Genomic DNA, 43,899 nt, shown 5'->3' on the forward strand with positions numbered 1-43,899 from the left:
GTATGGAGCCTTGTCCGAAACAAGATTCAAGCGGATGCCATGTTCCAGATAGGCTTTCAATCCACATAAAACGATCGTAAATCCTTCAGTTGAATTCAGTGCCTGTTTCACTTTTTCATCCGAACTGCCCTTGAAACCTGAATCTGTTATGGTCACGAAAGTTTCGTTTTCCGCTAGAGCCGTAAAGGTCCACTCCACCAAGGTGCCCCAATCCAGCAAAATCCGCTTGTTTACTTCAATTTCTTTGACTTCGACATCCGCGGTAGCTCCGTACATAGCCCAATGCCATTGCACGTGTGATCCAGCCTCTAATTTGCCAGTGCCGTGAGTAAACCAGAATTTCGACGTCATCTCAGGATCGATAAAAGCTTCAAACACCTCTTGAACAGGCTTTCGAATCAGCATTTCAACTTTAACTATCGGATCTTGAAGAAGCTCACCCATCTTCCATGCCTCCATTACTTGCCTGTTTTTCACTATCATAGCATAGGATGATGACCAACCAAAAATAAAAGCAGTTCCCACAGATACGTTCTCCGTGAAGACTGCTCTATCTCCTTACTATCCAGCAACTTAGACAAAATGATGGCCACATGACGAACAGAACTTGGTGTCAGCCGCAACAACTTTACCACATGTGCATTCTTTTTCATTCCGAACCTCGGCAATTTTCTGCTCAAGCTCACTAATCTCTTGATTGATTTGTGCGATACCTTGGCAATACTCCGAAACATTGGCTTCCACCTGTGTGTAATCTCCAGATAGATAGGATGTGTACACCGATTCGCCGATAATTTTGTAAATTTTATCAATTTCTCTCTCTTTCAATGAAACTTGCGTTTTGAATTTCGTTATTTCCACGGTTTGTTGTGCTTTTTTCGCCGCTTCCGATGCCCCTTGCTTAACTTTATCAAAAAATGACATTTGCCTTCCACTCCCCAGCCCAATAAGTTATTCGGTTCATAACGAATCATATGCGAAAATGTCGGAAAGTAATACCGTGTGACAGGCTAATCTTGCAATCCCTTGCCTTCGAGAATGTGCTGCTCATATTTTTCAATTCTGGAAACCCGGGTTTTCGATTGCTTTGGTTCCGAAAAATGAAGTAAGTAGGCTCTTTGCCGTCCAGGTGTCAACGCTTCGAAAGCTGTTTGCAACGCAGGTTTTAGTTGACACGCCTGAATAATTTTTCTTAACCTTTTGGCTTTCCCATAAAATTCATCAACTGAAATACTCATTCTACTACTTACCATGAAAGAACACCTTTCTTGTTCATCGTGTAATGCTAAGTTCAATTGTACTACTTTTCTAATATCCCTACTATTTTATTCAGTCTTATACATTTGGTACGGATACCAGTAAAGTAAACAGAAAAAAACGTACAAGTTTACTTACCCTTGAACGGTTCTATTCCCGCAATACTTTTCCCCTCACGGAATTCGGAAGGGGTTCGGTTTGTGATTGTTTTGAACACACGATTGAAATGTCTAATATTCGTAAATCCAGTTGAATCCGAGATGACTTGAATCTTTTCATCGGAATAAAGCAGAAGTGACTTCGCCTTCTCAATCCGTTTCTCCGTTAGGAAGTCTATGAAGGACTGGCCTTGTTTGCTTTTGAACAAAGAACTGAGATAGGACGGACTGAGATAAACGATCTCGGCCATCGTATTTAACGTAATCGATTCCGCATAATGCTCCTCAACGTAACGAACTACAATTTCTACGGGGCTTGTCACGATCTTCTTCTGACGGTTCCCGATACAAACGGTTAGGTCACCAAGAAGCTTCTGACACCGCTCAATCAACTCTTTACTGGATGAATACGAGTAAATATCCACCAACACCTGCTTCACATCTGTGTTCTGCAGCCATTGCTTCACAATGGCCAAATTCACGGCCAACTCGTAGAAGTGCAGCAGCATTTTGCAAATTTGTTGATGAATGATCTCAGGATCCTTCCACTGCTGACAAAGCTTGGTTACATAAAGGCTGGCTTGCTGCTGCACATTTGCCAAGTCGCCCTCTTGGACGAACTGATTCAAGGAATGCCAATCGGCAGCGTGCCAATCGAGCTTTTCCATTTTCATCTCGGCAACAATCTCGTTGGAAAGCAAGCGATCCCCGCCAATAACTAGACGATAAAGCAGCGCTAATCCAGCCTCTTTATAGGATTTGGAAATGGATTCCAAGTCCTTAGCCGGACTACCTAACCCGAAAGTAAGGGTAAAATTGGATTGCACCCGGATTTCCTTCCGAATCCGATTCGTCAGCTTTTCCATATCTACATGAATAGATGTAACATTCTCATGGTTAATTAACGCAACAACTTCCGTTTCATGATGAATGAACACATAACCTTTGAAGCTCTCATCGAGACTCTCTTGTATAAATTGCTGAATATAGATCGAAAACAAAGATGGATTCAACTGATAATAACGCTCATCCGTCACCGAATCACGGTCCAGCTTGGCAATTAGGCAACTGATAGTAGCATGCGGAAACTGAATACCCACATTATCAAGCAGCTCTGCCTCGCCATGGTGGACATTTCCCGTGATAAGACTCGCCAACACGTGCTGGCGCATCCCATTCTGAACTTGTTGATCCATACCACTCGATTTATTCGGTCTTTTTTCAGTTAACCATTCTTCCTGCAGTTTCGTAAGTAACGCATAGAGCTCTTCCCGCTGAAAAGGTTTCATCAGGTAATCCTTAGCACCCAATCGCAAAGATTCACGCGCATATTGAAAATCGTTATACCCGCTCATCACCACACAAGAAATATGCGGATACCGCTCTTTCACAATATATTGGAGCTGAATCCCGTCAATTCTAGGCATTTTGATATCCGTAATGATCAAGTCAGGCTGCAACTCTTCAATCTTATCTAACGCTTCTGCCCCATCCCTTGCTTCATCGATGACAATCCACTCACTTTGCATATCCGTGATCATCAAACGTATCCCTTTGCGGAATATCGTCTCGTCGTCCACGATCAAAATACTAGGCATCGATAATCCTCCCTTCGTAATGACCTTCGATCAGCGGTAACGTTAATGTAATCGTCGTTCCTTRCTTCAAATTACTCTCGATAGTGACACCATACTGATTCCCATAACGCAAGGCAATTCTGCGATGTACATTCATTAAACCTGTACCGCCCGTGCCCTCTTCGGTTGTCGTCATTTGGAACTTTCGATTAAGTAAACTCTGTAATTGCCCAGCACTCATGCCAGCGCCGTCATCTTGAATTTGAATCAACATATGGTTATCCTGTTTCTTCCCGATCAGGCTGATCGTGCCATAGCCATTTCCTTTGTCAATGCCATGTACAATTGCGTTCTCCACGATTGGCTGTAAAATAAAACGAATGACCGAATTGCTCTGCAACTCCGGTTCTATGCGAACATGGAACTTAATTTTATCCTCAAAACGAATTTGTTGAATCGCCATGTAGCCCGTCACATGCTCTATTTCCATATGGAGAGGAACTTGGCTCTGATGACTATTAATACTGTAACGTAAAAGTTTACTAAGATGATTCGTCATTTTCACAACTTCTTTATTGCCTTGAATTTCAGCATACATACTAATAGACCCTAATGTGTTATATAAAAAATGCGGGTTAATTTGACTCTGAAGAGCCGAGATTTGGGCATTTTTCTCTCTGATCTCCGACTCATACAAGCGATAACCTAGATCACTGAGCTTGGAAACCATGATATTAAAGGATTGACTTAGCTGACCAATCTCATCACGACTATGAATCGGAATCGACACGGCTAAATCACCTACGACAACTTTTTTCATGAGATTCCGTAATTCACTGATCGGATTCGTGATCCGAAGGGCAAATAAAGTGAAAATAATGATCGCTAGCAGCAAACATACCGCACCAATGCCAATAATATAATTCCTCACATAAACCGTGTCTTGTAACAAAACCGCAAGCGGAACCATCTCGATCATCGTCCAACMCGTTAAGGGTGACGTATAGTAGGAAACGAGCTCCGAATCGTTATTTTGTTTGTAGACGACAGTCCCTATGCCTTTAAATTGTTTAAATTGATCCGCATCGGGACCGCTAACCATGCTTTTATAAATCATCGAACCTTCATTATCCACGATCATGATATTTTTCTTATCATTGGAGATCGCCTCAATCTTATTGCGGATGATATTTTTGTCTACATCAAGAACGAGGTACGCTAGATCAGCACCGGTATCCACACTTCGAATTTTTCTAGCAAAAGAATACACTTGATTCAATGTACCCATTCCTTGTTTATTAAAAGTACCTAGATATACCATCTTCCCCGTCTGTGAAACCTTGCTGTACCAAACTTCATTCTTCACATCGCGTGGCATATAGTTGGCTTGTTCTTCCGACATCGCAGTATACGTATTCCCGCCTCTAGTACGAAATAGGGTCAGCCCAGAAATATCCACAYGCCCATTRGCAAATACTCGCTTCGCAAAATCCTCAATCGTTACACGATCATTAAAGGAGAGATTAGCACTCGTCTGCTCACCAAACTCCAAATACTTCATGATTTGCGGAGATTGATATGGTAATAACGTTAACAGATTAAGCTCATTTAAATACGTATCGATATTAGCAGTCAGTTCCTTCACCACGTCCATCTGATATTTCCCTGTATTTTTCTGAATGGATTCCGAATAGCTCGTAAATGTTAAATAACTGGCAATTCCCAGTGGTACCGCGATAAAAACAGCACTCAACACAATCAACTTCATCGCAATTGGCAAATCTTTGATCAACTGCAGCTTATTTTGCAATCGTATTTTGCTGGATTTGAAGATTCGTGTTAATGATCTTTTGCGCATTTTGCAGCACCTCTTGTGGCGTGATTTGGCCCGCCATCATCTTCTCAAACTCACGCACAATTTCATCGTTAATCGTTCCCTGCMGCGGTTGATTTGGGAAATATTTCACATCATCGGCTGCACTGGCATAGTCCGGACGGTATTTCAACTTTTGAAACTCCTCGGAAGCGACAGCTTTCTTCACTGCCGGAATATGCCCGGCCTTCGCCCAGCTAGCTCCTTGAGCAGCTACCCAATTCGMGAATTTAAGCGCAGCTAGCTGCTTTTGCTTATCTGGTTTTTCATGATAGGGGAGCGAAAAAGTATGAGAGTCTCCCCATGCCGCAGGATGATCGTAGATTTGTGGAATTTTGGTCACGCCGAAATGTAAATCTGACACTTGCTCTAACGTTCCTGTTCCCCATACACCTGAAATTAACGTCGCTGCCGTGCCTTTGGCAAAGCTTTGAACCTGATCATTGATATTCGGCAAAATGAGCTTCTTCGTGTATAGCGAATTAACGAATTCCAAAGATTTTAGTGCAGACGGATTGTCAATCGCGGCCGCTTTGCCATCGTCGGTATAGAAACGTCCGCCATCTTCGTTCATTTGATTATAGAAAGAGTACCAGATCCAGAAGGAGTCGATCCTTACATTGGGTTCAGCTAACGGCGTCACATTCGACGGCACACTAGCACGGATTTTCTCCAGAAAGTCTAAGTACCCTGCTTCTCCGCTAGCCATAATCGGCTTTTCTTTCTCGTCCAAAAGGCCCGCCAGTCTCAGCCAATCCTTGTTGTAGTACATGACTTCTAAGTGCGTATCCAGCGGGATACCAAGATGCTTATTGTCAGCTATCGTGCTTTGTAGAATCGTCGGGTTAAAATCATCCCAATGCACGCCAGCTTCCATGGCTAGCGCATTCAAATCTGTCAGGAATCCAGCAGGTGCGTACTGCGAGTACTTGGCCGAGTGAACGATGGCGATATCCGGGGCCTCTTCCGTCACAATGGCCGTGGACAACTTCGTATAATAATCACCTGAATTATTGTTAATTTGCTCTATTTTCACATGATCTTTATTCTCATTATTGTATTGCTGAATGAGCTCAGCCATAAACTGCCCATCTCCACCACTAAATGGCGTCCAAAAAGTAATCCTAAGCTTACTCGCTGTAGGCTCATCCAGCGTGGGATCTATCTGCGAATCGCATCCTACCGTGCACGTGCTCAACAAGAGAAGAAAACATGTCGCTTTTGCTGCTTGCTTACCTAGTCGTTGTCTTCTGCTCAGATGAATCGCCTCCATGCCTTCAAACTATGYCTTCATTATACAAACTTAAGCGGAGGCAAGCCAATGACCTATTTCCGTTAGTCATGGACATATTTTTGGATTTCTAGACAAAAAGAAGCAGAAACGCCCGGAAAGGGTGTTTCTGCTTCTTTGAAGTGGTGGCCTGTGGCCGCGTGCTACACGTGTGGCGGTAGCGGCATTTCGTGTAAGTCGATAAAATCGACTTACGCGTGGCGATTTCGGCCTTTCGGGTCATGTAAGTCGATAAAATCGACTTACACGTGGCAACTTCGGCCTTTCGGGTCGTGTAAGTCGATAAATTCGACTTACGCGTGGCGATCACGGCCTTTCGGATTGTGTAAGTCGATAAAATCGACTTACACGTGGCGATTTCGGCCTTTGGGGTCGTGTAAGTCGATAAAATCGACTTACGCGTGGCGCCCCCCTCGCGCACTCGCGAATTCTTGGCCGCGCGACGACTTTAGCGCCCCTTTGGGGCGCTATCCTTCGCTTTCGCGAGAACTCCCACCCGCGCGACGCTCCTCGCTCCCAAATCTACTCCCCGCCAGGCACCGCAATCGGCACGCCCTCCGCAATCGGCGTACCGAAATTCGGAGTACCATCCTTATTCCATTGGAAAGGCTGCATACGCACGTTGCGGTTCCAGCCTGAACCTTGGGTTTTCGCAGCGTGGTACACGAGCCAGTCCTCTTTGCCATCCACGGACTTCACAAATGAGTTATGCCCTGGACCGAATACTTGATCCGTTTTCGAAAACACTGCCTTCTCCCCCTTCTTCCAAGAAGCTGGATTCAGCACATCACTGCTCATCTCCGTACTCAGGATGCCCAGACAATAGTCATCGGTCCAGCTGCCGCTAGCCGAATAGATCACATGAATGCGATCACCATGCAGTAAGACCTGCGGTCCCTCATTAATCGTTGGATTACCGACCAGCTCCCAATCATACGTTGGACGTGAGATTTCAACAGGCTTTCCACTAATCGTGTACGGATTACTCATTGGCGCAATGTACAGATGCTGACTTACATTGACGGCACCTTCCCATCCCGACCAGATGAAATACAGCGATCCATCCTTCTTCTGCAGCGTAGTTCCATCAATCGCCCAACGGCCATCGGTGTCCATCATCCCTTTATCAACGTAAGCACCTAGCGGATCGTCAGTCACAGATTCGAGGACAAACATACGATGATTCTCATTCTGGCCGTCATCAGCGGCATAATAGATGTACCATTTTCCAGCTATAAAATGTAATTCAGGCGCCCAAATATTGGAAGTATTCGCACCTGCTACTGGCGGGAACCAGACGTCTTTGTACTCAGCCTCTCCCAACCCCGTCAGCGTCTTCGATTTCCAAATGCGGATGGAATTCCCCGTTGTATGCGTATAGTAGTAAGTGCCATCTTTCGTGGTGACCCATGGATCTGCCCCATTATCCATAATCGGATTGGTAAATGTATTCGATTCCTTCGCCTTAGAAACAACGATTTCAGTTTCTTTCACTGTGCTCTCTGCAACTCCTTTCGTACAACCTGCTACAAGCATGGTACTCAATATTAAGATGCCTAATTTCCGCATGAAAAGCCTCACCTCTACCTTTTCGCTTCTCATATCTGCACTATTGCTTAACCCCTGTTGCGGTAATCGATTGAATGAACTGTCTTTGACCAATGAGGAAAATGATCAACGTCGGTACCGTAGATAAAGTCGCAAGTGCCATTAATTTGCCATAGGATTGCACGAAACTTCCTGTCGCCATAACCGCTACACCAGCCGTTAACGTACGCATTTCGAGATCCGTTACTGTAAAGAATGGCCAGACATAATCATTGAATACACCCATAAATGTGAAAATCGCTAACGTTGTTACAATAGAAATGGACGATGGCATCAATACAGACGTAAATACTTGCCATTTATTGGCCCCGTCAATCCGTGCTGCTTCAATAATCTCATTTGGAAACGATTGGAAAAATTGAATTAACATAAACACGCCGAGCGCCCCACCTGAGTATGGCAAAATGAGCACATAATACGTATTAATCAGATTGAAATTACTGAAATTCAGATATTGAGGAAGAAAGGAAATAATGCCCGGCACCATCATCGATCCAACGAATAAGGCGAAAAGCATTCTTTTAAAAGGAATATCTAACTTCGCTAACGCGTAGGCAGCCATCGCATCCAATATAATGACTAGGAATGTCGCAGCATATCCTACGAAAAAGGAGTTAAACATCCAACGGAAGATCGGAACCTCCACATCACCGCCAACAAAAATGGTATGGAAATTGTCCCACGTAAACTCTTCTGGAAATAAATGAAATACAGGTGACATGACCTCTACGTCCGTCTTGAACGAATTGGAAAACATCCATAATATCGGCAAAATGAAAATGATCCCTAGTATGGAAGCAAGCAGTACATAAAAGATTTTCAGTGATTTCAACGTCCTCTACTCCTTCCTGCTCGTGACTTTGAATTGAATAACAGACACAATCATGATCGTTAAGCCCATAAGAATCGCCATTGCAGATGCTGAACCGATTTCTCTAGCCGTGTAAGCTGTTTGCAAAATCCCCATCAATAGCACCTTCGTCTCATCCCCTGCATTACTCATCAAATTCGGCTGCGCAAAGATGTTGTACGAAGCAATCGTCGAAGTAATCAATACAAAAATCAAGACGGGTCTGATAAATGGTAGTGTTATACTCTTCAGTCTGTCCCAACCGTTGGCACCGTCAATTTTGGCAGCTTCATAGAGATCCTCAGGGACACCATTTAGTGCATTAACGAAGATAATCATGTTGAAGCCGATCGTCCACCAAAGTGTAGCGATTACTAACGCAAACCACACGAAAGGCGTATCCAACAGCCAAGGAACCGGATCGAACTCACGAATCCCAACTTTTGCAAGGAGTAGATTGATGAATCCGCCTGTGACGTCGAACATCCGCTTCCAAATAACCGCCATGACCGTAGCAGATACCGCATAGGGGATGAAATAGATCGAACGGAAGAAGGATCGTAATCTCGCTGGAAGTGCATTCAACAATAAGGCAAATCCTAGTCCCACTATGACTAAAAAAGGAACTGAAAACACGACGAATTTCAAGGTTGCTTTCATTCCGATGAAAAATAAGTCATTTTCTTGGGTTCCGCTCGTAAATATGTTCCGGTAATTGTCAAAGCCCACGAACGGATGCACAGGATCTAGCAGGTTGTACTGCTTCAAGCTAATGATGAACCCGTAAATGATGGGGATCAGCGTAAAGGCTAAGAAGGCAATAAGATAAGGTAATATGAATAAGCTTGATGTCAGCTTGGATTTCCAATGTGATGGGGTAGGCACTTGATTCCCTCCTCTTCTTTAAAAGGGAAGACGGGTACTGGGTACCCGCCTTTCCATGATGTTTCGCTATAGTTACTTCTTCATGGCTGCAGTCGATTTGGCTGCTGCATCATCTAGCGCAGCTTTTGGATCTTTTTTACCTTGAAGGGCGTTCGCAAGCTCGCTCCAGATACTGTCTGAAATCGGACCCCAATTTAATACTTTTGGCGCAAATTTCACATACTCAAATTCCTTCGCTACTTCGGTTTGTTGCTGAGTCATCGCTTGGAAAGCTGCGCTATCGCGAACTACTTTGGATGCAACCGCTTGACCAGACTCCGCCCAATCAATGGAATTTGCATTCACATATTTCAAGAAATCACCAACACCAGCTAGGATATTGGCATCGGTTGTAGCTTTAGGAATTACGAAGTTATGGGAACCGCCGAATACGGCTTGTTTTACTGTTCCTAACTGTGGAACCGGAGCTACACCATAATTAATTTTCGCTTTATCAAAGGCATCTTTCGACCATGGACCATTAAAGTGCATCGCGCTTTTTCCTTGTTGGAACAAGTTGAAATCGCCATCAGCCGCAACGGTTGGAGGTGATACCTTCATCGTTGTTAAACTTCTCATAAAGGTAACCGCTTCTACACCTGCTGGTGAGTTGTAGGCGATGTTGCCTTTATCATCTAAGAAATCCCCGCCATTTTGGAACAAAATTGTTGGGAACAAGAAGTTTTGGATCCAGAAGGTTGGCATCGCTGCCCCCCATATTCCTTTGGAAGCATCCGTCAGTTTTTGCGCAGCATCAACGAACTCTTGACGATTCGTTGGTACCTTCGTAATACCAGCAGCTTTGAACAAATCCTTGTTGTAATACATCACTAACGGATGAATATCTAGCGGAATGCTGTACCAGTTATTATCCTTTGTGGAGTATTCCACTGTGGCTGGTGGGAAGTTACTCTTCTCTACACCAACAGCTTTCGCAATCGCATCAACAGGTTGGAGCTGATCCTTAGCAATGTACGTAGGTGTTTGGTCAAGATGCATGATCGCTACATCAGGTACACCTTTTTTCGTAGCAATCGCTGTATCAAGCAGCTTATAGTAGTCACCACTCGGTTGGATCGTCATTTTCACCGTATATTTATCTTGCGATTTATTATAGTTATCCACGATTTTCTTCATAAATGGACCGTCATTACCAGAGAACGGATTCCAGAAGTTAACGGTAACTTTCTCACCGCTTTTCGCTGGCTCTGGGGCTTTCGTTGCGGCTGCGGCTTGTGTTGCTGCTGGGGAAACCGCTGCCGGTGAAGTTTCTGCCGTTTTGGTAGACGAACATCCTGTCAACACCAATGCCATCGATAAACTTGCTGCACCCATCATCTGTAAGCTTTTCATTTTTCCCATCGTCGTTTTAACTCCCTTCAATTTTAAACACACAATTTGTACTTGCTTATCCAGCTGAATTTGTGTCAAAATTGTAGTGAGCTGTGAATTTCAATCGAAATTCATTCTCACTACCGAGAGCGATTCTAAGGAGTTCCCACGCCAATGGACCTTAGATCGCTCTTTCCTTTGCTTGCCATCCCCGTACCTTCATCTTTAGGTTCCTCCACTAGCCAATTCCGATCTGCGCCCTCCTTCACTCGCTTATGTTAACTACAATTTAACTATACGGTTTCCAAGAAAACGTTGCCATGACGATATTCATGAACCATTGGACATATTTTCAGGTATCTGTCTCAATGATCCTTGGATTGTTTACATCCTTATATTGCACGTGAAATAGCTTCCGTTATAAAATTGCTAGTAACTAAGGATGACTATGGACTGCGGAAAGAGGAGCGTGTGCACCAATGAATTTTATGAAGAAATATATCAGGAAGCACTGGAAATTGTTTCTAGTGGCTGTGTTTTTCGTCATGCTGGAAGCGCTTGCGGATTTAATGCAACCAACAATTATGTCCCACATTCTGGACGTTGGCGTTGCGGAGAAACGGCTTGATTATGTGCTGCGCATGGGTGGTTTGATGCTGCTCATCACGGCGTTCGGAGCCGTCGCTGCTTCTACTCGGAATATTGTCGCCAGCCATGTTTCCCAGAAATTCGGCACAGAACTTAGAGCGGATTTATTTGAAAAGATACAATCGCTTTCTTTCACCAATATCGAGCGATTCGAGCGCGCCTCCTTAATTACACGATTAACGAATGATGTGACGCTGGTGCAAAATTTTGTGAATGGTCTCATGCGCATTTTTGTGAAAGCACCTATCTTATGTATTGGTAGTTTAATTATGGCAATAAGGCTGAATATGCATCTGGCTGTTGTCTTACTTATTGTGGTACCGCTCGTTGGTGTGCTCGTGGCATTGAATTTGAAGGTGGGTTTTGCTAGGTACGTTAATGTGCAAAAAGCACTGGACAACGTCAACCGCGTGATAAGAGAATATTTGTCCGGCATACGTGTTGTGAAAGCATTTAATCGGTTTGATCATGAAGCCGGGAAGTTTCAGAAAGCCAATATCGATTATCAGGACAAGTCGATTCAGGTGACAAGACTGCTTGCGATTTTTAACCCCTCCATCCTACTGACAGTCAATTTTGGCATTGTTGCCGTGCTTTGGCTAGGTGCCTGGCGGGTTAATCAACATCAGATGCAAGTTGGTCATATCGTAGCGTTCGTCAATTATATGACGCAAATTTTGTTTGCCTTGCTGACGATTTCGATGGTATTTAATATGTTCGTTCGGGCCAAAGCCTCCGCTACACGGATCGGTGAAGTTTTCAGTCAAATCAATGAAATGACATGGAACGATACCGCTGCCCTGCCTGCTCAGCGTCCTCGAGGCCGAATCGAATTCACGGATGTATCATTTTCCTATGATGGAGCTGTTGGTGAACCTATTTTGAAACAGATCAACTTGACATGCCTCCCAGGAGAAACAATTGGTATCATCGGCTCCACGGGGTCTGGTAAAAGCAGCCTTGTGAGTCTCGTCCCCCGCTTCTATGATGCGAGTTCAGGCTCGATCCGTGTTGACGGTGTGGATATACGCGAATTGGAGCCTTCCAAGCTGCGAGATCGCATTGCAATCGTACCTCAGAACACCATTCTTTTTAGCGGCACGATTGAAGAGAATTTGCGTTGGGGCCATGAGCATGCTACACATGAAGAAGTTGAACAAGCTGCAATTATGGCAGAAGCACATGGCTTCGTTGCAGCATTTCCTGAAGGCTATGAAACGAGGCTGGGTCAAAAGGGTGTGAACTTGTCCGGTGGACAGAAACAGCGGTTATCCATCGCTCGCGCACTAATTCGTAAACCTGACATTCTGATACTCGATGATTGCACAAGTGCATTAGATACTGCAACTGAGACGAAAATCAAACAATCGCTCAAGGAATTTGCCTCAGGCGTGACTTGTTTGATTATTGCACAGCGAATTTCTTCCGTCATGGATGCAGATAAGATCGTCGTTATGGACGATGGTGAAATCGTGGGCATCGGCACACATGAGATGCTAATGACCAGTTGCCGTATCTATATGGAAATATGTCACTCCCAATTCGGAAAGGAGCTGCCACATCATGTCAAAGCCGAATGATAGTTCGCGACAACAAGCACCTGACGTACCGATGATCACCGGACCACTGGGTCGCGGAGGGCGTGCTCCTGCTGTGAAGCCCAAAAATTTTAAAAATACCATGCGCCGCCTCTGGTCCTATATGGGTACAGAACGAAAGTGGTTGACCATCGTCTTCCTGTTTATTCTAGCAGATGCTGCTCTAACCTTAGCTGGGCCCTATCTCATTGGTGTCGCCGTTGATACCATGGCCGGAGGCGTAGTAGATTATAGCGTTCTCGACGTGGTGATGATTGTTCTGATTGCCACTTACATTGCTGATGGCGGACTTACCTTTATGCAAAGCTGGGTTATGGCTGGGCTGGCACAACGTGTCGTGCGGAGACTTCGCCAAACGATGTTTGCAAAGCTGCAGAAGCTGCCCCTTGCTTATTTTGACGGACGCAGCCATGGCGATGTCATGAGCCGACTATCGAACGATATCGACAATGTAAGCAACTCCATCTCGCAAGCAACTACACAATTGATGACAGGATCTATTGCTATAGTTGGTTCTTTTATCATGATGCTTATTTTAAGTCCAACCCTGACGCTAGCTACGCTCATTACGGTTCCACTTGTGTTCTTGCTGGCCAAAACAATTACCAAACGTACTAGCGTGTTATTCAAAGAGCAACAGGCACAGCTTGGCAAGTTGAACGGTCATATTGAAGAAACGATCTCCGGCCTCCTTGTCGTTAAAGCATTCAATCGTGAGCAGAAAGCAATCCAGGAGTTCAACAACGTAAATGGTCGATTGTATGAGGTTGGACTAAAAGCGCAAATCTGGTCTGGTTTTCTGATGCCTATCCTTGGTGTCATCAACAATGTCGGCTTCTCTTCCGTTGCCATCGTCGGCGGTATTTTGGCCGTCAAAGGTCATATTACTGTCGGTGTCATTGCGAGCTTCCTAAGCTATTCGCGCCAATTCGTAAGACCACTCAATGAGATTGCGAACACTTATAATGTGCTGCAATCCGGTGTAGCAGGAGCAGAACGTGCATTTGAAGTGTTGGATGAAGCGGAAGAGGCTGAGGATGAACCAGGAGCCGTAGATCTGGAGAAACCGATTGGTCACGTTACCTTTGAAAATGTAACCTTTGGTTATCGGCCGGATAGACCGATTATTAAAGAGGTCAGCTTCGAGACAGCGGCAGGCAGCAGCCTAGCTCTGGTAGGACCCACAGGTGCGGGCAAAACGACAATCGTGAATCTTGTAACTCGCTTCTATGATTCGACAAGCGGTACGATCTTGATCGATGGTAGGGATATCAAATCCTATACCCGCAGCAGTCTTCGCCGTAGTTTTGGCATTGTGCTGCAGGATACGTATTTATTCTCCGGCACGATTAAAGAAAACATCAAATACGGCAACCCTGAAGCAACGGATGCGGACGTGATCGCAGCTGCTAAACTGGCAAATGCCGACACCTTCATTAGTCGACTGCCTAAGCGCTATGATACGCCGCTCTCTGAAAATGGCGGAAACTTAAGTCAAGGCCAGCGGCAGTTGCTTGCGATAGCTCGTGTTATTCTCGCCGACCCTTCTATTCTTATCCTGGATGAGGCAACGAGCAGCATTGATACGCGAACAGAGCTTCATATTCAGGAAGCACTCCTCTCCATCATGAATGGGCGTACGAGCTTCATTATTGCTCACCGACTGAATACGATTCGGAATGCGGATACGATTATGGTTATCGATCAAGGTATAATCGCCGAGCAAGGCAATCACAACACATTAATGAGTCAAAAGKGAACGTATTCCCGGATGTTTTCTAATCAATTCGTTCAATCTACCCCTACGTCAGAATAATCAGCATGAAAAGGCTGTCTCGAAAGTCAATGTAGACTTTTGAAACAGCCTCTTTTTTTCGTTAATGACCGATGAGAAATCAGCCTGCTTCCCGACGCAATTTAACTGGATTTTCTCCATCTATTTGAAGCAGATCTCTCGAAATTTAAGGTTTAACTGTATTTCCTGTAGTTAAATTCCTTCCATTTGCTCGATTCTTCAAAATTCATATATATTACATGTACTTTTTCCATCTAATCCTCAAAACACGTCAGATTCGAGCAAATTAGCTGTAGTTTATACATTTACTTATTCTTCCAAAACTCTACATTCCCTGTTTCATACAAGGTTTCTCCATTTTTATTCGATGCTCGAATCGTAATCGGATCTTTCAAACTGCTCTCGGTTACGAAGTACCAGATGGTATTCTCACMATTTTTAATTAGATGCGCTGGCAAGCTTCCCTCACTGATGATAAGTATCTGAGTTATCCCAGGGTTTTCAACAACCCCATACAACAGGTGAATGTTGGATGCTTGACTCTCTGATCCTTGCCAGCTTAATTCTCGATCTACAAACATTGCACTTCTATTGATATACTCACTCATTGCATAGCCACGAATTTTCTTCTTTAGCAATACTACACACAGCTCTGACTTATTCGTCGTATAAAAGGCTAAAGTTCGCTTACTATCCGTATGGATATGCAGGAGTTCGTTAAAATCAGTATCCGTAGCCGAAATGACATATTCAATTTGATCATATAACGACTTATTTTGTTCGACTAACCATTTCATAGGAAAAAAGATAACGAATATACATATCACAATGATTGGAATCATCGTTTTATGCCTCTTCATTCAATCTCCGAACCATCAAATCCTCATCATAATACGTACCCTTATATTTCAGTGCATGATGTTCCACACCATAAACCTTAAACCCAAGAGAGACATACAACTTCTTCGCTGCTTCATTATGTGACATGACCGCTAGGTTGATTTGCTCAACGCCATCGCATTCACTAGCTATCCGAATAAGTTCAACCATTAACCTTTTCCCCAAACCTTGACCTTGCTGATTCAAAGCCACATACATCCCATAAACATTACCTTTATGCGCTGTCTTCAAACTGCTCTCTCTTACAAAAGATACGGAACCAATAAGCGTACCACGATCATCAAATGCACCAAGTACAAACGTATCCTTCTTGGGCTTAATACGATCAGCTACCATTTCCATCGTAAATTGAACTTCTCGTTCATACGTTGATCCAAATGCTTCAGGACTGTTTTGCAGCGCAGTCAATCTTAATTCTTGATACATCCTTGCATCATGTTCATCCAGAACTCGAATGTGCAATGATTTCTCCTCCATATCCAATTCTTATTCAGTGAAATGCCAGAGAACACCCGCGGGGTCAATCAGATGAATGGCTCGCTTTCCATAAGGTTGCATCTTAGGCGGAGTCGCTCGAACTTGATATTTACTGACGACCTCGGTGTTTTGGATATGCGTCCACCACGCGTCTATGTCCTGTACACACATTTCTAACATATAGTTTTGTTGTAATTCTACGTTATGATAGTTCTGTAAATGAAATTCCGTCTCGTCAACTTTGAAAATGGCACCCTGATGATTTGAAAATATTTTTTCAAATCCGAGGTCCGAATAAAACTGTACAGCAAGGGCGAAATCCTCGCCTGACGGAACAAATGGGCGTATTTTCTGAGCCTTCATCGTTTTATCTCCTTTTATCCAGAGCGTAGTATGAATTCCAACTACACTTCAGATTCGATGCCTACTCCATTACTTCCTGCATGACAAATCCATCCCCCAAAAAGTCCAGTTACAAAGAACTTCGTTATATTCGTAAAGCCGGATTCTTGCAGTAACCCTTCGATTTGCTTTTCAGGCAAGAATGAAATTTTCATAATACCTGTATTGACCATCTCGTTGACTTTGGAAGGTGCTCTCCCTACATCCAACCAAAAGCTTCCCCAAACATGTAATCTGTCCTTTAGTTCGGTACTATCGCGATCCCCATAGGCACTAACGAGTACAAATGGAGCTCCTGGTTTCAAATGCGAATGAATGGTTCTGATCAGATCCAGCTTCTCTTGCACATTATCGATGAAGTGAAGAACCAATATGCAAGTAGCCGCATCGTATACCGCGGTATCCTCGGGCAAATCGTTAATCGTTCCATGAATCAGTTTCACACGATTAGACAGGCCAAGTTGGTTTGTTTTATGTTGTGCAATCTTAAGCATTTCTTCTGAAATGTCCACTCCCGTGAAAGTCCATTCCGGGTTAGTCGGTCCCCATGCGGATAGTTCGTTTCCTCCTCCTGCGCCGATGACCAGCACCGAAGCGCCTTCTCCGCTTAATTCAGCTCGGAAATAGGATTGAACCATCCCGAATAACGCGTCATACGTAGGTATTGAGACTCGTGCGTTCGTTTCATACACTTGAGCCATTTCCGAATTCATTGTAAAATTATCCTTCAAATAAGACCATCTCCATTCTTTCTTGCCTATTTACTGTAAACTTATGTGATGCCAATTCTCCATTAGCAGTTCGCCGTTTATGCTCATGCCAGCCAACGCACCTAAGGAAGCAGCAGCAATGACTTGATACATCTCTGATGCAGCATCTCCAGCACTATATACACCTGCAACATTCGTTTTACCGAATTGATCTACGACGACCGTTCCCGCTTCCGTCATCGCACAGCCTATGGTTTGCGGCAGATCTGATCCGATCACCAGTTTCGGGGCAAAGAATATTCCCTTACAAGGAACTTGGGTTCCGTCCACTAGCTCAACGTGTTGAACCTGGCCCTCCTTCGAAATAATGGAACGAATCGGTGAATCATAGATTGGTACGTTATGTTGCTTGAGTTCCTCTTTTTCAGTATCTGACATCCCATCAGGTCCGTTCGTGCATAACGTGTACCGACTTGTCCAGCCGGAGATCATTTTCGCAAGGTGAAGCGCCTTGGCTCCATTCACGATGAGCACTAGTGGCTGATCCCGTAGTTCCCAACCATCACAATACGGACAAACAAAAGCGCTCTTGCCGTATACCTTTGTCAAACCGTCAATATCCAAGGGAACGTCTTTTTTTCCTATTGCAAAAAGCACCTTCTTACCTTGGTACCTCTCCCCCTGAGCTGTCGTGACTTGAAAATCGCCATCCTTTCCTGTTATCGACACTCCTGTATCGGACACAAAATCGACGGATGGATATGCGCGAATCTGTTCAATGGCTATTTGCCGTAACTCGCTTGGCTCAATACCATCACGTGTAAGGAAACCATGTGATTCGCGAGTAACCCTGTTACGAGGTCGCTGCTCATCAATCACTAGCACATTCTTTCTTGCCCTTCCTAGGACTAAAGCTGCATTCAGACCTGCAGGACCCCCACCGATAATCACACAATCATAGTTCATAGTCTTTTTCATATTCAACTTCCTCTCGCGCGTTTTTTATTAGAGACTTAATAGACTCTTAATATCTATAATAGATTCTAAAAAAAGGACGGATCCTATTCCGTCATATGCATGCTTACCAAATCTGCGATTTTCTTACTTGCTAGATACTGTTCCAATTGTCGTTCAGCGTCCATCACAACCTGCTGGATCTGACATCCGTTTCCATGATTAAAGCTGCATTCGAACAAAGACGCGGTACCTTCAATGGCACGAATGATATCGAGAAAGGAGATGTCCTGCTGATTCTGCTTGATGCGATAGCCACCGTTAGCTCCAGGTGAAGACTGGATCAAACCAGCTTTGACAAGCTTCGTCATCAACTTGGATAGATAAGTCTGAGAAACATTAAGCTTCTCGGCAAGCATTTGCACACCAACAGGTTTGTCAGGCCCGAAGTTTACTAAATATAACATCGCATGAAGGGCATAGTCGGTCGCCTGTGAATATTTCATAAACATGCCTCCATTAAAGACTTTATGAGTCTATAATAGCGTTAATCCAAGTGAGTTTCAAGTTTTTCTTTTTGGCAATGTGACATTTTGATGTTGATTTTTACAGGACAAATCCACATAGCTGTAAAAACGGACAATAACCCACCATAAGCGTATCTAAATGCATTGGCAAATACGGTCCACACTGTTCGGTTGCCCCTACTGATAGAACAGCTGTATCAATTCCACTGATTGAAATTTCCATTGTTGTGTTCTTATAACTAAGCATACTAACACTCCCTAAAAAGACTAGACTTCATAATATTGATAAAGGCTGCCGGATTACTCGGCAGCCGCTGACTTGATGGATAATTACGCTATAGTTCCCAGTTAGTAAATTTCGTAACAATGATCGAAATCATCTATGGTTATCTGCTTAGGCATAAATTAGTTTTTTAAAAGTGTCCTTAACAGAGGGGCCATATCATTGAATCCGCGGGTTTTATTTGTTAGTACTCCATTTACTTTTCTGCAAACTTATTTGTTTTTAACCCAATTGCCGATGTCATTGATGACTTCGGACGGGATGTTACCCTGCTTGAGGTACTCCTGAGGCGTGCTCATGGCTCCCTCGCCTTCGGTATAGAAGTGATTGAGTTTTGGGTACAGGTGATAAGTAACGTCTTTCCGATCTTTCAAGTTGTTCTTCCAGATATCAATCTGATCTGGCATGACTTGATAATCGCGCCCTCCCTGTAGGACGAGCATTTTTCCTGTCTGAGTCTTCGCCTTTTCAGCGGGCTCATAGCCGCGTAGGTCCATAAACCAATATCCGAGTGAATATTCTTTCGGAGGGTTGGCCGTGGACAAGTTAGGGTCCTTCAAGATAGCAAACTGCTTTTTATAAAAGTCCAACGATTGGGGAGGCATCTGTTTCAGATCTACGAGATAAGAAAATTGCTTTTCCAATAAGTCGAAAAAGGAGCCACCTGGCGCTGACATTAGCACAGTTCCTGCAATTTGCTTATCTTTATCTGCTTCCACAAGACGCGGCATCATGAAACCTCCTTGGCTGTGTCCGAGTACGTAAATCTGTTTAGGATCGATGCCTTCGGTGTTGCTCATTTGTTTGACGGCGGTAAGCGCATCGTCGAGCGCTTCTTCTTTCATCGTCATATACGGCAAAAGACTGAGCTGCGCCGGATATTCAAGGCTGCGTTTTTCGTAACGCAGAACGGCAATACCTTGTGAAGCCAATCCTACTGCTAGATCGCTGAACGGCTTCAGCGCGCCAAGCCACTCGTCGCGGTCATTCGGCCCCGATCCGTGTACGAGCACAACTACGGGATGCGGACCTTTTCCTGTTGGCAGCGTCAGTGTGCCAGGTAAAGCCCAGCGACCTTCACCGATCATAACTTCCTTTTCGTTATATGTTTCCGAATTCGCATAGCTCGGCAGTTTGTAACCTTCTAGCTTCATTGCTGCGGAAGAATCGAGCAAAAAGTCATCGATCTCTCCTCCATGATTAAATCTGAGGACGAACGGTATTTCGCTTTTTTCAAAAGTGAGTGTGAGCCTCACATTTTCGTGTACAATGGTTTTGTCGGACGTGAGTTTGGTTACACCTTTAAATCTTCCAAGTTGACCTGTTGCGTATCCGAAAAATTGTTTGATACTCTCCATCGTAGCAACTGACCCAAGATTGGCGCTAAAAAACTGCGTCGAACTGTTTGGCGATGAGCCCAAAGCGGAGGCAATAAAAGCTGTCGCTTTGCCGGTGAGATCCGTTTTGTCAAAGATGATGGCTTGGGCTTGGTCATCCCAACCGATTGTGGTACCGAGTGCTTCATTGAGAGCACGAAGCGGAAAATTGGTGCGTTCTTCTACGAGCTGCGCCGCCGACTGCAATGTAATCGCCTTGCCGTCGATTACGGCTTCATTGCTCCCGATTTTCAAGGATAATGCATGTCCGAGATACTTGACGCTTACAGACGAGCTGGTTTCGTCCCACAACACTTCTCCACCGAGATTTTCGACAACTGCACGTAAGGGTACGATTTGCGCTGAACGGTCAGCAGCAATTTGGACATGTGAAGCCGGAGTAACCACCAGCGTCTGATTTGACGCAGCACTTGAGATGGTCGGGAGACTGACGGTTAAGGCCAGCATAGCCGAGATCACTTTTAAGGGGATTGTAGAATTCGTTTTCAAAAGTATGTACCTCCAAAATGGGAAATTTTAACAATATTATTTAGGAATGAACATTCATAATCACCATACACCCTGTTKAAAAAAATCCAATCAATGGTAAATAAAACTCTTATTTAATGAACCCATTTCCTTTCCCATTACATATATTAAAATGAATAGCCACTTGTTCTGGGAAGTTAGAGTACTAAATTACGCCAACAATATAATTTTACGTCGGGTAGGGTCGGATAAGGCTTTACATGCATCGTTCGTGTTGTTCACCTCATTATTTTTATTTATTTAGATAATTCCCTAATAATCTAAATATATCATTGTTATTAACATTATTCAAGTTGCAAAATGACTAAAAATATGCAACTTTCTTGCTTCCTATTTTGGCAAGTACTTAGATGATCCTATATTTCTAGGGTCACAAGTTGCATAAATTCGATGGAGTTGAAACTCCTTAAAGCCAAAATTCACTAGCATTCGCATGAAACATCTAGCCAGTCAGAAGACATAAATTCCTGTAAATATATTCGATCCGCTATAAGATTGTCCATTTGCAACACTCCCCTCTCTACTGAATCTCAAACTATTCGTTTACACAATCTAACCATTCTCCCMATTATGAAGACTTGGAGTAAACCAATGTTTATTCAGAGTTAAAGTAATTTTTACAGGGTTGTCGCGGTCTAAACCGACAATATCCACTGAGCAATATCTTCTATAACGGCAGAGTCCACTGTTTGCGGGATATTATATTCTTGCCAAATATCTTTCAGTGTCCCGTATATCGCTTTCATGAATAGATGGTTCAAGCCGGGATACAGCTTAAAAGAAGCGGATGGATTGTCTTTTAACATCTCGCGGAATCGGTCAAAATCTTTTTCGACCGACACCTGCACATCTTGTTCGCCCTGCATCACGAAAGTCGGTTTTTTACTTTGATAGAAATAATCACGAACAGGATGCTGCTTCATCTCTTTAAGATACCAGCCATAAACAGAAGCAAATAACGGGGTTTGCTGCGCCATCTCTTCTGTCATGTTATCGATGGCGTCGAACTTATCCTGTAGTTCTTTGACCTGCTTTAAGGCGATTTCTTGCTGAGCTTCTTCAAGCTGCTTGATGGAGTCTTCGTTTTGATTGAGGATCACTTCTTCAAGCGTTCGAGCAGTTCCGGCTAAGAGTACAAGCCCTGCTAGATCKCCGCCTTCGGCGTCGATTCGGGGAGCAAGCATCCCGCCTTGGCTGTGTCCAATCAAAAATACGCGGTTTGCATAAACGCGGGGGTCTTTTTTTAGCATATGGATTGCCATAATAGCGTCCTCGATTATTTCTTCCTTTACGGTAAGTTTGCCGCCAAGTTCTGTTATGACTTCTTTGCCATGGGTATTCGTGCGTTTATCATAACGCAACGAGCCAATTCCTTTACTCGCAAGCCCCTCTGCCAAATCTCGAAATAATTTATTGGCACCGATGGTTTCGTCTTTGTCCAAGGGTCCTGAGCCATGAACGAATACCACTGCCGGAACTTTTTCGTTGGAGTCATCTGGCAATGTTAAAATTCCTTCGAGTGGATAGGCAGGGTTTGCCACGACCGTAACTTGTTCTATCATTTTTTAACCTCCTTTACGAATTCAGATTCCATTTGCCCTGTTATTCTCACTATATCCTTACTTTTTTACACACTTGTAAATTGTCACATTTCGGAAGTTGACTGCCCTTTACTTCAAAGGACAACGGCAGCCCAGTGTGTGCCGGCTGCCGTGATGTCGTGATTGAACCAATTAGAATTCCTTCACTACCACGAATGTAGCAGAGCCGATACGAGTTCTCGTACTGAACCACTTCGCCAACGAGCTGAGCCCCAAACTTAGTGAGTCTGGATACCATTTCGTCAATGTCCTCTACGGTGAACATGACGCGTAGATATCCGAGGGCATTTACAGGAGCAGTTCGGTGATCTGAAATAGTAGGTGGTGTGAGAAATCGCGAAAGTTCAATTCGGCTGTGACCATCTGGGGTAATCATCATAGCCATCTCTACACACTGTGAACCCAGCCCGGTTACGCGACCAGCCCATTCACCTTCGACAGTTGCTCGCCCTTCGAGCTTCAAGCCAATCTCCTCGAAGAAAGAGATTGCGTTATCAAGGGATTCTACAACGATGCCAACATTGTCCATTCTTAGTACTTTGTTATTTGCCATTGTTATATCTCCTTATGTGACAAATTTATTAAATCAATTTTAGACTGATCTATTGAACCTCTATAACAAAGAAATACATGGAACTTCCTTTCCTCCAATTTGCGGAAACCCCATATATGTACAAGCCTTTCTCTTTGGGTACCGTCAACATTTGATTCTTTAGTAGCACATTTTCAGAGGTCCTTTCATTATTTGTCCATAACTGCACACCCAACGAATTTTTCTTAGGTTTGTTTCTAAATTTGATCGTTATTTGGGATTCTGGTGAGACCACAACGGGATTAAGACCCGCATATTTAGTCAGCTCATGGGGAGCAGGCATATCTGAGCACACTCCGCTAAATAAACCAGACCAACAGTATGAACCTTGCGCGAAAGCAATTTTCTTATCGCCTGCCGTAATCGTCGGTTTAGGTGGTTCGCTTCTAAAGAGCTCAGAAATAAAATAAAACCCAATTAATACTACAGCTGCTACGAAAAAAATGGTTAATCGTTTCTTCATAAAAAGCCCTCCAAACGATCTTCCTTACTTCTCTCTCAATTGCGCTTCCGCATAGGAATAGAAGGCCATAGCATCCTCTCCACTGGAGAACCCCGCTTGCGCCAACTTATCGCTGCCGCCACCTTTGCCGTTGAAGCTTCCAAAATGAGCTTTGAAGAATGCTCCGCATGCTTGTGCATAATGGCCATTGTGTGCAAAAACGACTTTGTTCTCAGAAGAACTTATGAACAAGATTGGAAGATCAGACTTCGAAGCAATCTTACTTGCTAAACTCTGCATATCCTTCAAGGATTTATCAGTGAATTGACGTGCAATGATATCCTGACTTTCCACCAGTAACTCCTGCACCAAGTACTCATCTAGTTTCTCTTTAAGCCCAGCTAACTCAGTTTGAACAAGTTTGTGCTCATGCTCCCACTTCTCAATACGATCTATGATTTCATCTTTACCCGTATTAAATTTGCCTGACAATGCCCCAAGAATTCTCACATTCTCGTTAAATTCAGCTATCGCACGAAGTCCACAAAGGAAATACATCCGGGTGTTTCCCTTTTGCTTCTCTGTTTTCAAAAGCTTAATGATCCCGATTTCGCCAGTTGACGAAACATGCGTACCTCCGCACGCGTTATACTCTACGCCATTGATTTCAACAATCCGAATGTCCTTCGTCACCTTAGGTTGTTTGACAAGCGGAAGCTGCGCTAACCCCTCAGGTGTAACAAAATAGCTGCTAATCGAGAGATTCTCGTAAATCTTACGATTCACTTCAGTCTCAATCGCCGCTAACTTGCTTGGTTCAAGTTCCTGCGACTCCACATCAATTGTGCAGTAATCCGTCCCCAGATGAAAGCTCACGGTGTTGCCTCAAACAGATCTCGGCATACGGCCGAAAGTAAATGTTGACCACTATGTTGTTGCATATGATCGAATCTAAGCTGCCAGTCCAGCTTACAATTCACTTGAGTTCCTTCTGGCATGCTCTCTAGCTTATGTAGGATAACGTCCTCCTCCACTATCACATTCAAGACAGGAATTCCGTTGATTTCACCGGCATCACAGGGTTGTCCACCGCCATGCGGATAGAACGCTGTCTCCTCCAAGAGGACATAATGGCCATCTTCTCTTTCGATCTTCTGGCTAATCGTAGTTTGCCATTCTTTCATATACGCATCTTCATAATAGAGTTTTTTCGTCATGATGTTGGTTTTCCTTTCTGTATATCTATATCAAAGTCTAAGGATATATCTTTTCCCCATTTTCTAGCATCAAAATAAACTCCTGAATCCGCTTCACACGGGTTTCTTGCTTCTTGGCGGTATGAATCCGGAACGTAATCGCATATTTATTTTGCCGATCCAKGGTATCATAGAAGGCCTTCGCCTCGCTATTCTTCTCCAATTGCAAAGCGAAATCCTCGGGGATTGTTGCATGGCTTTGCGGTTCATAGGCTTTCTCCCACTGCCCATTCTTCTTCGCAGCCTCGATCGCCTTCATGCCGGAAGGTTTCATTCGTCCATTTGCAATTAGAATCTCTGCCTTATCTTTATTCACTTTGGACCAAATACTTCTCACACCGCGAGGCGTAAAACGTTGAAGCCAGGACTGCTCGTCCGCTTTTTCTTTCTGGCTATCAATCCACCCATAACATAACGCGCTCTCGAGTGCTTGATCGTAAGAAACCGTTTTGATTCGAGCACCTTTCTTTGCGATTTGCAATCGGATGCCAGGAGAAGTGTTATGATTTATCGCAAGCCACTGTTCAAAAGCAAGTTGATCTTCAAAATGCAGCTGTGGCAATTCGTTTTTCGTATTCAAAATTTTCGCCTCCTAAAATCTATACGCTTTCATTATACAGTCATCTCATCCTCTTCACCTAGGAATCCCAAGATTTCAAGCGCCATTCTCAAAATCCCGCGATTATTCTGGTAACCATTCAAATTGTGTTCGGCCCAGGCATCCGCCGCGCCATGCCACTTGACTCCCCGAATTTCCTCCGTTTGAGCTTTGAGATCATCGCTGAGTGCTTCGACTAAATAATAGTGTGTTTCCTTCTCCACATGTCCATGTTCCGTGTGCTCGAACTGATAATAATTAATAATCAGTGGCTGAATAATTTTGCCATCAATATTCGTTTCCTCTTTGATTTCCCGAAGCGCCGCTTGCTCAATCGTCTCCCCAGCCTCCATGCGACCTTTCGCGAAAGCCAGTTTCCGATAGCGATCCTCGATGAGTAAAATGTGAAAATCATTGCCAATTTGTCGGTAAACGACACCGCCTGCAGAGATTTCTTTTTTCATAAGCTCAATACCTCCAATCAAACGAAGCTCACCCTTTCTATTTTACAAATAGTACCAACAAAAAAGCAACCAAAGCGAATGCTTCAGTTGCTCGAATGTGATTATTTCTTTTCTTGCAGCCATAAAATGCTCGTAACACCGCGCGGGTAGTACTTGCTGCCTGTAATCTCACCGGAAATGATTTGATCACTCCAGCTCCAAATGGACAAGGTTGGGTGGGTCAACCATGCAACATGGGCTGCATCCGCTGCAGCTCCCGATTCATCCCATGTTAGATCTAAGATTTCACGTGCGACGAATTGACACAAATAAATTTTGCTTAACCAGGAGTTATTACTTGTCGAAGAAAGCTTCCATCCACCATCCGTGAACAGGCAAGTACCTTCAACAAGGACAACATCCAGATGCTTTTTCAACGCTTCGATATAAAAGCCGTAACGCCCCTTCACGTCAAGCACAGACTTATTGCCTGTGAAGTAAGGAAATACCAGACCTTCGATCGCTGGAATGATTTTGGAATCATTGCCTTCACCGACTACGGCTGGTATGTATCCTTCTGCAGTGACGAATGACGTTACTGTTTGTGCACATTTCAGAGCCTGTTCACTTGCGATAAGAGCTAGATCTTCTCTACCATTTTGAGCAAAAATAGTTTCCATCGCCACGTAAGCCGCCCAACATTTGCCCGCCATATAAATATTGTTACGGGATTGTCCCAGCGAGACATCTAAACTGTCATACGTCGTGATTTCTGCTCCGCCCATCGTGCGCGTGCTGTCTAACGACATGATCCCATTGCGAAGTTCTGGATTTGGATGATCGCGATGGAGCATACTCGTTAAACATTTTTCAAAAATGGTAAGATTCGTTTGCAGCCATGCTTGATCATCGGTATGCGCCACGTAGGTTGCTCCGCATAAGGTCCAATTCACCAACTGCTCATGTGTCATATGAGAAAAACAGTCATCCAAACCATAAAGCTCATAAGCCGAGTAACCTGGGCGTGAAAGTGTATTCGCAACTCCCATATCATGTGTAAATGAAATTCCACCCGGGTATTCCGAAGGATCGCCTGGGAAACTAACCATGTCTTCATAACTATACCGTTTCACGAACATATCCAGCTCATTACGTACCRTCCAAGGATTCACGGCTAACTCATAAAACAACTGATCAACGGTCAAATCGAACGTGTTCATCATCCGGTATTCGCCTTCGTTGACGATCCAGAATGGCTCATCATCCATATCGAGAAGCTGTGTATTTCCGTTATAACTACGAATCGCATGCGCAAGCATGAACTTCTGATCATCCGATAAGCGTGAATTAGCGATGTTAGCGTCTGAGCTTTGAGCTAATGCCATTAGCTTATCGAAATTGCCCAAAGCGTAATCAGCAACAGCTTCAATATTGCGGAATAAACGAGCGTACGTATAGGATGCATCACGCCCCGCTGTAACAATGCCTCCGCGATGGAAGCAAATTGCGAATTCATACGTGCGTTTCTCACCCGCAGGGGTGTCAGCGAATAAAGCACCAACGGTACCGAGTCCGAAGGTCAAGTTCTCTACAATTTTCATACTCAAAATATCTTCGATACTAAAATAGAGACCTGAACGCACTTCAGGATCTTTGGATACAATTGCTGTAATCCGGCCTTGACCTATTCCCGCGGCACCCTCCATCGTATCATCCAACCTGCGCATCGCACTGTATGGATCCGTTCCCTGATACCCGAAGAAAACTCTTCTAGATGAGGTTCCGTGGGTATTGTCCACGGTAATCTTCGCAAGAACAGCTGGGACGAGCGCTAAACGCAACTCCTCATCACTTGCTGTTACCGGATCTGGTACAGACTGAACGGGAGAAATCAGACTGAATGCCAAATCGCCAGCTCTCCACGTATCTGTGCTGACTTTGAATTCGCGTTGAATCTCATCCTGTACAAAAGGGAAAACGGTTTTCTTCTTATTCTGCTTTGGATCCGGATTTTCAATATCATAGCGAAGGCTTTCGTCTTCACTCACGTACTCGAAGAACGGTAAAGCATCATAAGTGCCGCCTTGCGTAGTTTCTAGCCCAATATATATATTTTGCTTTGGCGGACGCGCTTGTTCGAGATCGAAGCCTCCGCTTTTGCCTGGAAATCCAAGAGTAAAGCTTGCAAATGCGCCAATTGGTGAATGGTGTGCATTGAAAAATTGATTCTTCATATCAGGATGATGCTCCTCTCAGTCATTTGCCCTTATTATACAATGACCCCAACCCTGAACCCATGGGCAATACGCTCTTTCATTTKGACAAAAGAAACATTTGATTCCATCCTATTTAAGTGAGATAGTTATCGTATCCAATACTTAATAACCTTTTCCAAAGKAGTCTTTTTATGAAAGTCTTTCAACAAGAATCGTTACCAACTGGTCTCGAAAATGTCGTTCATGGGAGTATGCTGCCTGATGTGCAGGCATCTTTCCAAATTTTTGCCGCCCATCTTCGCAAGGTTAACGCGCAGTGGTCATTCCCAGAGCATCAACATCCGATGTTTGAGCTGAATCTTGTCATTGATGGCTCCCAGCGTATGCGCGTTGGCGACAAGCATTTTGTACAAAGGCAAGGCGATTTGGTTTGGATCCTTCCGAATGAAGTGCATGCAAGCTTGGGTGCGGTCGATGGCAATATGATGGAGTACGTGTGTGTACATTTAGAGGTAACGGATCCTTGGTTTCGTCACCAATTAAATCAAATTGGGCAAATTGTTCACCCCTCTGGCAGCAAAATGGAGAGCTTACTCCGTCCCATTCTTATGGATCTCGCACAAATAGCCAGAGAAAATACCTCTAGTGGACTGAGTCTGAAGCTGCAAACGATGCATGCTTCCTTTCGTATTTTCACCGTGTTAAGCGAGGTCTTACTCGATGAGGCTGTGGTTTCTAGTCAGCAAACCGGCGATTCTGGCTTAGCTGCACAGCTAGCTGCATTCATTGAGCATCAAGCCTCTACGACAATGAAAGGGCAGGAACCTTTCAGAATAACGCTTATTGCGAAGCAGCTCGGGTATAGTCCCGCACATTGCAATCGGGTTTTTCACAAAGCTTATGGGGTCTCCCCACGGCATTATTTGAGCACAATCAAGCTGCGTCAAGCCAAGCTCCTGCTAATGGACCCTACTCATTCAATCGAGCATATCGCCGAACAATTGGGATACAAGGATTTGTCGCAATTCAGCAAACAATTCAAACGATGGACGAATTTATCTCCCACGGCCTACAGACATCTTTCTTGGTGAGAATACGTTATTGTTGGGAAGTGAATTTTCAGCTATTTTAAATTGAGTTTCACACTTATTTTCTTTGCTTCTTCTGTCACTAGTTGAATCGAGTAGCTTCCACTCACTCCATTAAACTCGATGAGTCCACTACTGGATGGAGAGATTACTTTCTCCCATTGAACGAGATTCTTATTCACTACTTGCAGGGTTACATTCCCGGATTCGACCGTTGATTCATAAGGAATACTGACTTTTCCAGCGGTTTTAATCGTATACTCATGAACCTTATACGTACCTTTCAAAGTCCCGATCGTAAGATTAACGTTACCATTCACATTTGATTTACTAGTAAAAGTCGACACATTATGGCTAACTACCATATCTCCACCGAAAGCCATAATAAGCTTAACCGCAATCACAGCGATGATGAAGAAAGCAAAACTAATAATGATCCATTTTATTTTTTTGTTGCTCACTTTGTTGACCCCTTTAGCTTTTAAAATACTTTTGGATATTTTTTTTATTTTCAAGAATGTGCTGATTTTAGTATTGCTAGTAATAGTATCTGCTACCTCATCTACTTTGCTTTGTTTCGATTTGTAACTTGTAAAAATATCAATACCCATATCAAATGTCTTACGCATCACTTCATCTTGAGAAACTTCTTTTCTACTTTTCATTTCAACAATAATTGCATCAAAATCCAACTCCGTTGGGTTAGCTGCCACAGTAGAGCAATAGGTATCAAAGCTAAAAGAGGCTGCGATAATTACATCAACCAAGTATAGGTCACCTGTTTGATTAAGTAAGTTTTCAACTATTAGATAATAATGGCGATAAATTCCCCATGATTCTTTTGCATACTGAGATTCAGCTATGATTAAATCTCTTAAAAGTTCACCAGGTATATGATTGAAATCAATTGACTCTATGTATTTAAGTAGCTCTCTTCTAAAATGAATATTCTCATCAACTAATTCATTAGCATGCTTACCATTCCACTTGAAATAAATGAGCTCATTTCGATTTGAGTTATATGTTTCTATAAATTCATTCGGATTCATGATTTCGATCCTTTGCTTAGATTTATGGGAAATCTTCCTTCATTTAATCGATACATTACTGTCCATTTTTGTTTGTAACGGAACCAGGAGACGTTATTTACAGCAAAACCAGCTAGAATGGTATCGAAAGGGAACGTCAGTACGCTATTTACTCGAAAACTGCTAAAAATCCACGAAAATGGACAAATAGCGCATTCACGTTCCGTTAGCTKCCAATACTAGCATTTTACATAGAAATAGCGTACCTACGTTCCCTTACTACTCAAATTAGGCATCCCCATGTTTGTTCGATCGCAACTTTTATTTATCGTTAAGACTAAGTCGTCTATCGGTCCGATGATTTTCTGCACCTCCGGCAGTTGATAAAACGTACTCGTTTTGTCAATATCGTTCATCTCATCGTTAGCAGAATACATAAAAATAGCCTTCCCTGCTCCGAGAGCTAGTCCTAACTCAACATGGCTTCCCTTACCCGCTGGCAACATGATGATGAAGAGATCTGCACGCAATACGGCTTCTTTCTCTTTCGCACCAATCGCCGCGAGCTCTTGAAGTGAATCGATACCTGTATGCATCGTCCAATCGTATGTTTGAAGATATCCCATAGACTTCAACTGCTTCGCAACATATCGGACATTGTCGATGTTTTTGAAACTGGATGCAAGATAGAATTTCAATTGGATCCCCTCTCTTCTCTTCTCCCTACTTACTTTTGCTCAGCTAAAATTTTCAACTGCTCATTCCGATAGTTCAAAAATCGTGTCATATATCTCCTCAACACAACCCTCTCAACGATCCATCCGACCCAGCCCAGCGGGGCCTCAAAAGTTAATGTATCTTTCATCAAAGTTTTATTACCTAAATCGATAAATTCGTGCTCATGCCTCATACTTTTAAACGTACCCTGCAACATCTCATCAACAAAGCGGTAAGGCCGAGCATAATTCGATATGAGTGACTTGTGTTTTTGCCTAATGAAGAAATGTCTCGCCTCAAAAGTAACTGTATCCCCTCCACTAATCATGCCTGTTGTCGTTCCAGCTATCGCTCGTTCCTTGGTATGTGGCCAAACAGTCCGCGTATGTATATCAATATTCGTTGCCATGTCAAAGCAAACATCAATAGATGCTTTTATTTCGATTTCTGTGAAAATCTTAATCACGGGATGCACCTCAATATTCTTTCTGTATCAATTTAGATTTTCAGCTACATAATACGATCCTTGCCGATCCATATGATATATAATACCATCACATACAATTAGTAGGTTGGATTTATTGGATTTTATCCATTGTTGCGGAACGTAGTTCCCCTTCGCAGTACAGGTGACCCACACTGAAGCGTTAATACAAAAAACAGCCTCCCAAGGGAGACTGCCACAATCCACGATTATCACGTAACTTAACTTAATTACTTATAAATTCCTGTACCCACTCACCGTTGTAATAACCCACGCCAATTTGGGTATAGTTCGGACTCAAAATATTCGCTCTATGACCTGAACTATTCATCCATGCTGTCATGACAGCATCAGGCGTTTGTTGACCTTTGGCGATGTTTTCACCCGCGTAGGAATAAGAGATGCCATAGGAGCTCATCATATCAAAAGGTGACCCGTAAGTTGGCGATGTATGATCGAAATAGCCGTTATTGTACATGTCTTTCGCTTTATCCAGTGCCATCGCGGTAAGTGCGCTATTGCTGGTCAAAGGCTTCAATCCAGCCTTCGTTCTCTCCTGGTTGACTAAGGTAACCACTTGGCTAGCGAAAGTGGATTGCGTAGGTGCTGGCGTAACCTGTGGTTTAGTCGCAACAGTTGTACCCGTGCTTCCTGGGATGTTGAGCTTCATGCCCGACCAAATCACGTTCGGGTTGGATACTTGCGGATTCGCCTTGATCAGCGAAGTAAGGCTGACGCCATATTTTTTCGAGATTAACCACATGGTATCGTTGCCTGCTACCGTGTGCGTTCCCGTAGCAGCAAATGCTGAGTTCGCCCCCATCAAGACGGTCAAACCTAGTGCTCCTGTAACTACAAGCTTCTTGTAACGTTTCACTATAAACCTCTCCTTTTCGCGGCCTGCGAGGTTAGCTGTCGGATTCGGATCAAAGAGTAATCACCCGGCCGCGCATAACGCGACTTCACCCCAAAGATTGGTTCCCCCGTGCTTCAAAAAAGCTTCGGCCTTCTAAGTTTTGATCCAGCATGGATCTCAACGATTGTAACATGGGAATTCAGTGAGATCATGACTCAAAATTTACCATCAACAACACGATCTGGATATATCCTCCTTTATTCATACAACTTTTCTCACCATCCCGCGTCTAATCAGTAGCAATACTAACTTAGAAAAGGGTGATGGTTTTGAAGAAATTTGCTATAAAATGCTCGATTGTCATTCTCGGATTGATGAGCGGATTGTTACCGTTACTTCCCATGCAAGCTTCAGCAAGCGTATCTGTGAAGGCATCTCTGCCCTATTTTCCAATTCAAATCAATGGTCAAGACATGGATATTACCCATAGCCAATACCCGTTTCTGGTGTATAAAGACATCACTTACCTACCCATGACATGGAACAATTTCCAAACGCTCGGCATTGAATACAACTGGAGTGAATCCGATGGATTGCAGATTTGGTCAAATCGGAATTTCCCTCCACCCATTCATCAAAACCCGCTTGAACAGGATCTGACAACCAAAAGTAATGCAAGCAGTTACTCTGTCCAAATTTCCGATGTGCCAATTACGATGAATCAAGTAGAAATCAATAATCAAACAGAGCCCTACCCTTTTCTAACGTATCAAGATGTGATTTATATGCCTTTGACTTGGCGATTCGTCCATGATCTTCTTCAGATTGACATCCAATGGGGTGATGATGCAGGACTTTCGCTAGTCGGTGGGCAAAATGCTATCTATTCCATCATCGGTGACGATGATAGTTCACTATATTTCTACTCCCTGCTTTCCGCGGACCCTGCAAAATCCATGCTTAAGATGGATAAAAACAACTATCAAATCGAATGGAAAAACAATGAAGAACAAGATCAATTCTTCAAAGGACTTTCTAGTTCTCCCCATCCATTAGCTGGTAAACCAATAKAGTTAGTGCGTAAAGATCGCGATTTGTACTACGGTAATGTAAAAGTATACACACTTACAGACTCCGATGTATGGGAATCGGCAGCCTGGGGAGCACCTGTCCATACGTACGCGGCATTTCCTGCTGGCGATCAACGGGTAATCATATCCGTTAATCTGACCTTGCCGATTGCCGCTATTGGTCCAAATTATGGCACGACCTATACATTTCTTATTCAAAATGGGAACGTGACCCGACTCGAAGATTTCAATCAAAAGCTAGACCGCGTCATCCCGAATCCAGATGGTACCGTGTGGATTGCTTCTGCTAAATTACCTAGTCGAAGTGGCTATATTTCGGGTAGTGCCCGCGTTGGCTTGCTAGACCAAGTAGGAACGCTTCACATGGTAAATGAAAAGCTTCATGAATTGGATGTCAATGCATTAGGTATAACTAATCTTTCATTGACCAATCCTGCATCTACCGATGGAAGCCTCTATATCGTATTGAATGGCATCTCGAATAAGGATTATGCTGTGCAAGATACAGCTGGACTGTACAAACTGAATACGAAATTAGAAACAAAACGGTTATCCGACTATGTCTTTGGCGACTATTATTTGGATAAGAACAGAAACATTTTCATTAAACATCGCAACAATACGATAGAGAATCTGACTACGGGTGAGATGGGAACATGGTTTGATTATGAATTAGCTAAAATGAAATGAAAATACGCGTGTTAGTAAAAAGCAAGAGGCTAGTGGATATATCCATTAGCCTCTTGCTTTTTCGTGCAATCCAGCAAAAATAAGCTTGAAAGCTCAAGCTTGTCATATGTTCTATTTTTAAAATTTGCCTACGGATAGCGCTTGGTATTCCCACAACACATGCTGTACCTCTTTAAATCGTTCCTCATGGCATTGGATAATGACAGCAAGCTCGGGTAATCGCTCTTTTTTGCGAATAACATGTTTAAGTAGCTTCGTTTGTATGATGCGTGTGAGGCAATACCCCACAATAAATCCGCAAATAGCGCAAATAACTCCCCAAATAATTGGCCCCCAATACAATATGAAGCCGAAACTAATCCCAATGACAGTGAATGCCGTGGATGTTGCCATACCAACCTCGAAGGCCAGCGCTTTCTTGTTCGGATTTGAATTGTAATTATGATCGGGTATGTCCATATAGTTTTCCATCATGATAACCATGATTTCATTACGAGCTAGACCCATCTGTTCAAGTACGGCTAGTGCTTCCTCCACTTCTATCGAGTGCTCAAAAGTACTAATGATCAGCATGCGGGTCATTCTCCTTCTCAAACAGACGTAATGGAAAATGTGGATACTTTTCTGCTAAGTATTGCTTCTGCTCTAGACGAAAAAGTCGATTATGATCTTGCGCTGTCATAAATGCGTCATACACAGAGCCTCCAATGACTGACGGCATGAATAATAGCCAATGTGGATTTAGTAGTGCAGTCGATTTGGATAACTTACCAAGTATCAGATAAAGAGTAGCTTCGTGTGATCGCGACATGGTCAAATAAATAAACCACCAGAGTACCCAATAGAATCCTAAAGCAATTCGGTTATTATATAAATGGCCGAGTCCCGGAAAAACAAAGGAACAGACCATAGCTGCCCCAGGTCTCTTGTAGCTAATATTCGTGATCGTCCAAGGTTTAATGAGATTGGAAGTAATTCTTGCTCCTTCAAGCTTTGCCAGATGGCATTGCTTATTCGCATCGATCGCCTTGATATAACTATCCCATATCGCGAACAAGTAAACGAAGGCATAGGCGAATGCCCACCTTGGCTCAATAACTTGTGCAGCCAACTCGAATTGCCCACTGAAGGAGTAATAGATCGCCTCATTGATTCTAGCAAGTGAATTGATGACCACTTCCCATGTTGATAACAGAAATCCGCGTATAAATTGATGGAGCAGGAAATGACCGAATCCAGGAAAGGAAGCTGACCACCACGCTATTATCTTCGGATCCTGCCAACGCAGGCTAGTTAAACCGTCCAGACTTAATAAAGCTTGCTGTCTCCGTGGCGGATGCTCTTGTACAGAACTCAAGTTCGATCGATTCTCCTTGTCGATTTAGATTTTTGATCAATCCAATGCTTTTTCAGCTTTGTAAATACAAGAACACACAGCGTCTGCACGATGAGATACACGCAAAAAGAATAGCTTAATTTCCAGTGTAGGTACTGAAATACATCAAAATAAACATTTAAAGATTCATAGGCTGTTCCTATTAATGAACAACCTAATATATAGAAAGGAATCATCAACCCACGAATACGGAACCTGATGTAGTAATAAGCAAAAAAATAACCAAAGACAGGATATAAAGACCATGTTAGAATATCTGCAAAATCGAAATACGGATAAATATTCGTGTTATAGAGGTCAAACGGTGGTACGGCAATGATCGTATCCAAATTTTTGGCCGTATTCAGACTGAAAAGCATCATAATGATACTCACAGATTTTGGCATGTTACTTGGCAGAAACCACATAAAACCATAACTTAACACGAGACAAACGAGTGTAAATATCGTATTCCTTTGCAATAGCACATCAAGGTGACTCAAATGGTATTCCTTCCTTTCGCATAACTAAACGATACAATAGTAGTGCAAGTCCTGTACAAATAAGGAGCAAGACACTTTCCAAATATGACCAAGATACTCTCCACTGTTCAGAGTAGTGAACAATTCCTAAGTTTTGCATGCAAAATTTCAATACCACATGAAAGATTGAGAAAATAAAGATGGACAACGTCTTGTACAATAATCCACGTATTTTTACAAACTGCTCTATGGCCCATATCACTATAATCGGCGTAATCACTTGTTGATATATGATTCTAAAGATGATATCCGATAACCGAGGTGAAGGAATCAATAACTGATAATTCAAGGTGATAATCATAAAGTAGACACCATGCAGTAAAAGTACAATTAACCAGCAGAAGATTGTTTCAAACAGTTGCAACCTTCGCTTTATAACGAAAAAGGTAATGATGGTAAGGATATAAAATGTAATGAGCAGAATTTTTCCCATGCTTGCAGCACCATTGTCCCCTTCATCAACACATGTTTTTAACAAATATGCCCAACTTTGCACACATTTAGTACTGATTAGAAAAGGCACACCTTGCTACTAATCTTAATAGAAATCAAAACATGATATACTAGAACTTATTGTTTCTGTTGATCTGTTTTAGGAAAGTTAGGAGTGATGTCAAATGTTTGACAAAGATGTAAGAATTGCTTTAGGTACGAACAATCAAGCAAAGCGGGCTGCTGTGGTAGTGGCTACGGGGATAGAACCGATTTGTCACGCTGTCCCTTCTGGTGTATCTGACCAGCCAATGACGGAAGATGAAACCATTCTTGGTGCGATCACGCGGGCCAAAAATGTGCTTGAGGCAGAGCCTGAAGCCAACTTTGGACTTGGACTTGAGGGTGGCCTTACATTCGACAGCATCCATACGAGGCAGTGGTATCTCTTCTCTGTTTGCGCCGCTTGGGATGGAAATCAGCTCTATGTCGGCAAAGGTTTATATTTCCCCATTCCCAAAGAAATTGGAGAGAAATTAATGCAAGGTGGAACCGAGCTGCGCCACATCATAGATGAACTGAGCAGCACGGTCGGGAGTAATCACAAAGAAGGCGCTTATGGTCTATTTACGAATGGTCGAATTACACRAAGTGATATATTTCGGGATGCGGTCATTGCAGCACTGACACCTTTTCAATCCACGTTTTATAAGTAAAAGTAGGCCAAGGTAAAGTGAAAGAGGGCAGCCAGCAAGTAGAAGATTCTACTAGCAGGTGCCCTCTTTGTTTCACTTATAGATAGGTGCAATGCGGTTAATCCGATTCGGTCCATATTCCGCCGGTAGTCTTTYGACTGCCCTTTGACATTCGTCCGACAGTCCAGCGTCCAATCATGAAATACCGTAAATTGCTCATCTTTGGTTATATGAATATCGAAGTTTTCGTACTCGCTTCATACGTCCTCCGTAGTACTAACGTCTGCTTGAGAAACGTCATTAGATTCATACTCCAAACTTTTGATTGTGAGCAAGGCACTAGTACGTTTACCCACCAGTAATTCGATAGATTGATTGAGATGAAATTTTTCATATTCTCTTGCTTTTACACGCACTTTCATTAACTTTCCATTTGGTTTTCGAATATGAATACGGAATTCTTCGATAAATTCTACTTTAGCCACTATTTTCTCCGCGTCTTTTTGGATGAGATCTATACTAATAATGACAGCTAGAATGAGAAATAGTCCAAGACAAAAACTGAAAATAACAATAAAACCAACTGGGCGATGGTCTCCAATATTAATGATTAGTTGTACCAAAGATAAGAAGAAAAAAATACAAACACTAACAAGTTGAGATTTTAATGATCGTTCGTATAGTTTCACAGTTAGCCCCCCTCCATAAATAGTATTCGCGAAAAGCCTCCTATTCCCTTTTTATGCCTGGTATGGAACAAATAATCCAAAAAATAAAAAGCCCGCTAGAGCTTCATAAGCTCCAACGAGCAACATTCGACTTTTAAAGTTTAACGAGCTTTCCTTTTCCGCTTATGAAATACAAACCAAGCGACTCCGATCGTTCCAGCCGCGAGCACGGCGCTAAACAAGAGAATGTAACTAAGATGAAATAGTTGCAACGAATCCCCTCCTCTGTCGATCACCCTTATCAATCCTGCTCTATTTAAGATGAGTCACACGATGCTAAACTATCCCTTATTCAAAGAAAAAAGACCCGCACGTCGTACGGATCCCCCTCTTACATCTTTTTAACAAACTCCGACTTTAATTTCATTGCTCCGAAATCATCGATTTTACAATCAATATCATGATCGCCTTCGACTAAGCGAATGTTTTTCACTTTTGTACCCATTTTGATAACGGATGAAGTCCCTTTGACTTTCAAATCTTTGATGACCGTAACGGAATCCCCATCTTTCAATACATTACCGTTCGCGTCTTTGACCACTTTCTGATCATCGCCATTCTCAACTTCACTGACTGATGAAGACCACTCATGCGCACACTCCGGGCACACCAGTAAATTTCCATCTTCATACGTATAAGCAGATTGGCATTTCGGGCAATTAGGCAACTCTTCCATGCTGTCAATTCCTCCATTCAATAGTGCTAATAGTGCCACAAACGAAGCGAAATGACAAGGTAAGTTCTGCCAAAATTATCTTATATTCACCAAAGGAAGTGACCGATTCTTAGCTTTCAACGCCAAATAACAAGCCGTCAAAATCGCCCCTATTGTTCCACAAATGATGTCTGTCATCGTATCGAGCAGGCTGCCATTCTGTGAATCAAGCCCGAAGAGATGGTCTGTCGCGAATTCATATATCTCCCAAACTCCAGCCATCGCAATGGAAAAGAACAAGCACAGCCACACCGCGACATGCGGTGAAGGTGGTTCAACCCCCTCTTGATGATTCGATGCTTTGCTATATATCAATAAACCGATGAAACAGAGGATCACGCCCGAGAAGAGATGCTCGATTTTATCTAGATAAGGGATGACGCCGTAATAGCCGAATTCATTCGCAAGGAACATCGTGACAAAAATAAACAACAGCACACAGAAACGCAGCGATGTAAATAGGGTCGTCTTCGTCCATTTGACGACGAGTCGAATGAGTTGAAGTACAGCCACAATGAGCACCGCCTGGAACATTTTCCCCCAGTTTCCTTTCACAAGAAAGTAAACAAAGCAACCTCCTGCCAGTACATACATGGCAAACTCAAAGAGATCATTCCACCGATCTTTGCCCTTCATCTGGTTCATCTCCCTATTGCTTATTGAAAAGGAAGCACCTTTATCGGGTATTTTTCCAATTACTTATTTATCCTATGCCCTTTTTTAAACGAAATGAATGTCTCTTTAATCACGAAATAAAAATCCCGCCTAGCCGTTTTACAGCGAAGGGCGGGTTTCATTCCTGACTATTTTTTGTCTGCAAGCCATGTAGATAACGAACTGATTTCATCATCGGATAGCTTTCCTTTAAAAGCAGGCATTGCACCCTTCCCATTCGCGATGATCGCGGTGAGTTGTTCCTTCGAGTACTTTCCACCAACCTTCTGGAGATTCGGTCCGACTAAACCCTCCAAATTGGCGCCATGACAGCTGACACAATTGGCCTTAAATACCGTCTGTGCATCAGCTTTAGTCGTTGTTCCTGTACTTGCTGATGCTGTTGGCGCGGTTGTTGTTCCTGCACTTGGGCTAGGTGTTGTATTACTTTTACCGCAAGCCGATAACGCTCCAGCAAGCAAAAGGGTGAGGACTACGATCTTTGTGTTCATGAGTATGCTTCTCCTCACATTCATAGGTTCAAAACCATTTATAGAAATCGGAAACCTACCACTACATTTCCCCCGTTTCCATATTTTCATGCAACTCATGCATAGGAAATACACTTACAGATCAACATATCCATAACTACCCAGAAGTACATAAAATTCCATGGAGGTATGACAAGTTGGCTGACAAAAACACGCACAATCATACGCCTGATCACTCACGTCGCCGTTTTCTCAAGTACACCGGAACTGCCATTGGTGGCGTCGTGGTTGGTGGCGTCATTGGAAGCGCAGTATCTGGAGGGTTTAAGAAAGATACTACCCAGACTTCTCCTTCGCCTTCCGTAAGTCCGAAACCACAAGTCACGGCTGATTACAATCAAGCGCCGATGTTCTTCAATCAATCCCAACTGCAAATTACTGAAGCCGCAGCAGAGCGCATCTTTCCTAAGGACGACAGCGGACCAGGAGCTGCAGAACTAGGCGTTGCTTTTTTTATTGACCATCAGCTAGCCAGTCCTTGGGGTGTGAATGCCCGCACCTATCGGATGGGGCCTTTTGTGAAAGGTGAAGTCACACAGGGGGATTACCTCAGCATTCAACGTCATGAACTCATTACAATGGGGCTACATAGTCTTGAAGAAACAGCCAAAACCAAATATACGAAAGGCTTCGTAGATATTAAACCTGAAGAACAAGATGCGATTCTGACCTCCATGGAAAAAGGTGAAATCAGCGTCGTAAATGGAATTACAGGTAAAACCTTTTTCAACCAATTCCGTGTACTTGTGATGGAAGGTGTCTACTCCGATCCCTTGTACGGCGGGAATAAGAATATGGCTGGCTGGAAAATGCGTAATTACCCCGGCAACCAAATGACCTATACGAACATGATAGATAAAGATCAATTTGTCGTCATGGAGCCTCGCAGCTTACACGATCATTTTGCTCATTAAAGAACAAATTTCACGAAGGAAGGAATACGTTGATGGCTACTAAAATGCCGAAAGTCCCCGTTGTCATTGTAGGAATGGGATGGGTCGGGGGAATTATCGCCGCAGAATTAACGAAACAAGGAGTTAAAGTAGTTGGCTTAGAGCGCGGAAAGCCGCGCAGTACAGCAGACTACTATATGGTGCATGATGAGCTACGTTACGCTTCTCGCTATGATCTTATGCAGGATTTGTCCAAAGAAACCGTTACATTTCGCAATACGGAGAAAATGGCCGCTGTGCCGATGCGAGAGTACGGCTCCTTTCTGCTCGGTGAAGGTCTCGGCGGTGCAAGTGTTCATTGGAATGGACAAACCTATCGGTTTCTCCCTTATGATTTCGAGATTTATAGTAAAACTGTGGAACGCTATGGGAAGCAGAAAATTCCTGAAGGCATGATGATCCAGGATTGGGGCATCACGTATGACACGTTAGAGCCCTATTTCGATAAATTCGAGAAATTGGCTGGTATTTCTGGTGATACTGAGCAGAATCCACTTGTAGGCAAGCGTTCCGCTCCGTTCCCGACCAAACCGATGGTGAAAACGCCGATCTTGAAATTGTTCGAAGATGCGACCAAAAAACTCGGGTACCATCCCTATATGATGCCTTCGGCAAACTTGTCGGAACAATATACGAACCCTGATGGCATTACCCGTGCAGCCTGTCAATATTGCGGTTATTGCGAACGGTTTGGTTGTGAGTATGGGGCCAAAGCGGATGTGATCGTAACCTCGCTCCCCATTGCACAGAAATCCGGCAATTTCGAGTTACGCTCTTACTCCAACGTGACTCAGGTCCTGAACGATGGTAAAAAAGCGAGCGGCGTTGTATACGTGAATACCGTTACAGGAGAGCAATTCGAGCAGCCCGCGGATGTCGTCATCATGGCCAGCTATGTATTTAACAACATTAAGCTTCTGCTCACTTCCAAACTGGGTAAACCTTACGATCCTGCCACAGGAAAGGGAGTTATTGGTAAAAATTACTGCTACCAAACGAACGGCGGGAGTGCGACAGGCTTTTTCGATGAAAAGCAGTTCAACTTGTACGCGGGAGCTGGTTCTCTCGGCATGGAAATTCCTGATTTCAATGGAGATAATTTCGACCATACGAATCTGAATTTCATCCATGGCGCTGGTATCCGGATTTCGCAAACCGGCCAACGTCCGATTGCAAATAACTCTGTTCCCAAGGGTACACCTTCTTGGGGAAAAGATTTTAAACAGAAGTCGCTGAAGTATGCGAACAGTGTTCTATCTGTCTCGCCTCAGGGCAGCAGCATGCCATGGAAACATCATTATGTGGATTTGGATCCGACTTATAAGGATGCTTATGGTCTGCCACTGCCACGGATCACCTTCGATTTTGAAGAGCAGGATCGGCAAATGATCAAATTCGTTGCTGGTAAAGCGGCAGAAATTATGAAAGAAATGAACCCAACGACCATAGGGTCATCGGATACGTTAGCAGCGTACAACATTGTTCCGTATCAATCGACCCACAATACAGGCGGCGTAATTATGGGGTCAGATCCTTCCACTTCTGCGGTTAACTCGTATTTGCAAATGTGGGATGCCGAAAATGTGTTCGTCGTAGGCGCTTCCGCTTTCGCTCACAACAGTGGCTACAATCCAACAGGTACAGTTGGCGCGTTGGCTTACCGCGCTGTGGACGGTATTGCCAAATATTTGAAACAAGGTGGAAGTGTCGTTTAATGCGGACAGCCCACACGTTTCATGATAAAGGAGGAATCACATGGAGCAAGAAGATTGGATCTTACATTTGACAGAGGTTCGCAAGCGATTGCTCATCGTGTTCGCCTGGTTCATTGTCACGCTGTGTGTTGGCTTGTATCTCTCGTCTGATATCCTTCTGTACTTGAAATCACAGCCATTGATCGGAGAAATCAAGTGGAATGTATTTTCGTTCACGGATGGGCTGATGATTTATATGAAATGTGCGTTTCTGTTCGCCGCTTTATTTACGGTAMCCGTCGTTCTCTACCAAGCATGGGTGTTCGTGAAGCCAGGTCTTACCGAAACCGAATCCAGGAACGCACTTCCCTACATACCAGTCGCTTTTGCGTTATTCATCATCGGGGTTTCGTTCAGTTATTGGGTCGTTTTCCCTATGATGATGCGCTTTATGATCCGTATGAATCAATCAATTGGCGCCGTTGAGACGTATGGAATTGATCGATATTTTGCTTTCTTGTTTCAAATTGTTATTCCGATGGCCATCGCGTTTGAGCTGCCTGTGGTTCTCCTTTTTTTAACGAAAATAGGGCTCTTAACGCCTCAGATTCTGAAAATGTCTAGGAAATACGCCTATATCGCGCTTACCATCACCGGCTCGTGCATCTCGCCGCCTGATATGATTTCACACTTATCGGTCACTGTGCCGTTAATACTCCTATTTGAAATCAGCGTATTGGTTGCCGGCTGGCAATGGCGAGCTATGCAGCGTGTTGCGAAATTGAACCTGATTGAAGAGTAAGAAAAAAGAACAGTAAAAGAAAAGACAAAAAGTAAAGAAAAGACAAAGAAAAGAGGATGATCGCAATGTTTAACAATATTGGAGTATCAGGATTAATCTTAATTCTGGCTATCGCTTTAATTGTCTTCGGACCTTCTAAGCTGCCGCAGCTCGGCCGTGCATTCGGAGATACGCTTCGTGAGTTCCGTAACTCAACTCGGAATATCATGGAAGAAGGCGAACATGACCATTTGATCGAAAATGAAGGCAAAAAGCCGCCTCTATAGAGGCGGCTTCCACATAACTGCATCTGGAGTGATGTTTTTGGACCTCTGTCAAGAAAGTAGACACTCGTTAAGAGAATTCAGCAACACTCTTGTAATAGTTTTCTTCAAATCGAACGGGTGAAAGGTAACCCAAAGAACCATGGATCCTTTTTCGATTGTAAAAAAGTTCAATGTATTCGAACATATCTTGTTGTGCTTGGGCTTTGGTCAAAAATCTCGTACAATAAACAAACTCTTTCTTTAGTACACTATGAAAAGATTCGATGCAAGCATTGTCATAGCAGTTACCTTTCCGACTCAT

Annotated in this window: 42 protein-coding genes, 3 pseudogenes and 1 riboswitch; of the genes and pseudogenes, 9 read left to right on the forward strand and 36 right to left on the reverse strand. The window is 43.4% G+C overall.

Annotated features, from left to right (window positions below; all coding sequences use genetic code 11):
- From AC1DLM_RS26190 to AC1DLM_RS26235, 10 genes and pseudogenes are all read right to left on the reverse strand, one after another.
- The coding region (locus AC1DLM_RS26190; RefSeq protein WP_477571612.1) for an SRPBCC family protein at nucleotides 1-444 on the reverse strand (444 nt) is incomplete at its 3' end.
- Between the two features lie 129 nt (nucleotides 445-573).
- Nucleotides 574-924, reverse strand: a complete 351-nt coding sequence (locus AC1DLM_RS26195; protein WP_056621408.1) for a hypothetical protein — start codon at nucleotides 922-924, stop codon at nucleotides 574-576.
- Nucleotides 925-1,010: 86 nt separating this feature from the next.
- Nucleotides 1,011-1,163, reverse strand: a pseudogene (locus AC1DLM_RS26200) (YdeI/OmpD-associated family protein); the annotation flags it as partial.
- A 224-nt stretch (nucleotides 1,164-1,387) separates the two neighbouring features.
- Entirely contained in the window at nucleotides 1,388-3,013 is a 1,626-nt protein-coding gene (locus AC1DLM_RS26205; protein ID WP_477571613.1) for a response regulator, read from the reverse strand.
- The gene (locus AC1DLM_RS26210) at nucleotides 3,006-4,850 is read right to left on the reverse strand and encodes a sensor histidine kinase (protein WP_477571614.1); all 1,845 of its coding nucleotides are present in this window, start codon (nucleotides 4,848-4,850) and stop codon (nucleotides 3,006-3,008) included. The genes AC1DLM_RS26205 and AC1DLM_RS26210 overlap by 8 nt, the downstream gene beginning before the upstream one ends.
- A complete protein-coding gene (locus AC1DLM_RS26215) occupies nucleotides 4,792-5,946 on the reverse strand; it encodes an extracellular solute-binding protein (RefSeq protein ID WP_477571615.1) in 1,155 nt (384 codons plus the stop codon). The genes AC1DLM_RS26210 and AC1DLM_RS26215 overlap by 59 nt, the downstream gene beginning before the upstream one ends.
- Nucleotides 5,947-6,678: 732 nt before the next feature.
- Entirely contained in the window at nucleotides 6,679-7,725 is a 1,047-nt protein-coding gene (locus AC1DLM_RS26220; protein ID WP_477571616.1) for a glycoside hydrolase family 43 protein, read from the reverse strand.
- A 40-nt stretch (nucleotides 7,726-7,765) separates the two neighbouring features.
- Complete coding sequence (locus tag AC1DLM_RS26225; RefSeq protein WP_477571617.1) at nucleotides 7,766-8,596, reverse strand: carbohydrate ABC transporter permease; 831 nt, start codon at nucleotides 8,594-8,596, stop codon at nucleotides 7,766-7,768.
- Nucleotides 8,597-8,602: 6 nt separating this feature from the next.
- Nucleotides 8,603-9,499 (reverse strand): carbohydrate ABC transporter permease, encoded by an 897-nt coding sequence (locus AC1DLM_RS26230; protein WP_477571618.1) that lies wholly within the window; start codon nucleotides 9,497-9,499, stop codon nucleotides 8,603-8,605.
- A gap of 72 nt (nucleotides 9,500-9,571) precedes the next feature.
- Nucleotides 9,572-10,900: an ABC transporter substrate-binding protein gene (locus AC1DLM_RS26235; RefSeq protein ID WP_477571619.1), complete on the reverse strand. Its 1,329-nt coding sequence runs from the start codon at nucleotides 10,898-10,900 to the stop codon at nucleotides 9,572-9,574.
- A gap of 449 nt (nucleotides 10,901-11,349) precedes the next feature.
- Here AC1DLM_RS26235 and AC1DLM_RS26240 point away from each other — a divergent pair, with 449 nt between their 5' ends.
- Complete coding sequence (locus AC1DLM_RS26240) at nucleotides 11,350-13,098, forward strand: ABC transporter ATP-binding protein (RefSeq protein ID WP_477571620.1); 1,749 nt, start codon at nucleotides 11,350-11,352, stop codon at nucleotides 13,096-13,098.
- Entirely contained in the window at nucleotides 13,082-14,932 is a 1,851-nt protein-coding gene (locus AC1DLM_RS26245; protein WP_477571621.1) for an ABC transporter ATP-binding protein, read from the forward strand. Before AC1DLM_RS26240 ends, AC1DLM_RS26245 begins: the two co-directional genes overlap by 17 nt.
- Before the next feature lie 284 nt (nucleotides 14,933-15,216).
- Here the strand turns inward: AC1DLM_RS26245 and AC1DLM_RS26250 are convergent, their stop codons facing one another.
- The 14 genes and pseudogenes from AC1DLM_RS26250 to AC1DLM_RS26315 all read right to left on the reverse strand — a co-directional run bounded on the left by AC1DLM_RS26250 (nucleotide 15,217) and on the right by AC1DLM_RS26315 (nucleotide 28,255).
- Nucleotides 15,217-15,753, reverse strand: a complete 537-nt coding sequence (locus AC1DLM_RS26250; RefSeq protein WP_477571622.1) for a hypothetical protein — start codon at nucleotides 15,751-15,753, stop codon at nucleotides 15,217-15,219.
- 4 nt (nucleotides 15,754-15,757) lie between these two features.
- Nucleotides 15,758-16,273, reverse strand: coding sequence for an N-acetyltransferase family protein (locus tag AC1DLM_RS26255; protein ID WP_477571623.1), 516 nt, complete (start codon nucleotides 16,271-16,273; stop codon nucleotides 15,758-15,760).
- Nucleotides 16,274-16,297: 24 nt separating this feature from the next.
- Nucleotides 16,298-16,651, reverse strand: a complete 354-nt coding sequence (locus AC1DLM_RS26260) for a VOC family protein (protein ID WP_441992200.1) — start codon at nucleotides 16,649-16,651, stop codon at nucleotides 16,298-16,300.
- Nucleotides 16,652-16,692: 41 nt separating this feature from the next.
- Nucleotides 16,693-17,421 carry a class I SAM-dependent methyltransferase gene (locus AC1DLM_RS26265; protein WP_477571624.1) on the reverse strand — a complete coding sequence of 243 codons (729 nt, stop codon included), beginning with the start codon at nucleotides 17,419-17,421 and terminating at the stop codon, nucleotides 16,693-16,695.
- A gap of 30 nt (nucleotides 17,422-17,451) precedes the next feature.
- Nucleotides 17,452-18,378, reverse strand: a complete 927-nt coding sequence (locus tag AC1DLM_RS26270; protein ID WP_477571625.1) for an NAD(P)/FAD-dependent oxidoreductase — start codon at nucleotides 18,376-18,378, stop codon at nucleotides 17,452-17,454.
- An 83-nt stretch (nucleotides 18,379-18,461) separates the two neighbouring features.
- Nucleotides 18,462-18,860: an RrF2 family transcriptional regulator gene (locus tag AC1DLM_RS26275; RefSeq protein WP_441992203.1), complete on the reverse strand. Its 399-nt coding sequence runs from the start codon at nucleotides 18,858-18,860 to the stop codon at nucleotides 18,462-18,464.
- A gap of 516 nt (nucleotides 18,861-19,376) precedes the next feature.
- A complete protein-coding gene (locus AC1DLM_RS26280) occupies nucleotides 19,377-21,050 on the reverse strand; it encodes an alpha/beta hydrolase family protein (protein WP_477571626.1) in 1,674 nt (557 codons plus the stop codon).
- A gap of 674 nt (nucleotides 21,051-21,724) precedes the next feature.
- Nucleotides 21,725-22,651 carry an alpha/beta hydrolase family protein gene (locus AC1DLM_RS26285; protein WP_477571627.1) on the reverse strand — a complete coding sequence of 309 codons (927 nt, stop codon included), beginning with the start codon at nucleotides 22,649-22,651 and terminating at the stop codon, nucleotides 21,725-21,727.
- A gap of 166 nt (nucleotides 22,652-22,817) precedes the next feature.
- Nucleotides 22,818-23,243: pseudogene (locus AC1DLM_RS26290) on the reverse strand (VOC family protein); the annotation flags it as partial.
- Nucleotides 23,244-23,292: 49 nt separating this feature from the next.
- The gene (locus AC1DLM_RS26295; RefSeq protein WP_477571628.1) at nucleotides 23,293-23,745 is read right to left on the reverse strand and encodes a hypothetical protein; all 453 of its coding nucleotides are present in this window, start codon (nucleotides 23,743-23,745) and stop codon (nucleotides 23,293-23,295) included.
- A gap of 24 nt (nucleotides 23,746-23,769) precedes the next feature.
- A pseudogene (locus AC1DLM_RS26300) lies at nucleotides 23,770-24,941 on the reverse strand (alanyl-tRNA editing protein).
- A 37-nt stretch (nucleotides 24,942-24,978) separates the two neighbouring features.
- Nucleotides 24,979-25,560, reverse strand: a complete 582-nt coding sequence (locus AC1DLM_RS26305; protein ID WP_477571629.1) for a YdeI/OmpD-associated family protein — start codon at nucleotides 25,558-25,560, stop codon at nucleotides 24,979-24,981.
- A gap of 32 nt (nucleotides 25,561-25,592) precedes the next feature.
- Nucleotides 25,593-26,042: an NUDIX hydrolase gene (locus AC1DLM_RS26310; protein WP_441992209.1), complete on the reverse strand. Its 450-nt coding sequence runs from the start codon at nucleotides 26,040-26,042 to the stop codon at nucleotides 25,593-25,595.
- Between the two features lie 101 nt (nucleotides 26,043-26,143).
- The gene (locus tag AC1DLM_RS26315) at nucleotides 26,144-28,255 is read right to left on the reverse strand and encodes a glycoside hydrolase family 52 protein (protein ID WP_477571630.1); all 2,112 of its coding nucleotides are present in this window, start codon (nucleotides 28,253-28,255) and stop codon (nucleotides 26,144-26,146) included.
- 173 nt (nucleotides 28,256-28,428) lie between these two features.
- Between AC1DLM_RS26315 and AC1DLM_RS26320 the strand changes: the two genes are divergently transcribed.
- Nucleotides 28,429-29,328 carry a helix-turn-helix transcriptional regulator gene (locus AC1DLM_RS26320; protein ID WP_441992211.1) on the forward strand — a complete coding sequence of 300 codons (900 nt, stop codon included), beginning with the start codon at nucleotides 28,429-28,431 and terminating at the stop codon, nucleotides 29,326-29,328.
- A gap of 32 nt (nucleotides 29,329-29,360) precedes the next feature.
- On the opposite strand, the gene AC1DLM_RS26325 is transcribed toward AC1DLM_RS26320, so the two are convergent.
- The 4 genes from AC1DLM_RS26325 to AC1DLM_RS26340 form a co-directional block, all read right to left on the reverse strand.
- Nucleotides 29,361-30,374, reverse strand: coding sequence for a hypothetical protein (locus AC1DLM_RS26325; RefSeq protein ID WP_441992212.1), 1,014 nt, complete (start codon nucleotides 30,372-30,374; stop codon nucleotides 29,361-29,363).
- Nucleotides 30,375-30,619: 245 nt separating this feature from the next.
- Nucleotides 30,620-31,051, reverse strand: coding sequence for a group-specific protein (locus AC1DLM_RS26330; RefSeq protein ID WP_441992213.1), 432 nt, complete (start codon nucleotides 31,049-31,051; stop codon nucleotides 30,620-30,622).
- Nucleotides 31,052-31,080: 29 nt separating this feature from the next.
- Nucleotides 31,081-31,536 carry an SRPBCC family protein gene (locus AC1DLM_RS26335; RefSeq protein WP_441992214.1) on the reverse strand — a complete coding sequence of 152 codons (456 nt, stop codon included), beginning with the start codon at nucleotides 31,534-31,536 and terminating at the stop codon, nucleotides 31,081-31,083.
- Nucleotides 31,537-31,780: 244 nt separating this feature from the next.
- Nucleotides 31,781-32,431, reverse strand: coding sequence for a CAP domain-containing protein (locus AC1DLM_RS26340; RefSeq protein WP_441992215.1), 651 nt, complete (start codon nucleotides 32,429-32,431; stop codon nucleotides 31,781-31,783).
- A 5-nt stretch (nucleotides 32,432-32,436) separates the two neighbouring features.
- Nucleotides 32,437-32,571: riboswitch (cyclic di-AMP (ydaO/yuaA leader) on the reverse strand.
- Between the two features lie 168 nt (nucleotides 32,572-32,739).
- On the opposite strand from AC1DLM_RS26340, the gene AC1DLM_RS26345 reads away from it, so the two are divergent.
- Complete coding sequence (locus AC1DLM_RS26345) at nucleotides 32,740-34,191, forward strand: hypothetical protein (protein WP_477571631.1); 1,452 nt, start codon at nucleotides 32,740-32,742, stop codon at nucleotides 34,189-34,191.
- Nucleotides 34,192-34,308: 117 nt separating this feature from the next.
- Here AC1DLM_RS26345 and AC1DLM_RS26350 read toward each other — a convergent pair whose 3' ends face one another.
- Genes AC1DLM_RS26350 through AC1DLM_RS26360 form a run of 3 tightly spaced genes read right to left on the reverse strand, consistent with a single transcriptional unit; the run spans nucleotide 34,309 to nucleotide 36,069 of the window.
- Complete coding sequence (locus AC1DLM_RS26350; RefSeq protein ID WP_441992217.1) at nucleotides 34,309-34,764, reverse strand: hypothetical protein; 456 nt, start codon at nucleotides 34,762-34,764, stop codon at nucleotides 34,309-34,311.
- Nucleotides 34,751-35,548: a hypothetical protein gene (locus AC1DLM_RS26355; RefSeq protein ID WP_441992218.1), complete on the reverse strand. Its 798-nt coding sequence runs from the start codon at nucleotides 35,546-35,548 to the stop codon at nucleotides 34,751-34,753. Before AC1DLM_RS26355 ends, AC1DLM_RS26350 begins: the two co-directional genes overlap by 14 nt.
- Nucleotides 35,545-36,069, reverse strand: coding sequence for a hypothetical protein (locus tag AC1DLM_RS26360; RefSeq protein ID WP_441992219.1), 525 nt, complete (start codon nucleotides 36,067-36,069; stop codon nucleotides 35,545-35,547). Before AC1DLM_RS26360 ends, AC1DLM_RS26355 begins: the two co-directional genes overlap by 4 nt.
- Before the next feature lie 656 nt (nucleotides 36,070-36,725).
- Here AC1DLM_RS26360 and AC1DLM_RS26365 point away from each other — a divergent pair.
- Nucleotides 36,726-37,256 carry a DUF84 family protein gene (locus AC1DLM_RS26365; RefSeq protein ID WP_477571632.1) on the forward strand — a complete coding sequence of 177 codons (531 nt, stop codon included), beginning with the start codon at nucleotides 36,726-36,728 and terminating at the stop codon, nucleotides 37,254-37,256.
- A 236-nt stretch (nucleotides 37,257-37,492) separates the two neighbouring features.
- On the opposite strand, the gene AC1DLM_RS26370 is transcribed toward AC1DLM_RS26365, so the two are convergent.
- The 4 genes from AC1DLM_RS26370 to AC1DLM_RS26385 all read right to left on the reverse strand — a co-directional run bounded on the left by AC1DLM_RS26370 (nucleotide 37,493) and on the right by AC1DLM_RS26385 (nucleotide 39,844).
- Entirely contained in the window at nucleotides 37,493-37,924 is a 432-nt protein-coding gene (locus AC1DLM_RS26370; protein WP_441992221.1) for a hypothetical protein, read from the reverse strand.
- 370 nt (nucleotides 37,925-38,294) lie between these two features.
- Nucleotides 38,295-38,639, reverse strand: coding sequence for a zinc ribbon domain-containing protein YjdM (locus tag AC1DLM_RS26375; protein ID WP_441992222.1), 345 nt, complete (start codon nucleotides 38,637-38,639; stop codon nucleotides 38,295-38,297).
- A 75-nt stretch (nucleotides 38,640-38,714) separates the two neighbouring features.
- Nucleotides 38,715-39,314, reverse strand: coding sequence for a DUF2238 domain-containing protein (locus AC1DLM_RS26380; protein WP_441992223.1), 600 nt, complete (start codon nucleotides 39,312-39,314; stop codon nucleotides 38,715-38,717).
- Nucleotides 39,315-39,481: 167 nt separating this feature from the next.
- Nucleotides 39,482-39,844 (reverse strand): c-type cytochrome, encoded by a 363-nt coding sequence (locus tag AC1DLM_RS26385; protein WP_441992224.1) that lies wholly within the window; start codon nucleotides 39,842-39,844, stop codon nucleotides 39,482-39,484.
- A gap of 176 nt (nucleotides 39,845-40,020) precedes the next feature.
- Here AC1DLM_RS26385 and AC1DLM_RS26390 point away from each other — a divergent pair, with 176 nt between their 5' ends.
- The 4 genes from AC1DLM_RS26390 (at nucleotide 40,021) to tatA (ending at nucleotide 43,598) form a co-directional block, all read left to right on the forward strand.
- Nucleotides 40,021-40,797: a gluconate 2-dehydrogenase subunit 3 family protein gene (locus AC1DLM_RS26390; RefSeq protein ID WP_441992225.1), complete on the forward strand. Its 777-nt coding sequence runs from the start codon at nucleotides 40,021-40,023 to the stop codon at nucleotides 40,795-40,797.
- Between the two features lie 32 nt (nucleotides 40,798-40,829).
- Nucleotides 40,830-42,551, forward strand: a complete 1,722-nt coding sequence (locus AC1DLM_RS26395; RefSeq protein WP_441992226.1) for a GMC family oxidoreductase — start codon at nucleotides 40,830-40,832, stop codon at nucleotides 42,549-42,551.
- A 40-nt stretch (nucleotides 42,552-42,591) separates the two neighbouring features.
- Nucleotides 42,592-43,332, forward strand: a complete 741-nt coding sequence (tatC, locus tag AC1DLM_RS26400) for a twin-arginine translocase subunit TatC (RefSeq protein ID WP_477571633.1) — start codon at nucleotides 42,592-42,594, stop codon at nucleotides 43,330-43,332.
- Nucleotides 43,333-43,397: 65 nt separating this feature from the next.
- On the forward strand, nucleotides 43,398-43,598 hold the full coding sequence (tatA, locus tag AC1DLM_RS26405) for a twin-arginine translocase TatA/TatE family subunit (protein WP_171630607.1): 201 nt from the start codon (nucleotides 43,398-43,400) through the stop codon (nucleotides 43,596-43,598).
- A 67-nt stretch (nucleotides 43,599-43,665) separates the two neighbouring features.
- Here tatA and AC1DLM_RS26410 read toward each other — a convergent pair.
- The coding region (locus AC1DLM_RS26410) for an IS3 family transposase (protein ID WP_477571634.1) at nucleotides 43,666-43,899 on the reverse strand (234 nt) is incomplete at its 5' end.

This window comes from Paenibacillus sp. 01T442 (genome assembly GCF_056398345.1).

What these genes read in the sequence shown, in the direction of transcription:
- AC1DLM_RS26310 (WP_441992209.1), bottom strand. Translation starts at nt 26,042, where the DNA reads ATGAAAAAAGAAATCTCTGCAGGCGGTGTCGTTTACCGACAAATTGGC.
- AC1DLM_RS26295 (WP_477571628.1), bottom strand. Translation starts at nt 23,745, where the DNA reads ATGAAGAAACGATTAACCATTTTTTTCGTAGCAGCTGTAGTATTAATT.
- AC1DLM_RS26395 (WP_441992226.1), top strand. Translation starts at nt 40,830, where the DNA reads ATGGCTACTAAAATGCCGAAAGTCCCCGTTGTCATTGTAGGAATGGGA.
- AC1DLM_RS26240 (WP_477571620.1), top strand. Translation starts at nt 11,350, where the DNA reads ATGAATTTTATGAAGAAATATATCAGGAAGCACTGGAAATTGTTTCTA.
- AC1DLM_RS26235 (WP_477571619.1), bottom strand. Translation starts at nt 10,900, where the DNA reads ATGGGAAAAATGAAAAGCTTACAGATGATGGGTGCAGCAAGTTTATCG.
- AC1DLM_RS26270 (WP_477571625.1), bottom strand. Translation starts at nt 18,378, where the DNA reads ATGAAAAAGACTATGAACTATGATTGTGTGATTATCGGTGGGGGTCCT.
- AC1DLM_RS26320 (WP_441992211.1), top strand. Translation starts at nt 28,429, where the DNA reads ATGAAAGTCTTTCAACAAGAATCGTTACCAACTGGTCTCGAAAATGTC.
- AC1DLM_RS26350 (WP_441992217.1), bottom strand. Translation starts at nt 34,764, where the DNA reads ATGCTGATCATTAGTACTTTTGAGCACTCGATAGAAGTGGAGGAAGCA.
- AC1DLM_RS26325 (WP_441992212.1), bottom strand. Translation starts at nt 30,374, where the DNA reads ATGAATCCGAATGAATTTATAGAAACATATAACTCAAATCGAAATGAG.
- AC1DLM_RS26275 (WP_441992203.1), bottom strand. Translation starts at nt 18,860, where the DNA reads ATGAAATATTCACAGGCGACCGACTATGCCCTTCATGCGATGTTATAT.
- AC1DLM_RS26260 (WP_441992200.1), bottom strand. Translation starts at nt 16,651, where the DNA reads ATGAAGGCTCAGAAAATACGCCCATTTGTTCCGTCAGGCGAGGATTTC.
- AC1DLM_RS26205 (WP_477571613.1), bottom strand. Translation starts at nt 3,013, where the DNA reads ATGCCTAGTATTTTGATCGTGGACGACGAGACGATATTCCGCAAAGGG.
- tatA (WP_171630607.1), top strand. Translation starts at nt 43,398, where the DNA reads ATGTTTAACAATATTGGAGTATCAGGATTAATCTTAATTCTGGCTATC.
- AC1DLM_RS26375 (WP_441992222.1), bottom strand. Translation starts at nt 38,639, where the DNA reads ATGGAAGAGTTGCCTAATTGCCCGAAATGCCAATCTGCTTATACGTAT.
- AC1DLM_RS26385 (WP_441992224.1), bottom strand. Translation starts at nt 39,844, where the DNA reads ATGAACACAAAGATCGTAGTCCTCACCCTTTTGCTTGCTGGAGCGTTA.
- AC1DLM_RS26380 (WP_441992223.1), bottom strand. Translation starts at nt 39,314, where the DNA reads ATGAAGGGCAAAGATCGGTGGAATGATCTCTTTGAGTTTGCCATGTAT.
- AC1DLM_RS26195 (WP_056621408.1), bottom strand. Translation starts at nt 924, where the DNA reads ATGTCATTTTTTGATAAAGTTAAGCAAGGGGCATCGGAAGCGGCGAAA.
- AC1DLM_RS26220 (WP_477571616.1), bottom strand. Translation starts at nt 7,725, where the DNA reads ATGCGGAAATTAGGCATCTTAATATTGAGTACCATGCTTGTAGCAGGT.